Genomic DNA, 55,297 nt, shown 5'->3' with positions numbered 1-55,297 from the left:
GCAGATGCCACTACCAACGCCGAGGCCACCACCCCCACATGCGGTTGCAGTATTAGCCCCCCGGTCAGGTCCTCTCAGATCCGCTCAGGTCCGCTCAGGTCCGCGGACGCCGCGCCGCGAACAGGCCGATCACGCCGACCAAGGCGGTGGGCGCTCCCAGTAGCGTCCACACCGGCACGTGGGTGAAGAGGCCGATGGCGTTGCACACCACCCCGAACAAGATCAACGCCTTCCACCGGCCAAGGGGGTCGCGCGTCTGCTGCTGCGTCATTTCCGCTCCTCACTGAAGAGTGCCGCGCTGTCCCTGCGGCATGGGTCGAACGTAGCCACGGCCGCGCGGCCCCGTCGCGGGTTCGTCCGCGCCGCAACTCACGTCGTGCCAGGTCGGAGTAGGGTCGCCGAGAAAACAGCCGGTCCCCGGTGCGGCCCGCTCCGGGAACACCGGCCGAACAGCCGCTCCGGACGGCAGACTGGGAACCTCGACGCGGCAGTGGGCCCACAGGATTCACATCGGCCGGTGCGGCGCGGGGAGCGGGGGCGGGGGTGGCGGCGGTGACCGGGCGCGGATCCGGGGAGGCACGGGCGGCGTTCGCGGAGGCGCTGGCGCGTCTGCGCCGGGAGTTGCCCGACGTGTCGGACGAGACACTGGCGCGCCGCGCCGGCCGCACGGCGCTGCCGTCGGGGCGCAGGGTCGAGGTCAACGCCCGGCGGCTGGGGGAGTGGCTCGGCGGCCGGTCGGTGCCACGGGACTTCGACGTCGTCGTGGCCGTGGTCCGCGCCGTCGAGACCGCGGTGGCCAGAACCGGGCCGGGACCGGCTCCCCGGCTGTCCATCGCGCAGTGGGAACGGCTGTGGCGCGCCGCCTACGAGGAACGCTCCCCTGCCCGGAACGGCGCCGCGGAATCAAGTGCCGGAACGGAACCGGGCCCGGCGGGAGCGGCGCGCGGCCTTGCCGTCGGCCGTCCGCCGAGCGACGCGGCGGCCCTGCGGGAGCGCCCGGACCTGGCCGGCGCGCTGGACTCCGCCATCGAGGAGGGTCAGGTCCGCCAGGTCGTGCTCACCGGGGCGGGCGGGGGTCGGCAAGTCGCAGCTGGCGGCGGCCGCCTTCCACCGCGCCCGGCAGCGCGGCCAGTTGGCGGTCTGGGTTCCCGCGTCGTCCCGTCAGTCGGCACTGACGGCCTGTGCCCGCGCCTGGCGGGTGATGGCCGGCGAGGGTGCCGCCGGCGCCCGGGACGCCGGTGGCGGGGACCGGGGATGGGACGAGGAGGCGGAGGCGGACCTGTTCGTCGGCTGGCTGCGTACGACCACCCGGCCGTGGCTCGTGGTGCTGGACGACGTCGACGACCCGGCGGAACTGGCGGGGATCTGGCCCGTCGGCGACCACGGGACGAGCGTCGTCACCACCCGCCGCCGCGACGCGTCGGTGATCCGGCCGTCCGCCCGGATCATCCGGGTCGGGATGTTCACCCCAGAGGAAGCCGCGGGATGTCTGCGTGCCCGCCTCAGCGCGGCTCCAGGCCCTTCGTCGTCCCCGGCCTCCGACAGCATCACGGGACCGCAGGACGACACCGGAGTGGAGTCCCTCGCCGAGGCGTTGGGCTGCTTCCCGCTGGCGCTGTCCCAGGCGGCGGCGTTCGTCATCGACACAGGCTTGAGCCTCGCGCAGTACCGGCGGCTCCTCGACGACCAGCAGGAGACGCTGGCGGACCTGTTCCCCTCCTCGTCCCCGGCCGACGAACACGGCGGGACGGTGTCCAGCACCTTCCGGCCGGCCCTCGAACGCGCCGAGACGCTGGCCCACCCCGGGACGGTCCGCGCGGCGCTGGAACTGGTGGCGATGCTGGCTCCCGGCGGCATACCCGAGGTGGTGCTGCACACCGGCGCCGCCCGGCGCTGGATCGGCAAGGAGCAGGACCGGCCGCGGGAACGGGACGTCCTCCTCGCGCTGCGCGCCCTGCACCGGCTGAGCCTGGTCACCCACGACAGCGAACGCGGCCCCGCCACGGTCGAGGCGCACGCCCTGGTGCAGCGCGCCGCGCGGGAGACCGTACCTGCCGGTGACCGGCCGGCCCTGGCCGCCGCGGCGGCGGACGCACTGGAAGAGGTCTGGGCGTCGCGGGAGATCCGTCCCGACCTCGCGGCCGCTCTGTACCGCAATGTGGAGGCGCTCCGGCTGACGGCCGGCGACCTGTTCCGGGAGGGCCGGATGCATCCCGTGCTGCGCCGTACCGGTCCCCATCTGACCGGTCTGGGCCGGGCCGCCGCCGCCCGGGACACCTGCTCCGAACTACTGGTCCGGGCACGGGCCCGGCTGGGGGAGGGGCACCGGGACGTCCTGTTCCTCCGCTCGCAGGTCGCCCAGGCCGTCGGTGACCGCGGCAACGCCACCGCCGCCCACGCCGAGCTGACCGCGATCCGGAGCGAGGCCGAACGGAACCTCGGCGCGGCGGATCCCGACACGCTGTCCGTGCGGCTGCACGAAGCCCGCTTCCTGATGGAGTCGGGCGCGGTCGGCGAGGCGTCGGAGGCCTTCACCACCCTCGCCGCCGACGCGGCCCGCGCGCTCGGGCCGGGCGCCGCGCTCACTCTCGACGCCCGCGGCTACGCCGCCATGTGCCGGGGGCTCGCGGGCGACGCGGTCGCCGCGCGTGACGCCTACGCCGCGGTCGCCGAGGACCTGGAGCGGGAACGGGGCCTCGGCGACCCGGCCACCCTCGGTGCCCTCACCGACCTGGGACGGTGGATCGGGGAGGCGGGAGACCCCGACGCGGCGGTCGAGATGCACCTCAAGGCCGTCGACGCCCTGTGCACGGCCGCCGGACCACTCCACCACGACACCCTCGTCGCCCGGCACAACCTCGCCTACTGGCGGGGCCTGGCAGGCAGCCCCGAGCAGGCGGTCGAGGAGTTCGCCGCCGCCGCGCACGACGCGGAACGCGCGCTCGGGGCCGACCATCCGACGACCCTCACCTGCCGCGTCAACCTCGCCTTCTGGAGCGGCCTCACCGGCCGCCCGGCCGACGCCGTGACCGAACTGGCCGGTCTCCAGCCGCTCATCGACCGGATCCTGGGCGCCGACCATCCCCGGGCGCTGCGAACCCGGCAGCAGAGTGCCGAACTGCAGGACAGGGCGGGCGACCGCGCCGGGGCGAGGACCCGTCTGACGACCCTGCTGGCCGACATGACGCGGGTCCAGGGCGCGGAACATCCCCGGACCCGCGAAGTGGCGGAGCTGCTGAAGCACTGGGGCAGCCTCGCCGGCTCCTAGACCGTGCGGAGCCACACCCGTACCCCCACGGACCAGACACCGCTCATCCGGCGGCGGGTCCCAGCCGGGCCAGCGTGTCGAGCAGCTTGGCGCGGCTGACGAAGACCTCCGGCGGCAGCGAGACGTACAGCTGGATCGTGGTCACCCCCGGGATGTGGTACCGCAGAATCCGCTCCCGGCACTCCTCGGGCGATCCGCTGATGAACAGACCGTCCACGACCTCGTCCGGCAGCGACTTCTGGGCGCCCTCGGGATCGCCGGCCTCCCACCGTTCGTGCGACTCCCGCAGCAACTCGCCGTGCCCGAGCCACTCGTGGAACTTGCGGTACGGCTCGCGGTTGAGGATCCACGCAAGGAAGGGGCGGGTGGCGCGGTGGGCGTAGTCGGTGTCCTCGGTGGGGCACACGAACACCTTCACCACCAGCTCCTTGCCGGCCGGCTGCGGCCCGACCGCGTTCAGCACGGTGGGGACGTCCTCGGGGAAGAGCAGATTGGTGATCGCCCCGTCCCCCTCGGTGAACCCCAGCCGCAGCATGCCAGGACGCAGCGCGCCCAGGATGACCTTGACCGGGGCGGCCGGCGGGTGCGGCAGCTGGAAACCGGTGATGGAGAAGGTGTCGAAGTCCCCGGAGACGTGTTCGCCGCGCAGCGCACGGGTGACGAACCGCAGGACGTCCCGGGTGCGTTTGAACGGTTCGTCGAACGGGATGCCGTTGATGTCCGTGACATGGGCCGGTACGGAGGCGCCGATCCCCAGGAGCACCCGTCCGGGGGCGAGTTGGGCGAGGGTCGCGGCGGTCTGGGCGAGTACCGCGGGACCGCGGGTGTGCACCGGGACGATGCCGGTGCCGATGCGCAGCGACGAGGACCAGGCGGCTGCCGCGGCCAGCGGGGTGAAGGCGTCGGTCCCGCCGCCCTCGGCGCTCCAGACGTCGGTGTAGCCGAGGTCCGGGAGCCGTTCGACGATGAAGCGGTGCCGGTCGATGGTGAGCCCCGGCAGCGGCAGGGTGATGCCCCACCGCGGTGGGGCCGCCGCGAGGCGCGGAGGCAGGTCGTGCGGGGCGGTCATGGGGGCGACGGTCCTCTCGTGGCGGGTGAACGGCGGGAAGCGCCGGGCTACTTGCGGACCCAGACCGTCGTCAGGTCCAGGAACCATGACTGCGGCTGCACCAGACCGCGGACCTTGGGTGACAGCGCCCGCGGATTGCGGTCGTTCACCACGAAGAGCCACGGCGCGTCCTTGGTCACCAGATCCAGCGCCTGCCGGTAGTCGGCCCGCCGCTTGGCCTGGTCCGTCGAGGCCGACGCGGACGCGAGCAGGGTGTCCACCCGCGCGTTGGTGTAGTGGCCCGTCCAGAAGGGGCTCTTGCTGCCGATGAAGAGCGGCAGCAGCGCCTCGGACTGGAACAGGGTGGTGGACTGCGCGATCGCGTCCGAGCCGAGCGCGACCTGGCCCTTGGCCTCGGCGCTGATCAGGGTCGACCAGTCGGTGGTGCGGAGCTGCACCTTGATGCCGACGGCGGCGAGGTCGTGCTGGATCGCCTCGCTGATCGGCACCGGCAGCAGGTTGCCCGAGCCGCCGGTCGGAACGGTGACGGTGGTGCTGAAGCCGCCCGCCTTGCCCGCCTCGGCCAGCAACTGCCTGGCCTTGGCCGGGTCGTAGGAGTACGCGTCGCCGGCCGGGTCGAAGGCGAAGGTGGCCCGGGGCGCGGCCTGGTAGGCCGGGTCGGCGGTACCGTGCAGCAGCTTGCCGGCGATCGCCTTGCGGTCGATGGCGAAGTTGGCCGCCTGCCGGACCCGCGGGTCGTTCCACGGTGCTCTCGACGTGTCCAGGATCCAGTACCACAGGTGGTCGTAGCTGTTGGTGACGAGCTGCACCCCGTCGGCCTTGAGGCTGTCGATGTCGTCGGGGTTGGGGTACTCGATCCAGTTGACGCCGCCGGAGCGCAGCGCCGCGGTACGGGCGGCGACGTCCGGGAGCGACTTGATCACCAGCCGGTCGAGCTTCGGCGCACCGCGCCAGTACCCCTTGTAGGCGACCAGGTCGATCTCCTGCCCGGCGGTCTGGGAGCTGAACGCGAAGGGCCCGGTGCCGACCGGGTGCTGCCCGAAGTCGGCCGTTCCGTACTTCCGTACGGCGGTGGGGCTCGCGATCAGGACATGGGCGAGGTCCTCGGGGAAGTGTCCGTTGGGCGCGGTGGTGACCAGTTCGACGTGGTCGGCGTCGACCTTGCGGTACGTGGCGATGTCCCCGGCGTACTCCTGCGCGGCGGCGCCGAGCGCGTCGGTGCACTGCGCGTTGTGCTTGTCGAGGTACCGGTCGAGGTTGAAGACGACCGAGTCGGCGTCGAAGGGGGTGCCGTCCTGGAACTTCACGCCCTTGCGCAGGGTGAAGGTCCAGGTCCTGGCATCGGCCGCGACCTTCCAGGACTCCGCGAGCGCGCCGGTGATCTCCGGGGGCGCGTCGGTCCTGGACAGGTCGTAACGGGTGAGGCCCTCGTACAGCTGGAAGCCGACCAGGCGCTTGCCCTCGAATCCGGCGCCGCCGATGACGGTGTCGGGGTTGGGCAGCTTGCCGGTCGCGCCGATGACGAGTGTGCCGCCCCGGCCGTTGGTGTCGGAGGCACCCGGACCGTCCGAACCCGTCGTGGTGGCCGCCGATCCGCAGCCGGCAGCCGCGAGCAGCAGTCCCGCGGTCAGCAGGGCCCCGGTTCTGCGCCGGAAGCGTGGCGTGGCGTGGTGGTGCGTCATCGTGAGTCCTCGGGGTCGGTGGAGATGTCGGTGTCGACGGGTACAAGGAAATGGATCGGGCGGGGGCGGCCCGAACGGTCAGGGGAGATCGGCCGGTTCGTCGCCTGCGGCGGCGAGCAGAGCGCGGGTGTAGGGATGGCGGGGCGCCCGCCACAGGTCGGCGACCGGCCCCTCCTCCACCACCTGTCCGTGCCGTAGGACCAGCACCCGGTCGGCGAGGTGCCGGACGACCGCGAGGTCGTGGGAGATGAACAGACACCCGATACCGGTGCGGTCCTGGAGCTCCACCAGCAGGTCCAGGACCTGTGCCTGAACGGTGCGGTCCAGCGCCGAGGTGGGCTCGTCACAGACCAGCAGCTCCGGGCCGGGGGCCAGGGCGCGCGCGATGGCCACCCTCTGCAGCTGACCGCCGGACAGTTCGCGCGGGTACCGCCGGGCCAGCCCCGGGTCGAGCCCGACCTGCTGGAAGAGGGCGGCCACCGCCTGCGGCCGGTCCCGTCGCGGGACGCCGTGCAGGCCCAGCGGGAACGCCACCGCCTCCCCGGCCCGCAGGCCGGGGTTGAGCGAGCCGCCGGGATTCTGCGGAACGAACTGCAGCCGTCCGCGTACCGCACGTGCGCTCCGGCCGCGGAGCCGGTGGGGGTCGTGGCCGGCGAAGCGGACCGAACCGGTGTCGGGGGCGAGCAGCCCCAGCGCCAGTCGGGCGAGGGTGGACTTGCCCGAGCCGGACTCGCCGACCAGGCCGACCGTCTCGCCGCGCCCGACGCCCAGACTGACCCCTCCCAGCGCGAGCCGCCCGCCCGGGTAGCGCTTGGTGACGTCGGTGAGATGAAGCAGGGGAGTGTCCTCGTGGCCGGTCCCCGCGCTGACGCTCATCGGCGTGCCCCCGCCCGGGCCGCGACGAGTTCGGCGGTGAAGGAGTGCGCCGGCCGGGAGAGCACCTGGCCGGCGGGGCCGGACTCGACGATGCGCCCGGCGCGCATCACCGCCACCTGTCCGCCCACCCGCCGGGCCACCGACAGGTCGTGGGTGACCAGCAGTACCGCGATACCGTGCCTGCTGCGCAGACTGCCGAACAGATCCAGGATCTGCGATCGGACCAGCGCGTCGAGCGCGGTGGTCGGCTCATCGGCGATCAGCAGTTCGGGCTCGCAGGCGACCGCGAGAGCGATGGCCGCACGCTGGCGCAGCCCGCCGGAGAGCTCATGCGGAAAGCTGCGCGCGATGCGCTCCGGCTCCGGGATCCCCGCCGTGGTCAGCAGCCCGGGTACGGCGTCCCGGGCCGCGCGGCGGGTGGTGACCACGCGGTGCCGGCGCAGGACTTCGGTGATCTGCGGACCGATGCGGCGCAGCGGATCGAGCGAACCGGTGGGATCCTGCGGCACATAGCCGATCCGGCTGCCCCGCACCCGGGAGAACTCCCGCTCGGTCAGCGCGCGCAGATCGGTCCCGCCGAGTCGTATCCGGCCGGTGACCCGGGCGTTCCGGCCGGGCAGCCCGAGCACGGTCCTGGCGAGTGTGGTCTTGCCGCTGCCCGACTCACCGAGCAGCACCAGCGCACCGCCCGGTTCGACGGAGAGCGACACGGCGTCCACGGCGTGCACGGGGGAGTCCCGGCCCGGGTGGTCGACGGACAACTCCTCGACGAGCAGCCCGGGTCGGCCGGTCGCCAGCGGCGCGTGCGGGGTCATCGGACCGCCTCCGCGGCGAGGTCACCCGTGTCGCCGATGCGGCGCCGCAGGGCCTCGCCGAGGGTGTTGCAGACCACCGAGACGATGAGGATGGTGAGCGCGGGAAGGACGGCGACACCGGGGTGGGTCAGCAGGCTGGGACGCAAGTCATCCAGCATCGCTCCCCATTCGGCGGTGGGTGGCGGGACGCCGAGGCCGAGGAAGGAGAGCCCGGCCGCGTACACCACGGACAGCCCGATCAGGGACGAGGCGTAGGCCAGGATCACCGGCGCGACGACCGGCAGGACCTGGCGTACGGCGACGAGCGTGCGGCCGGCTCCGCTGACCCTGGCCGCCTCCAGGTATTCGGCGGTGCGGATCCGCGCCACCTCGGTATGGGCGACCCGGGCCACCGCCGGGGTGAGCACCACCGACAGCGAGAGCACGGTCGCGCCGAGGCCCGCCGGCATCAGGGTGGCGATGGTCATCGCCAGCAGGATGCCCGGGAAGGCGTACAGCACGTCGAGCGACCGCAGCAGCGCCTGTTCGGTGACCCGGCCGCCGAGCCCGGCGGCGATGCCCAGCGCGGTGCCTGCCGTCGCGGCGATCGCCACCGGGACGAACCCGCCGATCAGGGAGGGGCGGGCGGCCCAGACGAGCCGGCTGAGCACGTCGCGGCCCTGCCCGTCGGTCCCCAGGAGATGGCCGGGGCTGCCGGGGTCGAGCAGGCGCACCCGCAGTGATCCGGCGACCGGGTCGTACGGGGCGATCAGCGGTGCGGCGACGGCCACCAGGAGCAGCAGCGCGGCGAGTGCGGCGGGCAGCAGCAGCCCGGCGTCACGTCGCAGTGCGGCGGCCCGCAGGGCTCGGAAGGGGAGCCGCCCTCGGGCGGAGGTACCGGTACGGAGCACGGTCATCGGGGGCTCCGGACGCGCGGGTCGATCCAGGCGTGGGCGGTGTCGACCAGGATGTTGACGCCGACGAAGGCCACCGCGACCACCAGGACGCCGCCCTGGATGAGGGGCAGGTCGCGTGCGGTGAGGGCGTCGTAGAGCAGATGTCCGAGGCCGGGCCAGGCGAAGAGCGTCTCCACGAAGACCACGCCCTCCAGCAGATAGGCCAGTTGGAGGCCGCCGATGGTGAGCAGCGCGGGGGAGGCGTTGTGCACGCAGTGCCGCAGCACGGCCGTACGGCTCAGCCCGCGGGCCCGCAGACTGTCGGCGAGATCCCCCGCGAGGACCGAACCGAGCGCGGCCCGGAACACCTTGGCGGTGAGGCCGAGCGGCACCAGGGCGGCCGCCACGGCGGGCAGGATCAGATGGCGCAGCAGGTCCGGCAGGCCGCCGTCGCCGAAGACGTCATGCGTACCGCCGGCCGGCAGGCAGCCGAGCCGCACCGCGAAGACGGCGATCAGCAGCAGCGCCACCGAGTACTGCGGGGCGGAGACCGACACGGTGCTCAGCGCGCCCGACACCCTGCCGAGCGGACCGCGGGGCCGCAGGGCGCCGACGGCACCGAGCACGATTCCGCCGACGAGGACCAGCGTGAACGCCGCAGCCGACAGGATCAGGGTCTGGCCCATTGCCGGCAGCAGCAGTTGGTCGACGGGGCGCTGGCCGGCGATCGACGTGCCGAGGTCGCCGTGCAGCGCGTGTGTCAGCCAGTCGGCGTACTGCACGGGCAGCGGCCGGTCCAGGCCGAGACGGTCGGTCAGCTCCTGGTGCGCCTGCGGCGGAGCCCCGGGGCCCAGGAACGCGCTGACCGGGTCGCCGGGCACCAGGGCCACGGTGGCGAAGACCACCAGCGTCACACCGACGAGGGTGGGCACCGCGAGCAGCAGCCGCCGGATCAGGAACCGTCTCATGCGGGCACCGGCCGGAGCGGGGCGCCCGGCGGCCGGGCGACGGGGAGACGGGCAGGGGCTGGCATGAGCGTGGTCCTTCCAGGGCCGGTCACTCCGGCCGATGGGAAGAAGGTGGCTCAGCCGGCCGGGCGGCAGCCAGCCAGGCGTTCATGCGGTTACCTGTGGTCATAGGATCCGGGGTGCGGATCAGCACGCTGCCCCGCGGCACGGGTCGTGGACCGACCTTGACCCGTACTCGCGTTCGGAATTAACCTGCGCGCATGGCTATCCGGCGCACCGACTTCACCTTGGTCGGCATCTGCGGCTCGTGGCACCGCAGGTGCTTCGACGAGACATGTCGCCCCGGCGCCCGGCGCTGACCGCCCAGCCCCTGGCTGCCCGGCAGCGCCCCTCCTCCAGCAGCGGCCAGCCGCCCCTCTGATGATCCGTCAGTGACGTTCCCGGGACCACGGAACCGTCATGGAACAGGGCGGAACCCGCGTCCTATCGCCGCGTCGTCCCGCCAGGGACCGGCTCCGTCACCTCCGAGGGGACCGCACCGCCATGCCGCACGACATCCGCGACCTGACCCGTCGACCAGCCGGCCGGGCCGGACAGCCCGCCCGTACCGTCAACCCGCCACGCCGGTCCGGAGGTTCCCGATGGGAACGCTGACCGAACTCGCCGACCCGTGCTCCGGACGCAACCGGCGGCAGTCCGGGCGGCGGGGCCCGTCCGCCCCGGCCCGGCCGGCCACGACGGACGCGCTGCACATCGAGATCGACAATCCGCTGGACCTCATCGCCGGACACCAACTGCTGGCCGAGCCCGACGCGTTCTCCGCCGGCGGCGGTCCGGTACGCCGCCCCGCCGCCGAACCGGCCTGCTCCTGCGGGCATCCGCTGTGCACCGTGGCCGCGGACCGGGCCTCCGACACCACCCGGGTGTTCCTGGTGGAGCGGCACCCGGTGGCCAGCGCCGGACTGCGCAGCGTCCTGGCCAGCGTGCCGGGGATGACCGTGGTGGGCAGCAGCACCGGTGACCCGCTGCGCGCCGTGGAGGGCGTGCGACGAGTACAGCCCGACGTCATCCTGCTGGGCGGCGGCGCGACACTCGCTGACGACCTCGCCGCCGTGGTCGAACTGCGCGGCGCCGACGGGGCGCCCGACGCGCGGGTGCTGCTGCTGCGCCGGGCGGAGAGCACGGCGGAGGCCAGCCGGATGCTGCTGACCGGGGCGAACGGCTGCTTCCCGCTGGACCTGCCGGAGGACCGCATCATCAGCGCGGTGGCGACCGCCGCCGCGGGCGGCGCGGTCTTCCTGCCCGCCCCGCCGTCGGCCCGGGTGCACCTGGCCAGCCTGGCCGGGCACGCCGCTGAGTCACCGCCGCAGCACTGCGGACTGACGGACCGGGAGCACGACGTGCTCTCCCAGCTGGCCCGGGGCCTGGGCAATGCCGAGATCGGGCGCGAGCTCGCGCTGGCCGAGGCCACTGTCAAGAAGCACCTGACCCAGGCGATGCGCAAGATCGGCCAGTCCGACCGGCTGCGTGCGGCGCTCTACGCGCACCGGCACGGCCTGGCCGGCTGATCGACTGCCGCCGCTCCGGTACCGGAGCGGCGGCCGTACCACTGCCGAAGGCGGGCACCCGTGCGGGGTGCCCGCCTTCGGCATGTCCGGGCCCGGCCGGAGCGGGGCGACCTTAGGAGCAGCCGTGGGCTCCGTAGGTCGCCCCGGCCCGCTCCGTTCGGGGCTTCTGGCCACGGGGTGCCGCTCCGTAGCGTTGCCGACGACCGAGACCGCCGCGACCCGCACCCCGGGTCCGCATCCCGGGTCCGTACCCCCCGACCCGCGACGGCCGCACAGCCCGGGGTCCCGGGTCCCGCACGACCCGTCCCCGTAGAACCTGTAGAAGGAGACCCTGATGAGCGATGTGCCCGAGGCAGCCATCGCACGGACCGGACCCCAGGAACCCACTCCACGCGGCGCGGGCGCCGGGACCGTCCCCGGACCGCGCACCGCGGTTCTGGGGGAGTCGCGCTCCGCGGACGGCAGCACGCTCCCGGCGGCCGGCGGCCCGTACGACCTCCCCTACCCGGCCCCGTACCGCCCCGCGTACCGGTCGATGCCCGAGGACGAGCGCTCGGCCCTGTGGCGCCAGCGCCTGCACGAGGCCGAGGCCGGACTCACCTCGTTCCTGGCGGCGCGCGGCGACCATCTCCATCTGACCGACTGGTTCGCGCTGCAGGCCGAACTCTTCGCCGATCTGCCCGATGCGCGGGACACCGACTCGGCAGCCTGGCAACGGGTGTTCTTCCGCGGCCAGGCCCTGATGGAGCGATTCCTCGTCACCCGGTACGGCGAGGAGTCGCTCGCCGGGTGGGCCGGTGCCAACGCCGAGGTGCACCGCACGGTCGAGCCCGACCACGGACGGGGCGCCGCCGACCCGATCCACCGCATCGCCCGGCAGGCCGAACTCTATGGTTCCGACTACGAGTTCGACTCCGACGCACCCGAAGGCCCCGACCACGCGGCGCTGACCATCACCCACTGCGCGATCTGGGACTACCGCGAGCGGGCCCGCCGCAGTGGAGTGCGCCTCACGCTGGCCTCGCCGTGCACCTACTGCACGGAGGCGCTGTCCGCCAACATCCGGGCCAAGGGCTACCGTCCCTCGCACCGGCTGCGCAGCGGACCCACCGGGCACGGCTGCCGCTGGGAGGCCGACGCCCCGGCCGGCGACGTCACCCTCCCCGTCAACGCGCGGGAGGCGTGATGTGCGGGATCACGGGATGGGTCGACTGGGAGACCGACCTGCGTACCAGGGAGCGGACCGTGCGGGCCATGACCGAGACCCTGGCGTGCCGGGGACCGGACGCCGACGGTGTCTGGCTCTCCAAGTACGCCGCACTCGGGCACCGCAGGCTCTCGGTGATCGATCTCGACGGCGGTGTGCAGCCGCTGCGGGACCTCCCCCTTCCGCGCGCCGTCATCAGCTACAACGGCGAGCTCTACAACTACCGCGAGCTGCGCGCCGAACTGCGGGCCCTCGGGCACGAGTTCCGCACCGCGTCGGACACCGAGGTCGTGCTGCGGGCGCACGTGCAGTGGGGTGACCAGGCACCCCGCAGGTTCAACGGCATCTTCGCGTACGCGCTGTGGGACACCCGCCGCGAGGAACTGCTGCTGGTCCGCGACCACCTGGGGATCAAGCCGCTGTACTGGCACGCCCACCGCAGCGGGGTGCTGTTCGGCTCCGAGCCCAAGGCCGTCCTGGCCAACCCGCTCTTCCGGGCCGAACTGGACGCCGAGGGCATCGCCGAACTCTTCGCCCTCCCGGCCGCGCCGACGGCGGGCCACGGACTCTTCCGCGGTCTGCACGAAGTGCGCCCCGGCACCGTGGTGACGGTCGGCAGGTCCGCGACCCGGCAGTCGGCCTACTGGGCGCTGGAGTCACAGCCGCACACCGACGACCCGGCGACCACCCGGGAGACGGTCCGCGCGCTCCTCGCCGACAGCGTCGAGCGCCAGCTGCTCAGTGACGTCCCGCTGTGCACCCTGCTGTCGGGAGGCGTGGACTCCAGCGCCATCACCGCGCTGGCCGCTGGCGCCCGCGAACGGGCCGGCCAGGGCAAGGTCACCAGCTTCTCGGTGGACTTCCCCGGCAGCGAGGAACGCACCCCGGACGCCTGGCGCACCACCCTGGACGCCCCGTACGTCCAGGCCGCCGCCGAGCACATCGGCACCCGGCACACCTCCGTCGTGGTCCCCGACGACGACATGCTCGACGCCCGCGACGCCGTCCTGCGCGCCCGGGACCGGCCCGGCTGGGGGGAGATGGACGCCTCGCTGCACCTGCTGTTCCGCGAGGTGCGGCGGCACTCCACGGTGGCGCTCTCCGGCGAGGCCGCCGACGAGATCTTCGGCGGCTACCCCTACTTCCACGACGCGCGGGCGCTCGCCGCCGACACCTTCCCCTGGCTGCACGGCCGCACCACCCCGGCCGCGCTGCTGCGCCCCGAGGTCCGCGCCGAGGTACGCCCCGACGAGTACACCGCCGAGGCGTACCGGCGGTCGCTGGCCGAAGTGCCGCGGCTGGACGGCGAGACCGGACCGGACCGGCGGCTGCGGGAGGTCTTCCATCTCGCGCTGACCCGCTGGCTCCCGCCGCTGCTGGACCGGGTGGACCGGGTGAGCATGTCGGTGGGCCTGGAGGTGCGGGTGCCGTTCTGCGACCACCGGCTGGTGGAGTACCTGTGGAACGTGCCGTGGCACCTCAAGTCCCCCGGCGGGCGCTCCAAGGGGCTGCTCCGCGACGCCGTCCGCGATCTGCTGCCACCCCAGGTGACGGACCGCCCGAAGAGCGGCTACCCGTCGACCCCCGCGGTCCGCTACAGCGAGGTGCTCACCGCCCGCGCGCACGAACTGCTGGCCGATCCGCAGGCGCCGGTCTTCGACCTGGTGGACCGGGACGTGGTGCGCCGCGCGCTCGCCGAAGGACGTCCGCTGCCCAGCCCTCGAACGGCTCCCAACCCGATCGGCGGCCTCGACCACCTGATCCAGGTCGACGAATGGCTGCGGGCCTACCGCGTGGGGCTGCGATGAGCCCCACGAGTCCCTCCGCCCGCGCGCAGGCCCCGTCCGGCCGCCCGCGGACCGAACCGGCCCTCGGAGCGGACTCCTTCCGCGCCGCGGCCCGGCACTGGACCACCGGAGTCGGCGTCCTGACCACCCAATGGGGCGAGGAGGTCTTCGCCAAGACCGTCTCCTCGCTGTGCACGCTGTCCCTCGAACCCCTGCTGGTCAGCGTCGCGGTGGACCGGCGCAGCCCGCTGGTGGACGCCGTCCGCGGCAGCGGCCGGTTCGCCGTGAGCGCGCTGAGCCGGGAACAGGAGCACATCGCCCGGCGGTTCGCCGCCCCGGGCGCCGGCCGCGCCCTCGGCTTCTTCACCACCGCGCCGATGCGGACGGAGATCACCGGCGCACCCGTCCTGGAGCACTGCCTGGCCTGGTTCGACTGCCGGCTGCACAGCGTCCTGCCCGGCGGCGACCACGCGATCCTCGTCGGGCAGGCCGTCGCCGCGGACACCGGTGACGGTGAGCCGCTGCTCTACCACGACGGACGGTACCGCTCCCTCGACCGCCAACCGATCACCCCGACTGGAGTGCACGCATGACCCTGCTGGACACCACCGACACCGGACGGGGCCTGCTCACCGCCGACCGGTACCGGGCCGAGCTCGACGACGGCCGTGAGCTCTATCTCGACGGGAAGCGCATCAGCGACCCGGCCGGCCATCCGGCGTTCAAGCCCGCCGCCGACGAGATAGGCCGGCTGCTCGACCTCCAGCACCATCCCGACCACCAGGACCTGCTCACCTGGCAGGACCCGGCCACCGGGCAGCGCCTGGCCCGCGCCTACCAGCCGCCGCGCACCGTGGAGGAACTGCGCGTGCAGCGGCGCAGTGCCGAGTTCTGGCACGCCGAATCCCTCGGCCAGCACGGTCGCTCGCCCGCCTTCATGGCCTCCATCGCGGTCGGCCTCTACGACTTCCGCCACCAGCTGGAGAAGGCGCGCACCGGATTCGGCACCAACGCCGAGGCCTGGTACCACCACACCTCCCGCAACGACCTGGTGCTCTCGCACGCGCTGGGCGATCCGCAGATCGACCGGTCCGCCGACCCGGTGGACGATCCCGATCTCGCGCTGCGCGTGCTGTCGGAGAACGAGCGGGGCATCGTCGTACGCGGCGCCAAGCAGCTGACCACCCTGGCCCCGCTGGCGCACGAGGTGCTGGTCTACCTGTCGGCGTCGTTCGCCCAGCGCCGCGGTGAACAGTTCGTCGTCTGGTTCGCCCTGCCGCTGAACACACCCGGCCTGGTGACCCTGTGCCGCGAACCCCTCGGCAGCAGCCCGTGGGGACACGCCCATCCGCTCGGCGCCCGCTTCGACGAGCAGGACGCCATGCTGTTCTTCGACGACGTCCTGGTGCCCTGGGACCGGGTGTTCCTGCTGCGCGAGAGCGAGCTGGCCAGGACCGGCCTGGGCCGGATCAACGCCTGGAGCGCCTATATCGGGCACGTCCGCTACCGCGAGCGGCTGCGCACCCTGCTGGCCACCGCGACCCTCGTGGCCGAGAGCATCGGTGTGGACGGCTTCCGGAACATCCAGGAGGACCTGGGAACGCTGGCCGGTTACGCCGAACTCACCGAGTACTTCCTGGACGCCGCCGAAGCCCGTGCCACGGTCACCGACAGCGGCCTGCTGGCGCCCGGAGACACCGCGGCCAGCCGGGTGTGGTCCGCCGAAGTGGCGGGCAAGGCGGTCGACATCGTGCGCGGCATCGGCGCCTCCGGGCTGCTGATGCAGCCGACGGCGAACGATCTGGCCAACCCACGGCTCCGGCCGCACCTCGACCGCTACATGCGCGGGCGCGGTATCGACGCCGAACACAAGTCCCGGCTCTTCCGGCTCGCCTGGGAACTGACCGGTGACGGCTTCGGCCAGCGCCAGGACCTCTACGAGTTCGTCCACCGGGGAGACCTGGCCCGCAACCGCATCAACCTGTACCGGCGCTACGACCAGAGCAGCGTGCGCGAGCGCCTGCGGCGGCTCATCGCCGGACCCACCACTTCCCCGGAGGTCCAGTCGTGACCGCGTCAGCCGTCGAGATCCAGGCCCGGACGCTGTCCGGTTACGCGGACGCCAGCAGGCTCCGGCAGGTCCACGACCGTGACTGGGTGCTCGACCAGGTGCCGGGCGAGCCCGAGGTGCTGCTCGACCTCGGCAGCGGCATCGGCCAGTTGCTGCGCTCCGCCCTCGACCGCCAGCCGTCACTGCGGCTCGCGGTCGGCCTGGAACGGTCCGAGCACCGCATCGCCGAGGCGGCCGAACACCTGCGCCCGTACGGTGACCGGGTCGCGCTGCACCAGGCCGATCTGACCGTGCCCGCCCCGCTGGAGTACCGGCCGGACGTGGTCACCATGACGTCGGTGTTGCACTGGCTGTACCCCGACGAGGACCGCATCCTGGCCTGGGTCGGCGACCACCTCGCCCCCGGCGGGCACTTCCTGCTGACGACCTACCATCCGGCGCGGGACGAGCACGGCCTCGGCGGCGAGGACGACCTCGTCCGTGACGCCCTGGTGGCCCTCGGCGCCGAACGGGACGCCGTGCCGGCGGTGTTCGCGGCGGGGGAGGGGGAGGCGGGCGGCGCGGTGCTGCCCATCGCCACCCGGACCCGGACGGTCGAGGACCTGGCCGGGCTCCTGGAGCGGTACTTCCGGGTCGAGTCGGTCCTCGACCGCGACGCCGTGGTGCACATCGAGGACGCGGGCCAGTACAGCCACTTCCACGCCGCCACCTTCGGCGACTACTACAGCCGTCTCGTCCCGCCCACGCAACGTGCGGAGTTCTTCCGGGCGGTCGGCGACGCCGCCTGGCGACGGCAGGGTGAACGCGGCTGGGTCAGCAACATGCCCGTACGACTGTGGAAACTCCAGCCACGTGATTGACGCCTAGTCTGGAAGCACCGTCACCGACCCCGCCGGCCGAGGAGTCACCTCCGATGTCCACCCCCCTCCCCAGCCAGGAACTCGGCGCCTTCCTGCGAGCCCACCGCGAACTGCTCCAGCCGTCCGACGTGGGGCTGACCGCCAACTCCCGCCGCCGCACACCGGGGTTGCGGCGCGAGGAGGTCGCGTCGCTGTCCGGAGTGGGACTGGCCTGGTACACCTGGCTGGAACAGGGCCGGGTGACCGCCTCCCGGCAGGTGCTGGAGGCGGTCGCCCGCGCACTGCGGCTGGATCCGGCGGGGCTGCGGCACGCCATGCGGCTGGCCGGTCACCACGAACCGGCCGGTCCGCTGGACCGGAACGGATCCGGGGACCTCGCGTCGACCATGCAGCCGGTGCTGGACTCCTGGCCCACCAGCCCGGCCGTGCTGCTGGACCGGCACTTCGACCTGCTCGGATGGAACACCGCGTGGAGCGCGCTGTGGGGAGCTCCGGAGGCGGTGCCCGCCGACCGCCGCAACCTGATGTGGCTGATGGTCGCGGGCCGGCAGCTGCGCACCGTGCTGCACGACTGGGAGCCGCTGGCGATGAACGTCTTCCAACACTTCCGCGCCCAGGCCGGCACCTCCCTGTCCGACCCCCGTACCGGGGAGGTCTACCGGCACCTGGACGAGGACGCCCCACAGTTGCGCCACTGGTGGGGCTGCCACTCGGTGGCGGAGCTGACCACGCGTACCGTCGTCGTCGAACCCCCGGGCATCGGCCGGATCCAGCTGGCGCTGTCGTCCTTCCACCCGGTGGACGACCCCTCGGCACTGGTGCTGCTCTTCACCCCGCGCACCGCCGAGGACCACTCCCGTATGACGGCGCTGACCGAACGCCCGCTGCGTGCGGTCACCGGACTGCCCGAACGACACGCCGGCTGAGACGCAAAAGGAGTGGGGGAAGGGCCGCGGCCCTTCCCCCACTTCGCTGCCCACGTCAGACGCTTTCGGCGGCCTCCTCGACACCGTCGGACCGTTGACCAGCGGCCTGACCGGTGTCCGCCGGCGTGCGCAGGCCGTGACTGACCGCCAGACCTCCCAGCGCGCTGAGCAGCGCGAGACCCACGCCGATGACCAGCGTGCCGGTCGAGACGTCCCCGAAGGCTCCGACGGCCCAGGCCCCCACGCCCGTTCCGGCGTACATCGTCGAGGTCAGCCATGCGCTGGAGGTGGCGCGCAGCTCCGGTGCGACCGTGCCCGCCAGGGTCTGCTGATCGGTCACGAAGCCGCCGCTGGCCACGAACCAGACCGTCACGCCGACGAGCGCCGCGATCAGGCCGGGACCGCCGGCGGAGAGGGCGACCCCCACGGCGAGCAGCACGCCCCACAGCCCGAGCAGCGGCAGATGGGACCTGCCTGCTGCCCGCGCCCGGTCACCGAGGCGTCCGGCGGCGAGCGAGCCGGTCACACTGCCCACGCCGACCAGGATCCCGACCAGGCCGAGTTCGGCCACCGTCAGATCGAACCGGTGGACCAGCAGGGCCCCGAGGAAGGTGTACGCCCCGAGGTTGGCCGCGTGGAAAACGGTGTTGACCAGCAGGGCCTTGCGCAGTGCCGGGTCCGTCCAGCCGGCCAGTACGGCCCTGACCGCGCCGATCGCCGCTGCCGGGCGCGGGGTCGCGGCGACCTGGCGCAGGAGCAGCGGCAGCGCCGCCGCGGTGCCGATCGCCAGCGCCACGAAGGCCGAACGCCATCCGGCGATCCCGGCCAGCGCACTACCCAGGGGAACACCGACGACCTGGCCGCAGGAGAACAGCGCCATGCCCAGCCCGAGCGCCCGGCCGCGGAAGCGGTCAGGGGCCGTCTCGGCGATGTGCGCCCAGATCGCGGGCCCCGCCGCCGCGGCGGCCAGCCCCGCGACCGCCCGCGAGAGCACGAGCGGGGCCAGCCCGGTCGAGAGCGCGGCAGCGGCGTTGGACACGATGAACAGCGCGGTGCCGGCGAGCAGCGTCTGCCGTCGCCCGATCCGGTCGCTGAGCAGGCCGAGGAACGGCGCGCAGACGGCGTAGACGAGTACGTAGGCGGTGACGCTGGAGGCGGCGGCCGCCTCGCTGACGCCGATGTCGCCCGCGATGGTCGGAAGCAGCGGGGAGACCAGGAACGTCTCGGTCCCGAACAGGAACAGCAGCACGAACACGCCGGCATAGCGCAGCCAGTCGTAGGTCTCGGGCGCGGCGGCCGGCTCAGCGGGTGCGCCGGAAGTGCGGCTCAAGGGAATCACAGCCTTTTCGAGCGGGGATCCGGAGCCAGGTGAACCCGGGCCGGCTCCCGGCGGCGCTCTGCGGCGCGGCGGGGCAGGGACGGGGCGGGACGGCGGGGTGCGGCTCCGGCGGGGTCGGGGCCGTCCGGCCCCACCATCGTGTGCCGCCGCGCAACGGTCAGCCAGACAGGCGATCATCCTGTGACCGCAGCACATAGGCAGCACGCCGATGAGGGGCCACGACCCGTCGGCCGTGACCCCTCAACCCGACTGTGCCGCGGCCGTGTCGCGCTGGGCGACGACCTTGTCGAGCTTGCCGGTGACCACGTCGAAGACGAAGCCGCGCACCCGGTCGGTGTGCGGGATGAAGGCGCTGGACCTGATGCGCGCCACGGACTGGCGTACGTCGGTCTCCAGATCGGAGAAGGCCTCGGCCGCCCAGGGCGGCGGTTGCCTTCCTGATCGACCGGATGAGGACGCACCGCCCCGAGGGCGTGAGCGTCAGCAGGGAGTCAGATCAGTGACAACAGAGGGAGCCGGCGATCCGCTGCGGATCGATGTTCTGGCGTCCGTACAGATGGACGACGGGCCCGCGGGGGCCGAGAGTGCCGACGACGACACGACCGGGTGCTGTCCGCATCGTCATCGCCTCTCTCCGGTTCGAACGGCCGGTGGCCTCGTCACCTCATATCGACGCCATCCCGCGGCTATTGCCCGGCGCAATGCCCGCCGGGCGCCCCGCCCCCGGTCTACCGCGAGACCTCGATCACGACCTTGCCCCGGGTGTGGCCCTCCTCCACGGTGCGCAGCGCCTGGCCGGCCTGCTCGAAGGGAAAGGTCCGGGTCACGAACGGGTCGAGGACGCCTTCGGCGACCAACGTCGCGACGGCGTCCAGCACTTCGGTGTTCCGCTTCCTCGCTACCGTCGACCCGCCGAGCTTGACGACGTTCACCTTGTCAGGACCGCTGATCAGCGTCGCGGGGTCCGCCAGCAGCGCGGCCACCTCCTCCAGGGAATCGCCCCCGACCAGGTCGAAGACCGCGTCGACACCATCGGGCGCCGCCGCGCGCACCCGGTCCGCCACACCGGGTCCCGACTCGACGTGCACGACACCGAGGGCCTCGACGAACTCCTTCTTCGCCGCGCTCGCGGTGCCGACCACCCGCAGACCCCGGTGCGTGGCGATCTGCGCGGCGGCGCTGCCCACTCCGCCGCCGACACCGTTGATCACCAGCATCGAGCCGGCCGGCAGATCGAGCTGCTGCACGCCGTCGTACGCGGTGGCCACGGCGACCGGCAGTGTCGCGGCGTCGGCCCAGGTGACCCCGGCGGGCTTGTGCGCGGTGCTCGCCACCGGCAGCAGCGTGTACTCGGCATACCCGCCGGTGAGGGGATTGCCGAACACGGCGTCCCCGACCGCGTACCCCTCGACGCCGTCGCCCACCTGCTCCACCACACCGGACACCTCACCGCCCAGCACCGCGGGCAGCTCCACCGCCGGCGCGTTGGCCTGGACGTATCCCGTCCTGCGCTTCCAGTCGACGGGATTGACCCCGGCCGCCCGTACCGCCACCAGGAGTTGGCCGGCGCCGGGCACCGGCCGCGGCACGTCGGCGAAGGACTCGGTCTCGGGACCGCCGAACCGGGAGAACACATAGGCCTTGGGCATCGGTATCTCACACTTCTGGTCGAGGAGCTGGAGAGGAACGGGAGACGAGCCGGGCAGGACAACCACCTACACGATGCCGCTGGGGCCCTGACCCGGAGGTCGCTCGGGGCGGCGTCGCGCGGTGTCCGGGACCCGGACGAAGGTGAAGAGCGTTCTGCGGCGCACGGTGAAGCCGAGCGATTCGTACAGCCGGACGGCACCGGTGTTGGACTCCGCCGCATGCAGGAACGGGGTGTCCCCCCGGTCGCGGATACCGGCTGCGGCATGGCGGATCAGCCGCGTCGCCAGCCCGGACCCGCGATGGTCCGGGTCGGTGCACACGGCGCTGATCTCCGTCCAGCCGGGGATCCGCATCCGCTCCCCGGCCATCGCGACGAGCCTGCCCTCCCGGCGGATCCCGTAGTAGGCACCGAGCTCGATGGTGCGGGGCAGGAACGGGCCCGGCCTGGTGAGCGCGACGAGATCCAGCATCTCCGGAACATCGGCGGGGCTCAACCGCACCGCTTCCGGTTCCGCCTCGGCGCGCAGCGCGGTGTCGACGAGTTGCACCCCGTACCCGGAGTCGACGGTCTCCCAGTCCTCTGGAACGGCCGCGGTTCCCGTGACGGCGACGGTGAGGCCCGGCTCCACCAGCTCGGCCAGGTCCTTCCAGCCGCGTGGATCCTCGGCGTCGGCGAGCGCCACGAACGGCGACACGTCGGGCTGATAGCGGGCGGCGGCCCCGATGATCTCGGCGAGGTGGCGGTGCGGGCCGGTCAGTGCGGCCCACGCGGGGTTGTCCAGGACGTGCGGCGGCGCGGCCGCGTCCTGCCCGGAGTGGTGCGGAGGATGGAGACCTGTGGGCATGGTGGTGGGGACTCTCCGTTCTGGCACGGTGCTGTTTCTGCTGCTGCGGGGCGGTTCGCGGGACGGTGTTCGGCCCGGACTTCAGCCCCGACAGAGGGCGCTGCTGACCCGCAGCAGATCGATGTGCCGTCGCAGGAACGCCGAGGCCCGGCCGTGGCGTCGCCACGCGGCCATCCCCGGACCTGCGTACATACCGCTCACCATCGTCCTTCTGCCCGTGCGGGCCTCGCGTCCGCCGGAGGTGCTCCGGCCGTAAGCTAGGCACGCCGAACAGAGCGTGTCAATGAGACCCCCGCGGCCGGACGGCGCTACCCCGACAACGCGGTTCAGGAGTCCTCGGGTTCCCGGGTGAAGCCGAGTGCGAGTTCGGTCAGCAGTCGTGCGCCGAAGCCGGTGCAGCCGCGGGGACGCCAGGACGAGGCGGTGTCGTTCTGGGCCGTGCCGGCGATGTCGATGTGCGCCCAGGCGCGGCCCGCGACGAACTCCTCGAGGAACAGGGCCGCGTGGATCGCCCCGCCGTTGGGTCCGCCCATGTTCTTGATGTCGGCGACGTCCGAGTCCAGTTCGCCGCGGTAGCGCCGGGCCAGGGGCAGCTGCCAGACGGGCTCGTCCGTGCGCCGGGCCGCTTCCAGCACCTGGTCCACCAGCGGTTGCGCGTTGCCGAACACCGCGGCGATCTGCGGGCCGAGCGCCCGCAGGCTCGCGCCGGTGAGGGTGGCGATGTCGACGATGGCGTCGGTGGGCTCCTCGGTGGCCAGGACCAGGGCGTCGGCCATCACCAGCCGCCCCTCGGCGTCGGTGTTCAGCACCTCGACGGTCGTGCCGCCGCGCAGGGTGAGCACATCGCCGAGCTTGGTCGCGGACCCCGAGGGCATGTTGTCCGTGCACATCAGATAGCCGGTCACGAAGGTGGGGCAGTGCAGTGCGGACAGCACCGACATGGCCGCCAGGATCGCTCCCGCACCGGACATGTCGTTCTTCATCGTGGCGTGCACCGCGTCGGCGGGCTTGAGGCTGATGCCGCCCGAGTCGTACGTGATGCCCTTGCCGACCAGCGCGAGCCGGGGCACCTCGGGGCCGCCGGACGGGGGCCGGTAGGTCAGCTTGATCATGCGGGCCGGTTCCGTGCTGCCCGCGTTGACCCCCAGCAGCCCGCCGCAGCCCAACTCCCGCAGCGCGTCCTGGTCGAAGACCTCGACGTCCAGACCGCTCAGGGCGCCGACGCGCGTCGCGCAGTCGGCCAGCCGGGTGGCGGTGAGCAGGTTCGGCGGGGAGTTGGCCAGATCCCTGGCCAGCAGGGTCGCCTTCGCCAGGAGCCCGCCGCGCTGGGCCCCGCGGTCGGCGGCATCGGTGTCATGCGCGGGCACCACGAGCGTCAGGCTCATGACGGGGACGGTCCCGGTGTCGCTCTTGAGCGGCTCGAAGGTGTAGCGGGCCAGCAGCGCGCCCTCGACCAGCGCCTGCGCCGCGACCAGGCTGTCCACGCCCGCGCCGACCGGGGTGAGCAGCGTCAGCCGCGCGGAGCGCCCGGCGGCCAGGGCGAACGCGGCTGCCGCGTCACGCAGCGAGGCGGGGTCGGCGGCCTGCGGGTCGCCGATGCCGTAGAGCACCACGGGCGTGCCCTGCGCGTGCGCGCACACCAGTGTCTGTCCGACGCGCCCGGTGAAACCGGCCGCCGCTGCGGCCGCCGGGGTCAGTCCCACGTCGGCGGGCAGTTCGCCGCCCTCCGCGACCGGAATCCCCCAGATGTCGTCCGGGCCGGCCCCGGGCCCGGACTCCTGCGCGGCCACGACGTCGATCTCGGGCATGTGGTCGAAGGAGGGAACCGGGTCGGAGGTGTCCGCACGCAAGGACATGGCGGGTCTGCCTTTCACGCCTGCGGTTTCGGCCGCGTGGTCGCGCAGTCCTGATGCGCGGATGCCACTGTGCGCACAGGGCGCGCGGCCCCGCTCCCGGCAACACGCCGTATTGGGCCGAACGGCCGACCCAGGGACCGCCGGACCGAGGGAACCGGTCCCGTGGACCGTACGGCGCCGGCCGCCGTCGTCACCGCGTGCCGGGCTCCGGCTCCAGCAGGGTGGCCAGCCCGTCGAGGATGCGTTCCAGTCCGAAGGCGAAACGGGCTTCCATGTCGGGCTCCGACAGATCCGCGGCGAGGGCCACCAGATGGGGGAACCGGTCGGCGGGGAGCTGCTGGAGATGCTCGCGGGCGGCGTTGACGACCTCGGTCCGGGTGGCCTGCCCGACGGCCTCGGCGGCCGAGAGGGGGGACTGCTCCTGGAGCACGAAACCCGCCACGTAGTTGCCGAGCAGGTAGCTGGTCAGAGCGGCATCGGCAGCGGGGAATCCGGCCTCCCGGAGCCGGTCCAGCTGGTCCTCCAGGATGACGAGGAGGCTCGGGCCGAGGTTGAAGCGCCCGGCGACGACCCGGGCGGCGTCGCGCTTGCCGAGCAGGTGCCGGCGGTGCAGATGGCAGTACGCGCGCAACTGCTCGCGCCAGTCGCCCACCCGCGGCGGGGGCACGGCGTCGGCCACCAGGGCGTCGGCCAGCAGGTCCAGCAGCTGCTCCTTGTTGCGGACGTGCCAGTAGAGCGAGGGCGCCTGCACCCCGAGTTCGGCCGCCACCCTGCGCATGGACAGGGCGTCGAGGCCGTCCCGCTCCAGCACCAGCAGGGCTGCTCCCACCAGCGCTTCCTGGGTCAGCGGCGGCTGCTGGCCGGGCGCCTTCGCGCGGTCTGTCCTCATCGGTCGCCTCCTCCGTGTCCGCCGGTACCGCGGATATCCACTTGTCATCTAACACCGTTAGGGGCAATCTAACGGTGTTAGAGATCGACTAACACTGTTAGGGGACCCCATGGCGGAGCTCAGCTCCCGACGCAAGTACCTGGTGCTCGCCACCCTGTGCGCCACGATGTTCATGGCCATGCTCGACAACGTCGTGGTGAACACCGCTCTGCCCCGGATCGGACAGGAACTCCATGCCGGGGTGAGCGGCCTGCAATGGGTCGTGGAGGGCTACAGCCTCGTCTTCGCCGCCCTGCTGCTCACCGGTGGCACCCTCGGCGACCGCTACGGGCGGCGGCGGATATACCTCGCCGGCCTCGCCCTGTTCACCGCCGGCTCGGCGTTCGCCGCGCTCTCCGGCACCACTGGACTGCTCATCGCGGCGCGCATGACACAGGGACTGGGCGCCGCGCTGCTCACCCCGGGCAGCCTCTCGATCCTGCGGCACACCTTCGAGGACGAGCGGGAACGCACCCGCGCCATCGGCCTGTGGTCCGGCATCTCCGCCATCGGTCTCGCCCTGGGGCCGGTCATCGGCGGCCCGATGGTCGACGCCTTCGGCTGGGCCAGCGTCTTCTGGATCAACGTCCCCATCGGCGGGGCCGCACTGCTCCTGGGCAGCCGCGTACTGCCCGAGTACCTCACCCGCACCGCGCGGCTCGACCTGCCGGGACAGCTGCTCGCCGCCGTCGGACTGGGCGGACTCGTCTACGCCCTCGTCGAGGGTCCCAGCCGCGGCTGGACCGACCCGGTCACGCTGGGCGCCGCCGCGGCCGGGGCGGGGGCACTGCTGCTGTTCGGCGTCGTGGAACTGCGGGCCGCCGAACCCATGATGGATCTGCGGTTCTTCGCGGACCGGGTGCTGGCCGGGGCGGCGCTGGCCGCGTTCACGGTCAGCTTCGGCATGTTCGGCGTCATGTTCTTCCTGCCGCTGTACCTGCAGAACGTGCTGGGCTGGGCGCCCACCGGCTCAGGGGTGGCGGCGCTGCCGTGCACCGCCATGATCATGATCGCGTCGCCGCTGTCCGGCAGGCTCGCCATGCGCTACGGGGTCCGGCCACCCCTCGTCGCCGGTCTGACGCTGTGTGCGGTGGCCCTCGCGGGGCTCTCCCTGTACGGATCCGGCGCCCGGTACCCGCAGTACCTTTGGGTGCTGCCGCTGATGGGCTTCGGCATGGGCTTGAGCTTCGCCCCCGCCTCCATCGCGGTACTGCGCCGCGTCGCGCCGTCCGCGGCGGGCATGGCCTCCGCGGCGCTCAACACCGTCCGCGAACTCGGCGGTGTCGTCGGCGTGGCCGTCCTGGGCGCGGTGCTGACCAGCCGGCTGGCCTCCGGCCTGACCCACCGTCTGGAGTCCGCCGGCACCCCGCCGCAGGCACGTCACGACATCGTCGCCTCGGTCACGGGTGACGGCGCGGGCGGACTCGTCCGCGGCTCGGGCCTGCCCCCGGCACTGCACCGCACGATGGACGCGTCCTTCGTGGACGCCCTCCATCTCGCGGTCCGCTGCGGCGCGGTGGTCATGGCCGTCACCGCCGTGGCCGTCTTCCTCCTGCTGCGCTCCCGGCCGGAACCGGTGTCCCCGGTGTCCGGACCGGTGCTGGAGCAGTCCGGGGCCGCCCTCGGCGCGTAGGAAGTCGCCGACAGCGACCATGGTCGTGGTGCCCCCGCCCCCTCGGGGGCACTACGCCGGGCGCACCGGGAGGTAGCTGAGGATGACCATCCCGGTGCTGTGCACCTCGGTGCTGTTCAGGGTGAACCTGGTCTGCAGCGCGTCGCGGTACAGCAGTTGCTCGGAGGTGGCCTTGCCGGACAGGACGGGGTGGAGCCACACCCGGAACTCGTCGAGCAGCCCGTTCTCCAGCAGCAACCGGGTCACGGAGCCGAAGCCGTACTGCAGGATGTTCCCGCCCGGCTCCTCCTTGAGTTTCCGCACCTCGGCGACCACATCACCACTGATCACGCTGGTGTTCTCCCAGCTGGGGTCCTTCAGCGTGGACGACACGACGTGCTTCCGGATGCCGTTCATCCGGTCGGCGAACTCATCGGCTCCCGCGCGCGAGGACCACGCGGGGGCGAACCCGTCGTAGGTCTTCCGCCCCATGATCAGCGCGTCGCTGCCGAAGAGCTGGGCCTGGGCGGCCTTGGTGGCTTCGTCGCCGAAGAAGTCGAAGTGCCAGTCCTGCATGTTCGACATGTCGCCGTCGAGGGTCACATAGGTGGCGTTGATGATCTTTCGCATGGTGGTACTTCCTCCGTTGTCGCTCCGTGCGGTGCGTCTGATGGGGGTAGACGCCGGCGAAGATCCGAACTCATCGCCACCTCAAGGAAAATCTCGGCACCCGGCGCGGACCGATGACTACGGTGAGCGTGTGACGAACGCCTGGAGCACCACCGACGCCGGCGTTCTCCGGCTGCCCTCCGGGCGCCTGGTGCGCGGCCGTGCCCTGCGCCGGCCGCTGCCGGCCGGACCGGTACCCGACTTCGCGGTCCATCTGCTCGGCAAGCGGCCGCCCGAAGTGCCGTGGGAAGCGCGCTGGCTGCGCTGGCCGGACTTCCGGCTGCCCGGCGACGACGCGGAGGCCCGGTCCGTCCTCGCCGAGGCGCTGGCCCGGGCCGGCGGCGAACGCGTCGAACTCGCCTGCGGCGGCGGCCGGGGACGCACCGGAACGGCCCTGGCGTGCCTCGCCGTCCTCGACGGAGTCCCGCCCGGCGAGGCCGTCGCCTACGTCCGCCGCCACTACGACGCCCACGCCGTGGAAACGCCCTGGCAACGCCGCTATGTGCGCCGCTTCGCTCCCTGACGCCGTTGAGGGCACTGCCCCGGAGTCGGTTCCGCCCGCGCCCTCACGCCCGACGGTCCCGTCGACGCCCTCCTGCGGCGGGCGGGCCGATGCGTTCGGCGGTCATTCCGCGTCCTCTTTCGTCTGCGCCGAAGGTAGTCGGGGATCGGGGGCCGACGCGGTCGCGTGGCAGGCGCCGCGGCCGTCGGCGCGGGCCGTGATCCGGCTCGCCCGGATGCGGACGGCGACCTCGGTTCCGTCACTGACGGCGGGCACGCCGGCCGCCGCGGCGAGGGCGCCCGACTCGTCGAAGACCACCTGGAGGCGCGGCCAGGCCGACGGCGGGAACGCCTGGCGCAGACAGCCGCAGAGGTCCGCGACGGCCAGCCGCGCCAGCGGTGCCAGTTCGTCGGGGTCCCCGGTGACCAGGACGGCCGTGACCGTCGCTCCGGGCGGCGCCGCCCGTACCGCCTCCTCCACCGCCTCGAGCCGGTGCAGCCCCAGGATCGCGACCACGCCGTCGTCCGTGAGCCGGGCGGGTCCGCCGTGCACCGCGTCGAGCGTGGGCGGCGGGGACCACGGCTCGTCGGTCGGCCACGCCTGGGTGATCACGTGCGGCGGCGGCCACCAGCCGTTGAGGTCGAGGCCCGCCAGTTGCGCGCAGGCACTGACGACGTTGAACGGTTCGACGAATCCGGGCGCGGCCGCGGCCATCTGGCCGGCGCCGTGCAGGGTCGTCAGCACGGCTTCCGCGACCCGCACCAGACTGCCGTCCGGCGCTCCGGGCGGCCGGAGGCCCTCCAGCGCCAGCCCGAGCAGCAGCGCGTCCAGCTTCATCAGCTGGGCGAACGGCCGCCGGATGCGCTCCTCGGCGAGGATCTCGGGCATCACGTACATCCCGAGCCGGGCCGGGCCGTGCGGCTCGTCGGTGTCCGCGAGCGGGAGGCGTGCGACCCAGGCGCGGGCGAGCGTGCCGAGCGCCTCGGGGGCGGTGTGCCCGGGCTCGGGGTGCGGCGGTCCGGGGGTGCGCTCGGCGAGGGCCGCCAGGACCGAGAAGTACAGCGCGCGTTTGCTGGGGAAGTTGGAGTAGACGGCGCCACGGGTCAGACCGGCGCGCCCGGCGATCCGGTCCACCTTGGCGTCCCGGAAACCGTGCTCGGCGAACTCGTCCCGGGCCGCGGTCAGTACCTTGGCGCGGTTGCGCTCCTGCAGCTCCACCCTGCTGGGCCGGCCCATCGCCCTCACTCTTGCCTTCGCGCTTCCGCGTTGCGTCCGTCGCGGCTCAAGATACCTTGACCATTCAAATGGTGGCGTCATATGGTCGCAGCATTCGAGTGGCCGTCCCGACTCCCGAGTCCTTGCCTCCAGGGCCGTTCGACCGGCACAACCGTTTGAGGAGACACTTCCGCGTGGCACGCATCGGTGACGGCGGTGACCTGCTGAAATGTACGTTCTGCGGGAAGAGCCAGAAGCAGGTCGGCAAGCTCATCGCGGGACCGGCCGACATCTGCATCTGCGACGAGTGCGTCGAGCTCTGCAATGAACTCATCGTGGAGGAGACCGGCGGGCCCCCCGAGGCCGGCTCGCTCGAACTTCCGACACCGCGCGAGATCCACGCCTTCCTCGACGGCTACGTCATCGGGCAGGAGAGCGCCAAGAAGGTGCTGTCGGTGGCGGTCTACAACCACTACAAGCGGGTCCGTCCGCAGACCGGCGGGAGCGGGAAGCGCGGTGCGAAGGACGAGACCGTCGAACTCGGCAAGTCCAACATCCTGCTGATGGGCCCGACCGGCTGCGGCAAGACGTACCTCGTCCAGACGCTGGCCCGGATGCTCGACGTCCCGTTCGCGATCGCGGACGCCACCGCCCTCACCGAGGCCGGCTACGTCGGGGAGGACGTCGAGAACATCCTGCTCAAGCTGATCCAGGCCGCCGACCACGACGTCCGGAAGGCCGAGCGCGGCATCATCTACATCGATGAGATCGACAAGATCGCCCGAAAGAGCGACGGGCCGTCGATCACCCGGGACGTCTCCGGCGAGGGCGTCCAGCAGGCGCTGCTGAAGCTGCTGGAGGGCACCACCGCGAGCGTGCCGCCGCAGGGTGGCCGCAAGCAGCCGCGCCAGGAGTTCATCGCGTTCGACACGAGCAACGTGCTGTTCATCGTCGGTGGCGCGTTCGCCGGCCTGGAGCGGATCATCGAGCAGCGCGCCAGCCGTTCGGGCATCGGATTCGGCGCCGAGGTGCGCAGCACGGAGGAGCGGCGGAAGCGGAACGAGGACGCCTTCGCCGACGTCATGCCCGCGGACCTGGTGCAGTTCGGGCTCATCCCGGAGATCGTCGGCCGGCTGCCCATGGTGTCGACCGTCCAGCCGCTGGACGTGGCGGCGCTGACCCGGATCCTGACCGAGCCCCGCAACGCGCTCATCAAGCAGTACCAGAAGCTCTTCGAGCTCGACGGCGTCGAGCTGGAGTTCACCGAGGACGCCGTCGCCGCCGTCGCGGAGCAGGCCCTGCTGCGCCGCACCGGCGCCCGGGCGGCCCGCTCGATCCTCGAAGAGGTCCTGCTCAACGTGATGTACGAGGTGCCGAGCCGGAGCGATGTGGCCCGCGTCGTCGTCGACCGCGACACGGTGCTCGACAACGTCAACCCGACCCTGATCCCGCGCGACTACCCCGGCCCCGCCCCGGAACCCGGCGAACGGACCGCCTGAGCCCGCCCGCGCTCCGGGCCCGGGGGAGCGCGGCTGACTACGCTGGGGGCGGTGTTCACCTCCGAAGGACCCACGCTCCGCGAACTGACCGTGCAGGCGCTCTCGTCGATCGAGCGCGGCTACGACCTGCTGGCGCCGAAGTTCGACCACACCCCCTTCCGCACACCCGAGCCCTTCCTGGACGCGGTGACCGGCGCACTGCGCCCGCTCGGGCCGTTCGGGACGGGGCTCGACGTCTGCTGCGGTACGGGCGCCGGGGTCGGGGTGCTGCGGGAACTGTGCGAGGAGCGGGTCACCGGGGTCGACTTCAGCGCCGGGATGCTGGCCGCCGCCGGGCAGGCCGTCCCGGTGGAGGGCAAGCCCGCGGTGGACTGGGTACGGGCGGATGCGCGGGCGCTGCCGTTCACAGCGGCGTTCGATCTGGCCGTGAGTTTCGGCGCGTTCGGACACTTCCTGCCCGCCGAGCGGCCGGGTCTGTTCGCCGAGGTGCACCGCTCGTTGCGGTCCGGCGGGGTGTTCGCCTTCCCCCTCGGCGCTCCGCTGCCGGTCCGTTCCCCGCTGTACTGGGCGCTGTACGGATTCGACGCGGTCATGCGGGTGCGCAACGCGCTGTGGCGTCCGCCGTTCGTCATGTACTACCGGACCTTCCCGCTGCGGGGAGTGCGGGACGATCTGGTCGGGGCCGGGTTCACCGTGGAACTGCTCCCGCTGGAGGAGTTCGGCCGCCGCCCGGACGGCAGCCCGCACTGCCGGCTGGTGGTGGCCGGCGTAGCTGAGGGACTGCCTCAATTCCGGACGGCGAATCATCGCAGCGGGATATGAGGAAAGTGTCAGGGTGCGGCATACATCTCACCGCGGCATCGGCGAACACCAGTGCGCTTAACATCCCAGGGGTGTGCGCACATATTCTGGTCGCGGAAGACGACGAAATGCAGGCGGAGCTGGTACGCCGGTGCGTGGAGGCGCACGGTCACACCGCGACCGTCGTCCACGACGGCCGGTCCGCCGTCGACGAGGTGCTGCGCAGCCGGCCCGACCTGCTCGTCCTGGACTGGATGCTGCCGGAGATTGACGGCCTGGGCGTGTGCAGAATCCTGCGGCCCGGCAGCGATCTGCCGGTGCTGATGCTCACCGCCCGCTCCCATGAGGACGATCTGCTGCTCGGCCTGGAGCTGGGCGCGGACGACTACATGACCAAGCCCTACAGCCCGCGCGAGCTGATGGCCCGCATCCACGCCCTGCTGCGGCGCGTCCAACGGCCCCCGGTGGCGGCCGACGGTGTCCTGTGGGTCGACACCCTGGCGGTGGACCCCGCCCGGCGGGCGGTGAGCTGCGCGGGGGAGCCGGTGGTCTGCACACCCGGGGAGTTCGAGATCCTGCTGGCGCTGGCCGCCGAACCGGACCGGGTCTTCACCCGCGGTCAGCTGCTGGAGTGCGTCCGGGGGTACGAGCGCGCCATCTCCGAGCGCGCCATCGACGTCCACATCCTCAACCTGCGCAAGAAGATCGAGATCGATCCGCGCAAGCCGGTGCGCCTGGTGACCGTGTTCGGCGTCGGATACAAACTGACCGGAGGCCGCCGTGGCCCGTAACGTTCCGCTGCGCAAGAGCCTGCTGGCCCGGCTGCTGGTCACCTCGATGCTGATCGCCGTCTGCTCGATCGTCGCCACCGCGTGGCTCGCGGTGCAGACCACCACCCGGGCCATCCAGCAGGAACAGGGCCAGATCCTGTCCGACGACGCGATGATCCACGACACGCTGACCGGCTACGCCGCCGGGCACAAGGCATGGGCCGGCGTCCAGCCGACGATCGACCGGCTGGCCCGGGCGACGGGCCGCCGCGTCGCGCTCACCGACCAGGACCGCCATGTGCTCGCCGACTCCGCGCCGAAGGGTCCGGAACTGCCGCCGCGGGCCTTCGCCGTCATCGACGCCCTGCGGACCGACACCCCGCTCCAGGGGCAGAGCGGAACGCAGCCGGTGTCACGCATCGATCCGCGCGCGGTCGGCCCGTACCGGCTGCCCGCCGCCGAGCACGCGCTGCTGACGCAGTTCGCCGGCAAGGTGCTGGCGTGCCTGCGCGACGAGGGGTGGGTGGGGAAGGTGGCCGACAGCCCCGGCGGCCGGCCCACCGTGCAGGTGTCCCGCGACGGCCAGACGAAGCTCGACGATTACGCCTACGACGACTGCGGTCTGGCGGGGCTGAGCCGGCCCACCGCCACCGAACAGCGGGCCCTGAGCGGCCTCGACATCCTGGTGAACGCCTGTCTGGCCCGGCAGGGATCCACCGTCGCGGGATATGTGAGCCTGTCGTCCGACTTCACCTGGGGCAAGGGCGTCAAGGTACCGTCGGACTACCAGGTGCTGCAGGACTGCATCGACGCCAGCCGCCGGGAGCAACTGCGCACCTTCGTCGCCCCGGCCGCGCAGCTCTTCGTCAGCGACACCGGCGCCGGCGCCGGCCGGCCGCGCTTCGACCTGTCACGGGCCAACACCACCCGCATCGCCGGCGTGACCGGACTCGTCCTGCTCCTCACCGTCACCGTGACGGCCCTGATCGCCACCCGGCTGGTCCGGCCGCTGCGTGCCCTGACCAACGCCGCGCAGGAGCCCATAGAACGGCACACCCGCGTCCCGGTCACCACCAGCGACGAGACCGGATTCCTCGCCGCGGCCTTCAACGACCTGTCAGAGCGCAGGGAACGCACCGAGACCCAGCGCAAGGCGATGGTCAGTGACATCGCCCATGAGCTGCGGACCCCGCTGACCAACATCCGCGGCTGGCTGGAGGTCGCCAAGGACGGCATCGTCGTGCCCGACCAGCGGCTGCTGTCGTCCCTCCACGACGAGGCGCTGCTCCTGCAGCACATCATCGACGACCTGCAGGACCTCGCGTCCGCCGATGCCGGCACCCTGCGGCTGCACCCCGAACCGGTGCGGCTGGGTGATCTCCTGCAGCAGGTCGCCGACGCGAACCGCGCCCACGCTCAGGTCGCCGGGGTGAGCATCGCCGCCTCCGTGGAGGGGGATCCGCAACTGAGCGCCGACCCCGTCCGGCTGCGCCAGGCCCTGGGCAACCTGGTCTCCAACGCGCTGCGCCACACCCCGTCGGGCGGGAGCGTCTCGCTGCACGCCCACCGGGCCGACGGCATGGTCACGATCGATGTCACCGACACCGGTTCCGGGATCGCGCCGGAGGACCTGGCCAACATCTTCGACCGGTTCTGGCGGGTGGAGAAGTCCCGCAGCCGCCGCACCGGCGGCAGTGGACTGGGGCTGGCCATCGTCCGCCAGCTCGCGCACGCCCATGGCGGCACCGTGACCGCGCGCAGCGTTCCCGGCGAGTCCACGGTCTTCACGCTGCGACTGCCACCGCACCCCGTCATGGAAGCGGCGGCCGATGGTCCGGCGTCAGCGGGACGGGTACCGGGCGACGCCGCCGCCCCACGCCGCCGTTTCGGGCGCGACCACTCGCGTGACCGTCACGGCGGTCACTGAACCGGCGGGGGCGCCGGCCGCGTCAGCCGCCGCAGCGGAGTCGGCCGCGTCGGGTGCGTCAGGTGCCAGGACCACCCGTGACTCCCTGACGCCGCCCGCTTCGCCACCGACGCAACCGGTCACCACGGACAGGACCGAGAACGTGATGGTGGCCAGTGCGGCGGACTGCCACATCTGCGGCCGGGTGGCTGTCGATCGCTTCCATGCGCTCATCATGCCGGTCAGCTTCGCCGACACTTTTTAGGAAGTTGTCAGGGCCGGCTGCCGAATTGTTCGCAGGAGCAAGAAAGCCGCGACAGCGACCGCTGCCAGGGCAGCGGTCGCTGTGCGGTTCCGCCGCGACGGGGAGGCGTGCGCGCGACGGCGCATATCCGCCGATACGTCGTCTTCCCCATTGCGGAGCATGGTGCGGAAAGCTCAGTTGGAGAAGTCCTGGGTGAGCCAGACAGTTCCTGAACTGTCCCGGAATACCGCGATACCGATATGGGTGAACGAGGAGCTCAGCATGTTGCGGCGGTGGCCGTCGTTCGGCGGTCGCTCGTCGAGCATGCTCTGCGTGAGTCCGAGTGCCATCTTGGCTATGGCCTGCTGGGTGTCGGCGACCGGTCCGCCCTCGCCGATGTTCTCTCCCGCCGACATCCACTGCACGCCCTGCGCCCGCTCGCGGTCGCCGAACGCGGGCTCGCCGGGGCACTGGTGGGACAGTCCACAGCCGGCGGACATCACCTTGTTGTGCGCCGCCGCACTGCGGTTCAGCCCTTCGAGAAGGGTGTACGCGGGCAGTCCCTGGGCGGCCCTGGCCTGGTTGACCTTGGCCAGCACCTGCTGCACCGCGTCGCCGGAGACCGGTGGGGTCGACGGGGCGGACGTGGTGGGGGCGGGCTTCGTCGGGGTCGGCGCCGGCCGGGGCGGGGTGGTGTGACGCGAGGGCGTGGGGGTCGGCTTCGCGGTCGGCCGGGCGGGGTGCGTCACGGGAGACGTGGGCCGGGTGCCGGCCGGCGGCTTGTGTGTGCCCACCGCTGCGGTGGGGGTCGCAGCGGTGGGCTGTCCTGGGGCGTGGCCGGAGCCGCCGCCTATGCAGGCGAAGGCCGTCCCGCCGCCCAGTGCGGCGATCACGGCCGCGCCCATGACGGCTTTGCGCAGTCGGGGCTGCCGCGGTGCGCGGTGCTGCGGCGAGGGGGCGCTGGGCAGATCGGCGCGGCGGTGCGAGCTCATGTGTGGAAGACCTCGGGGGATCGGAGGCGGGGGCCGGCGCGGAGCACAGGGGGATGCCCCGCGCCGGGATGTGTCACGACCGGTCGAGGGGTGCTGCTGAGTGACCGGGCGAGACCGAACCTAGGCGCTTTCCGGCCGGTGTCACACACCGCGACGGGAACCTTAGATTCTCCTAAGGTTGCCCACAGGTTCCGCTCGGTTCCGGGCGGCCGGAGCCGCCTCGAAGCAACCGTCCGCGGTTACCAGGAGACTTCGCGGGTGACCGCCTGTGGCTGCGGGTGGATGGTCCCCGTGGTCTCCGAACGGTGGTTCGCACTGGAGAAGGTCACGGTCAGGGTGTCCGGTGCGTCCTGGTCCGTGCTCGTGGTGAAGCCCGGCGACGGCACCGCGGAGACCAGGCAGATCGCGTCGGCGCCCATGTTGAACGTCACCCGGCCGCCCACCGACTGCATGCTGTGCACCCCCACGCCGCCCTTGCAGGTGTTCGACGTGTTGCGCCCGTTCACCGGAGCGGTCGTCGGAGGCCGCGTGGTGGGCGGCTTGGTGGACGGCGTCACCGTCGGGGTCTTGCGCGGGGTGGGAGTGAGCGGGGTGCTCGGCGCCGAAGTGGCGGGAATGAGCAGGCCGGGTGTGGGGGACGGCGTGCTGAAGACCGTCGGCAGCGCATGCGCGGTCGGCGGTAGCGGAGCGGTCGAATGCACCACAAAGCGCACGGCCAGGAAGGCGGCGGTCACGGTCAGAGCCGTGCAGCACAGCCAGATCATGAGGTAGCGCAGCGGACGGGGCACGGCACCATCATGGCTGATCCGTTACGGTGTGCCGCATGGCCAGCGTCCTTGTCGTGGAAGACGACCCCGCCATACGCGCGGCACTGATCGAGATCCTGACCGGTGACGGCCATGTGGTGCGCAGTGCCGCCGATGGATTCAGCGGACTGAGAGAGGTGACTCAAGGGCCCCTCGACGCCGTCATCCTGGACCTGGGACTGCCGGATCTGGACGGAAGTGACGCGCTGCGCATGATCCGTGGCATCTCCCAGGTACCGGTGCTCGTGGTCACCGCCCGGGACGACGACGCCGAGATCGTCCGGCTGCTGAACGCGGGCGCCGACGACTATCTCGTCAAGCCCTTCTCCAGCGGACAGTTGACCGCCCGGCTGACCGCGGTCCTGCGACGCGTCGGCCGGGCCGTCGCCTCGGTCCCCGGAGGTCTGCACGAAGGCCCGACCGCGACGCAGGGCCCGATGGTGGTCGGTGAGCTGCGGGTGGACGCCATGGCCCGCACCGCGCATCTCGGCGGCCGGGAACTGCATCTCACCCGGCGTGAGTTCGATCTTCTCGCCTACCTGGCCGGCAACGCCGGCTGCGTCGTCTCCAAGCGCAAGATCCTCACCGAGGTGTGGCGCGAGTCCTATGTCGACGATGCGACGATCGATGTGCATCTGTCCGCACTGCGCCGCAAACTCGGTGAACGGGCGATACGTCCGCGGTACCTGCACACGGTGCGCGGTGTCGGCATCAAGCTGGTGACGCCACCGTGAGACGCGCCCTGGCAGGGGTGGCGCTGGCGGTCACTTCCATGGTGGCCCTGTCCTTCCTGATACCCCTCGCCCTGCTGGTGCGCTCGGAGGCCCGCAACCAGGCGATCACCGCCGCCGAACAGCAGGCCGCCGCGCTCGCCCCGGTGCTGGCCCTGACCGACGACATCCCCGACCTGCGCCAGGCCATCTCCGTGCTGGCCCCTGGCGAGGACCTGAGCGTCCACCTGCCGGCCGGACAGGTCGTCGGACCGACGCACGCGCCCGCCGCCCTGCTCCAGCGAGCCGCCCGTGACGGCGAGGCGATCGCCCAGAACCGGCCGGGCGGCTGGGTCTACCTCCAGCCGGTCGTCCTGGGTCCCGGGCGGGTTGCGGTGATCGAGGAGTTCGTCCCCTCGGACCGGCTCAACCGGGGGGTGGCCGCCTCCTGGGGGGCCATCACGCTGCTCGCGGTGGCCCTGGTGGCCGGCTCCACCCTCGTCGCGGACCGGCTCGCCGCCCGCGTGGTGCGCTCCTCGCACCAGCTGTCCCGCGCCACCCACGCCCTGGGCCGCGGCGACCTCAACGTCCGGGTGGACCCGATGGGACCGCCCGAGTTGTACGAGGCGGGGCTGGCCTTCAACGCCATGGCCGATCGCATGCTGGAGCTGCTCGCCGTCGAACGTGAACTCGTCGCGGACCTCTCCCACCGGCTGCGGACACCGCTGACCGCACTGCGCCTCACCGCCGACCGCATGGGGCCGACCGCCGACGCGGAACGGATCGCCGCCGCGATCCACCACCTCGACGCCGAACTGCACTCGATCATCACCGCCGCCCGCACACCACTCGCCGTGGGACCGATGGGATGGGGCCTGCGACCGCTCTCGGGGGCCGCCACCCCTGGCCGGACACCCGCCTCGGGTCCGCCCGCGGAGGGCTGCGCGGCAGCCGCGGTGATCCGCCGCAAAGCCGCCTTCTGGGCCGTTCTGGCCGAGCAGCAACACCGGCCGTTCCATGTGGACATCACCCTTGAAGAGGCACTGATCGACCTGCCCGAGGACGACCTCGCGGCCGTCTTCGACGCCCTGGTCGGCAATGTGTTCCGGCACACGGCGCCGGGCACCGCGTTCGCGGTGCGCCTGGAGCGTGGTGCGCAGAGTGTGACGCTCGTGGTCGAGGACGCCGGTCCCGGCATCCCGGATCCGGGCGGTGCCGTGGCCCGCGGGGTCAGTACGGTCTCCACCGGCCTCGGACTGGACATCGCCCACCGGGCCGCCGCCGTGACGCGCGGAGCGGTGGACATCTCCCGGGGCGGGCTGGGCGGCGCACACATCGAGGTGACCTTCGGACTCGCCGCGGCCCAGGGCAGCGGCGGCCGCAGCAAGCGCCGCCGTCGTACCGCCGCCTCCAGGGGCTCCCGGACACGCTGGTGGACCGCGTCATGACGTTTCCGCGACAAGGCGTGCCCGTTCCCTGACAGGGCCCGCCCGCCTCCCCGACCGGGTCCGCCCATCAGGGTCCGCCCGTCGGGGTCGGGTCGTCGCGTCCTGGTCTACGGGCCGGCGGGGAACGGCTGCTCGGCCCAGATGGTCTTTCCGCGCGGTTGTGCGCCAGGAAGCGCAGATCGGTGTCGAAGACGTTGCACGGGTTTATGTGGAGTGGCCTTAAGTTTTCTTTAAGCCATTTGCAAGACCGGCAATGCGATTTCTGAAATTGTGCGCTGTGTGCCGGCCGGGAATGCCAATGCGGGAGCAACCGGACGCCCTTCCGGCGGACGGCCGCGTCGGTGCTCAGCCGATGAGCACCGACGCCACTGCCGCCGCGACCGTGACGACCGCGAAGCCGACCATCGCCCCGCGCGCCCGCCCGGCCGGATCCACCCGCGGCAGGGGTTCGTGGCGCCGCCCGCCCCACAGGCCCTCGTCCGCCGCGCCGTCCGGTCCGTATGCGCTGAGCCACCGGACGACGAGCGGCGTCCGGTCCTCCTTCTCCATGTGCTGCATACCCACGCAAACGACTCGCCCGGGGACCGGAAACGCGACCTCCGGCACCGCAACCGGATCGTCACCGGCGGGCCGGCCGCATCAGTTCCCGAGGGCCGCCAGCGCTTCGTCCCGGGTGTTGTGCCACAGGGTGGTGACCGGGTCGTAGACCGCGATGCCCGGAGTCGGGGCGCCGATCCCGGCGGCCGTGAAGGTGAGCCCGCTGTGCGCGGGGTCGGCGGCCACCGTGAGGGTCGGGGCGTACCGGGCCGGGGCGCTGCGGTCGTCGGTCCTGACCGCCGCGAACTGGCTCCGGCGTGCGGCGATGACCCGTGGGCCGTCGGCCGAATCCGGGACGGTGCGGGCCTCACCGTCGAGGCCGCCGAACGTCACCGTCGGGAAGCGGTTGACGGTGCATCTGCTCGCGCTCCGGTTCTGCACGCTCACGAGCGCCACCGCACTCGCGATCGGCGGCAGCATATGGACGGTGAAGGAGAGGTCCCCCGGTGCGCACGCACGCACCTTCTCGGGTGCGGCGGGTGCGGCGGGTCCGGCGGGCGAGGCGGGCGTGGCGGATCCGGCGAGTGCGGCCGGGGCCGCGGTGAGGACAAGAGCGGATGTGAGGGCGAGTGTCGTCAGAGTGCGCATGACACTTCCCTATCCCCGCCGTCGCCCCGCTACGCTCCGTCAGGCCGATCACCGGGGACATCGACCGGTTCGGCGTAAACCCCCGCAAGGGCCGCTTCCGCGCCGGAAACGGCCGGCTGCTACCGTCGGGAATCATGAACGACAGCGTGTATGTGGGCAATGCGGGCGTCGACGCCGCACTGGACAAGGGCTGGTTGCTCGGTCACTTCAAGGACGGGTCCGATCCCCGGCACAGCGAGGACGTCGAGATCAAGTGGGGCATCCACCCGCCGGGTGACGAGCGGGCGGTCTGGGTCACCGCGGAGGAACGTACCGCTCTGCTGGTCCTCATCAAGGGCCGGTTCCGGGTGGAGCTTCCCGGGCGGAGTGTGCTCCTCGCCGAGCAGGGTGACTACGTGGTGTGGGGCCGGGGCGTCGACCACTCCTGGTACGCGGAGGAGGAGTCCGTCGTGCTGACCGTCCGCTGGCCCTCGGTCGCCGGTTACAAGGTGATGGAGGAGAGCGACTCCGCCCGGGTGTCCGGCTGACGGCAGCAGGTTGCCGACCCTGACTCCGGTCGGTCCTCGGTCGGTTCTCAGCCGGAGACCGCGCGCAGTGCGCCCGGCCGGCGGCCGGTGAGGCGGTCGAGGGCGGCGGAGGTGGCGTCGTCCGCCGGGAGGTGGACGACAAGGCGCTGGGCGTCGTCGGCGGCCAGGTCGAGTGTCTCGTAGGCCAGGCGCAGTTCGCCCGCTTCGGGGTGGACCAGCCGTTCGACGCCGTTGGACCGCGGGAGGCCCGGCAGGCTCTCCACACGATCGCTGAAGACGGTCCCCGCGGTGACGGTCAGTTCGTCGGCGAGCGCGGCGACATGCGGGTCCGCCCGGAACGGACCCTGTTTGAGGGCGGCCACCTGCTGGTCGGCGACGAGCTCCCAGTCGGGATACGCGGTACGTGCCCGGTCGTCGGCGAAGACGAAGCGGGCCAGGTTCGGGGGAGCCCCGTCCAGCAGGCCGAGGGGCCCGGTCAGCCGCTCGTACCCCGAGGTCCAGGCGAGGATGTCGCTCAGCCGGTTGAGCAGCACGGCGGGAGCGGGCTCCAGACGGTCGAGCAGTGCCTGCACGGAAGGACGCACGGTACGGGCGGGCGGCGCACCGGCCAGGCAGGTGAAGCCGGCCTCGGCACCCTTGGTGAGCCGGTACAGGTGGATGCGTTCGTTCGCGGTCAGCCGGAGCGCGTCGGCCAGCGCGGAGAGCACCGGCGGGGACGGCCGCCGGTCGCGCCCCTGCTCGAGCCGGGTCACGTACTCGACGCTGACGCCCGCGAGCATCGCCAGTTCGGAGCGGCGCAGCCCCGGGGTGCGGCGGCGCGGTCCGGTGGGCAGCCCCACTTCGCCGGGCGCGACGCCCTCGCGGCGGACGCGCAGGAACAGGCCCAACTCGTTGTCGCTCACCCGTCGAACGTAACAGGCGCGGCCGCCGGGATCGTGGCCCTGTCGCTACCAGCCTCGGCCCGGCCTTCCTGCCCGGCCGCCGGCCGGGCAGGTTGGGAGCCGTGACCCGCTCGGTCACCTCACGACGTACGACAGGGAGCACCGACATGTCCGCACCGACCGACACCCGGACCCAGCAGACCCTCAACCTCGCAGTGCTCATCGGCAGCGTCAGGGAAGGCCGGTTCGGCCCCGTGGTGGCGAACTGGTTCTTCGAACAAGCCGCGCTCCACGGCCGGTTCAAGGTGGATCTCATCGATCTCGCCGATACGCCGCTGCCGCTCGAACTGCCGCCCGTGCCACCGGCGATGGAGCCGGCCCTCCCGCGGCCCGCCGAGATGGCGGAGCTCACCCGTCGGCTCGGGGAGGCCGACGCGATCGTCGTGGTGACCCCCGACTACAACCGCAGTTTCCCGGCTTCGCTGAAGGCCGCGATCGACTGGCACTACACCCAGTGGCAGGCCAAGCCGATCGGGTTCGTGGGCTACAGCGGCGGGAGCGGCGGCCTGCTGGCCATCGACAGCTGCGGCAGGTGTTCAACGAACTGCAGGCTCACACGGTCCGCGACTACGTCTCCTTCCCCCGCTACTACCTGCTCTTCGGCCCGGACGGCACCCTGCTGGAGCCCGAGGGACCCGACGCCGCCGCGAAGGTGCTGCTGGACCAGCTGTTGTGGTGGGGATCGGTCCTGCACGACGCCCGGCGCGACCGGCCGTACCCCGCCGCGGCCTGAGTCCCGCGCGGCGCCCCGGTCCGGCGGGCCGGGGCCGGATCAGAACGGCTTCGTCGGCAGGTACTTGCCGTCGAGGGTGATGACGGCCCGGGAGCCGCCGTCGGGGTCCTCGACCTTCCGCACATCGAGCCGGAAGTTGATCGCGCTGATGATGCCGTCGCCGAACTGCTCGTGGATCAGCGCCTTGAGCGTGGTGCCGTAGACCTGGAGCATCTCATGGAAGCGGTAGATCGTCGGATCGGTGGGGACGCCGCCCGGGGCGGAGCCGCGCAAGGGGATCGTCTGCAGCAGCAGGGAGGCGTCCTCGTCCAGGCCGAGGAGCCCGGTGACGGCGTCGGCGGCTTCGGCCGGCAGCGGATGCTGGCCGAGCAGCGCGGCCGTCACGAAGGCCACCGACAGACCGGTGACATCGGCCAGCTCCTGCCAGCTGAGGTCCTTGCGCATCTTGGCGTCGACGACCTGGATCGCGAGCTGCTCGCGGGCCTGCGGGTCGAACTGGGCCTGGATCATGGGAGTTCCTTCCGGAGTGCGGTGTGAGTGATGGCCGGCCGACGGGGTCGTCAGCCGGCGAGTGCGGTGAAGCGGCCGCTCGCGGTGTCGAGTTCCTCGACGGCACCGGTGCCGATGTCGTAGACCCAGCCGTGCAGGGTGACCGTGTGCCGGTCCAGTGCGCGGGCGACGCTGGGATGAGTGGCGAGATGCGCGAGTTGCGTGAGGACGTTGTCGCGGATCAGGGCGGCGACCGCGTCCCCGCCGTCCGCCGCGGCCGCGCGGGCCGGGGAGGCGTCGGCGTACCGCAGCCAGTCGGCGATGGCGGGCAGCGCGGTCAGGTCCCGGCCCTCGGCGAGCGCGGTCATCGCACCGCAGGCGGAATGGCCGCAGACGATGATGTCGCTGACGCCCAGGACACCGATGGCGTACTCGATGCTGGCCGCCACACCGTCCGCGCCGGCGCCGCGGGCGGGGACGAGGTTGCCGGCGGTCCTGATGACGAACAGCTCACCCGGCTCGCGCTGGGTGATCAGCTCGGGGACCACCCTGGCGTCGGAACAGCCGATGAACAGGGCGGTCGGCCGATGGGTGGCGGCGAGGTGCTCGAAGAGCCCCGCCCGGGCGGGGAAGACGTCCCGCTGGAAGCGCTGGACTCCCTCGGCGATATCGCGCATGGTCACTCTCTTCGGTGAGGGTGTCGGTGGAGGCCGACGTGCTCCACCCTGCGTGACCAGTGCCTATAGTGTCCAAGACGGAGAAGTCATGACAGCGATTGCTGTCATCTATAGCGGGAGGCGGCCTTGGAACTACGGCATCTGCGCTATCTGCTCGCCGTCGCCGAACACGCCAACTTCACGCGCGCGGCCGAGGCCCTGCACATCTCCCAGCCGACGCTCTCCCAGCAGATCAAGCAGCTGGAACGCTCCTTGAAGGTGCAGCTGCTGGACCGGACCGGGCGCACCGTCCGGCTGACCGACGCCGGCCGGACCTACGTCCACTACGCCCGCCGCGCCCTGCGCGACCTGGCCGCCGCGGAACGCGCAGTTCTGGACGTCCAGGACCTCTCGTCCGGCACCCTGCGGCTGGCCATGACCCCGACCTTCACCGCCTACCTCGTCGGCCCGCTGACCGGGGACTTCTACACCCGCCACCCCGGCATCACCCTGGACATCCAGGAGGACGCCCAGGACCGTGTCGAAGCCCGGCTGCTGGCCGACGAGCTCGACCTGGGCATCGGCTTCAGCGGCCAACACCTGCCGGGCATCGAGGCCACCGCGCTCTTCACCGAGACCCTGAGCCTCGTCGTCGGCACCGCCCATCCCTACGCCGGCCGGAAGCGCCCGTTGCCGGTGGGGAAACTTCACGGTCACCCTCTGGCGCTGCTCACCAGCGGCTTCGTCACCCGCGGCCACATCGACGCGTATCTCGCCGCGCACCAGGTGCAGCCGCACGTCGCCATGGAGGCGGACTCCGTCAACGCGCTCACCGAGATCGTCCGGCACACACCACTGGCCACGGTGCTGCCTGACGCCATCACCCGCGACCACCCCCATCTGCACCCCGTCGCCCTGGCTCCACCGCTGCCCGCCCGAACGGTCACCCTGCTGCGCCGCGAGACCGCCTACGAGAGCGCCGCCGCCCGCGCGTTCGCCGACCTCACCCACCAATGGGCCGCCACCCGCGGCTACGCCCCCGCCTGACACGGGCACGGGTCGCGGCCGGCCGGCGGACGACTCGTCAGGGCGGCGAAGGCCGGGGGTGACCTGCTGTCGTTGTGATCGTTTCCTGAGGTGAGAGGCCCACACCACATTTCCACGCCAGTGGTATCCCTCAGAACAGGACGACACGATGAGCAAGCACCAAAAGGGCCGTAGGCACCGGACGGTCAACCGCAACCCCCGTCCGGCCGGCCCCGCGCGGCCGCCGGCGGCGCCCCGGACCCCGGCCGCCGGACGGGTGGTTCCCGATGCGGAGCAGGGCGGCACGCGCATCCCGGAGACCTCCCCGGTGGCCCAGGCCCCGCAGACCGCGAAGTCCGCGAAGTCCGCGAAGTCCGCGAAGTCCGCGAAGCCGGACGTACCCAGAGCCTCCGATCCGGTGCCGGACGGCGGTCTCGGTCATCATGCGGCGCGTACCTGGCAGGAGGTGCAGTCCGCCGGGGACGGCGGGATCACGGTCGAGGAGCTGTGCACGGCCGTCGGCTACCAGTCGCGCACCATCCTCAAGCACCTCAAGGTGCTGGCCCAGGACGGGCTGGCCGAGCCGTTCGGAGAGCGGTGGCGGTCCACCGGCCAGAAGCTGTTCTAGGCTCCGTCAGATCTCCCGCTGGATGGAGCAGTAGACGTCGGCGAGCCGGACCAGCGCCTCCAGGCGGGCCAGCCCCCAGCGCCCGTACCTGCGGTTGAGGGCTTCGAACCGGGCGGGCCCCGCCCGGTCCACGGTCTCGGCGGTGCCCAGGACCACCTCCTGGCCCGCGATGGTCAGACGGAGGTGCCGGGGGTCCGGGTCGACGACCGGCGGGAGCAGCGGCCGGGCGAACCCGTGGTGGGACGCGACCAGATGGATGACCAGGTCCGTGTCGATGTCGTCGCGGCCGGCCGCGTGCAGTGCGGCGATGCGGGCCGAGAGCGCTTCGTGCCGCATCCCCTGCGGATAGCCGGAGGCCCGCCGGGCCGTCCCGGACCCGGCCCGGTCGGCCGGGTCCGTACCGGACTTGGCGAGCGGCTCCGGTGCGGCGAGGGCGGCGTCCTCGTCCCCGCCGTGCAGCATCGTCTGGAAGCGCGGATCCCGTTTGCCCTCGTCGTGCAGGGCGGCCGCGAGGGCGACGGCGGCGACCGTACGGCCGTCCAGGTGAAGGTTGCGGGCGTAGAGTCCGGCGGCCGCGGACACCTCGGCCTGGTGTTCGGCGAGGGTTTGCGGCAGACCGGCCGTGGAGGGTCCGTTGAGGGGGGCCTGGCCGGCGACGAACAACCGGAGGCCGTTGACGGTGAGGAGGCGGCCTCCGCGGGCCAGGGCGCTGAACACCCTGAGGTGCGGGACGTCGCCGGGCGCGCTGCCGGCCAGTTCGGCGAACCGGCCGCGGTAGCGGGCCTGCTGTTCGGCGGTGAAGGGTGCGGTGTCGGCGGCGATGTCCGTGACCAGCTGGTCCACCCGGGAGGCGAGCGCGGGGTCGTGGACACGCACGGCGGTGGCCAGGTCCGGGCCGATCCGGACGCCGGCCCGGCCGTCCCCGCCGCCCACCAGGTCCGCGATGTCAACGACCGGATCGGTGGAGGCGGGGTTCCAGCCGTACGCGTCACACCCGCCGAATTCCGTCGGCAGGACGATGAGATCGTCGGCCTCGATGTCGTCGGGCGTGACGATCGCGGTGGCCGCGTCGAACCGGTACCGGAGGATCTCCAAACCGGACCCGCCGTCTGACGGGCCGTCCGAGGGCTCCTCGCCCGGCCCGGGAAACGCGTCGTCGTCGGAGATCGCGTCGGCGTCCGGGCTGCCGGTCAGCCACCGCCGTACGGCGTGCAGCGGCAGTTCGATGCTCTCCTCGGCGGCCGGCGGGAACAGGTTCACCGTATTGCGCCATTCCTCGGCGGTCAGGCCCGCCTCGCGGGTCCGCCACGCGACGCTGACGACAGGGCGGGCGTCCGCGCCGATGCCGTGCAGATACGGGGCGACCGGCTCGTCGGCGTCCGGCGCCGGTTCGGTGCGCACCCAGGCGTCCAGCGCTGCCGCGTGCACGGGAGTTCTGACCGGCGGGGATCCGCGCATCGCCTGCCACTCCGTGGCATCGAGGCCGGCCGTCAACCGGCGCAGCGCGGCGGGGGAGACGGCCGGCCCGGGGCCGGTGAGCTCGGGGGTCTCGCCGGGGCCGGTGACGACCGGCGGGCAGAGCCCGGTCAGCAGGCGCCAGGTGGCGTCGCTCGCGTCCCTGTGCGGCCCGGGCACGTCCGCTGTGCCGTGGACCACGACGGCGCGGGCGTCGGTGCGCCGCCCGACGCGGTTGAGCCGGCCCAGCCGCTGGATCAGCGCCGGGAGCGGGGCCGCTTCGGTGACCAGCGCGTCGAAGTCGAGATCGGTGCCGACCTCGACGGTCTGGGTGGTCACCACATGGAACGGGCCGCCGTCGCGGGACTCGTGGCCGGCCTTCGTCCGGTCGTGCCACCGGCCCCGCAGATACTCCCGGTCCAGGGCGCGGCTCCGCCCCGTCAGCAGCACCTTCTCGCCGGGCAGCAGCTCCAGGACGGCCCGGGCCCGACCGAGCGTGTTGCAGACGACCCCGACGACCTGGCCGTCGGCGGCCGGCCGCTGCGCCCACGCGGCGAGGGAGGCGGCCATCGACCGATCCCGGCTATCCGCGTCCGTGCCGACCTCGACGGGATGGAGCCGCTTGGCCGACCGCAGCCGCGGACCCGCCACCGGATGACGCTCGTCGTCACCGGTGATGCCGTGCGCGTCGGCGCTCCCAAGCCCGGCGACCGCCGACATGGTCACCAGGACGGGGCGCAGTTCCCCGGGCGTCCCGTCCAGCGCGAAGGCGGCGCGGACTCCGGCCGCGAACTCCTCGGACCCGTGCGCCTCGTCGAGGACGATCAGTGAGTCGGTGCCGGTCAGGGCGGCGTCGATCGACCGGCGCCGGGTGCCGGTGCCGGAGCCGCGGAAGAGCAGGCGGCTGCCCACCTGGTCGATCGTGCCGACCACCACGGCGAGCCGGTCCGGGCGCTCCACCCAGTTCGCGGACCAGGTCACCCCGCCCCGCATCCGGGTCGCCTCCAGCACATCGGTGTCGCCCTCGCGCCACAGCGCCCGCGCGACCCGTCCGGTGGCCGTGCCCACCGGGACCGTGGGTACCACCGGAACCGTCGGTGCTGCCGGTCGGTCGGCGTACGGATCCGACAGCGCCGACCGCAGCGCCCGGGCGAGCCGCGCCGCGTGGTCGTACACCTCGTCGGCGGCCAACCGCCGGTCCACGACGTAGAAGATCCGCAGCGGTGCCCGGGAAGGGCCCGCGCCGTTGACGGGCCGGCCGCGCTCCAAGGCCGCAGTGAACACCGCGAGGTCGAGGACGCAGGTCTTGCCGAGTCCGGTCGGCACCGAGACGGCGCGCGGCCAGCCGTCCTTCACTACCCGGTCCACCAGTGCCGTCTGCCAGGGAAAGGGCTCGTACCCGTGAATCTCGCGGCAGAAGGCGGTGAAGTCGCCCGGCTCCGGTTCGAGTTCCAGCATGGATCGGACGCTCCTCAGGTGTCGGCGCCCAGTTTCGCAGGCGGCACCGGGGCTTGTGAAGGTCGAGCCGGCCGCGGAGGCGATGTGAGGGGAGTGAACGGAGAGTTGCTCGGAATTACAAGTTAGGAAACTTTACTAACGTCTATTGACGGCCACCGGGACCTTTGCCACTCTCGCTGCACGCGGCTTGGCGCGGCATCCCCGGATGTGACGCGCTCAGTGAGAGATCTGCCCCGGCCGTGGGCCTCGCGATGTCCCGGTGCAGCCGGGCTCCGCGATCGATCTCCCACGCCCGGAGGCAGTCGTGTCCTTGCTCCTGCCCGCCCGCCATCGCCGTCTGTACGGCCTGGTGGCGGCTCTCGCCCTGCTCATCACCCTGTCGGCCTCGTCGTCCGGATTCGCGGCCGGCGACGTGCTGCTGTCCCGCGGCAGGCCGGCCCTCTCGTCGTCCGACGAGAGCTCGTCCCTCAACGCGGCCAAGGCGGTGGACGGCAACACCGCCACCCGCTGGGCCAGCGAGGAGGGGCTCGACCCGCAGTGGATCCGCGTCGACCTCGGCGCCGCCCACACCCTCACCCGCGTACACCTCGACTGGGAGGCCGCCTACGGCAAGGCGTACCGCGTCGAGGTCTCGCCCGACGGCTCCGCCTGGACCAAGGCGTACTCGACGACCACCGGTGACGGCGGCATCGACGAGGTGGCCCTGCCGGCCGCCACCGCCGGCCGCTACGTCCGCGTGTACGGCACCGCCCGCGGCACCGCATACGGGTACTCCCTCAAGGAGTTCGAGGTGTACGGCCCGGCCGGCGGCCCGGACACCACCGCGCCGACCGCGCCCGGGAACCCGCGCGTCACCGGCACGACCGCCACGTCCGTCTCCCTCGCCTGGGACGCGTCCACCGACGACGTCGGTGTCACCGGCTACCAGGTGACACGGGACGGCGCGGTCGTCGCGACCGCGACCGGCACCACGTACACCGATACCGGCCGCACCCAGGGGACGGCCTACACCTACACCGTCAACGCCGTGGACGCGGCGGGCAACGTCTCCGCCGCGAGCGCACCGGTGACCGGCACACCCGGTCAGAGCTCGACCTCGTTCACGGTCGTCGCCGCGGGTGACATCGCCGATCCCGGCTGCGCCGCGGGCAACAACTGCGGGGCGGAGAACACCGCCAAGCGCGTCGAGGCCATCAATCCCGACGAGGTCCTCACCCTCGGGGACAACCAGTACGACACCGGCAGCCTCAGCGACTTCAAGAAGTACTACGGGACGACCTGGGGCCGGTTCCTCAACAAGACCCATCCGTCGACCGGCAACCACGAGTACGACGACAGCACCCCGGCGGCCGGCTACAAGGGGTACTTCGGCAGCCGCGCCACCCCCGACGGCAAGACCTACTACAGCTGGGACCGGGGCGGCTGGCACTTCGTGGCGCTCGACACCGAGACCTCCATGTCCGCCACCTCCGCGCAGGGCAAGTGGCTGGAGGCGGACCTCACCAAGAACACCAACGGCTGCGTCGCCGCGTACTGGCACCGCCCGCTGTACAGCTCCGGGCCGCAGGCCGACATGGTCAGCAAGCCCGTCTGGCAGATCCTGCGCGCCCACGGCGCCGACCTCATCCTGAACGGCCACGACCACCTCTACGAGCGCTTCGCACCGCAGAACGCGACGGGCGGCGCCGACCCGGCGGGCGTACGGGAACTGATCGTGGGCACCGGCGGCGCCGACAGCTACGGCTTCGAGAGCGCGCAGCCCAACAGCCAGAAGCGGATCACCGACGTCAAGGCCGTCCTGAAGCTGACCCTCACTCCGACCACGTACACCGGGCAGCTGATCCGCGACAACGGCTCGGTGCTCGACACCTTCGGTCCCGTCACCTGCCACTGACAGGTCCCGTCACCCGCCACCGACCCACGCTCGCGCTCAACGCACGGCGAACGCCGTGGAACAAGGAGACAACTCGTGAAACGACACCTGACGGCGCTCGCCGCCGCCATGGTGGCCCTGACGGCCGGAGCCGGTGCGATCTTCGCCGGCTCCGTGCCGGACCGGGCCGAAGCCGCCGGCCGCGGCAATCCGCACGGCGTCACCGGCGACCTGGCGCACTCGTCGAACCGGGCCATCAGCAAGGCGGAGGCGCTGGCCCACCCGGAGCGACTGGTCACCCTCGCCAAGAGCCTGCACACGCGAGTGGTCAACGCCCGGCTGCCGCTGACGACCGATCAGGGCGCGCTGTGGCCCAGCGACTCCGACCCGCGATGGCTCATCAGCTGCAACGAGAGCGACCCGGACAAGCCGGGACTGCTGCGCACGGAGCTGGCGACCGGCAGGTCCCAGACGATCCTGACCGGCACCGAGGCTTGCGACCCCGTGCGGCGCACCGCCTGGGGAACGATCGTCATCGGGGAGGAGACCGGTGGCGGCCCCGAGGGCGGCCGGCTCTACGAGCTGATCGACCCGCTGCACACCACCGGAGTGACGCTCGACCGGTCCACCGGCCGCTTCAGCGGCGGCACCGGGGCGGCGAACCTCACCGTCCGGCCCGGCGTCGGCCGGATGTCCTACGAGGGCATCTCGGTGCTGCCCAACGGCCTGCTCTACTACGCCGACGAGAACCGTCCCGACAAGGGCGCGCCCGGCGGCGCGCTGTTCAAGTTCGTACCGGACAAGCCGCGGGCGGCGGGCGTCGGCCCCATCCACCGGCTGAGCGAGTCGCCGTTCGCGTCCGGCCGGGTCTACGGGCTCCGACTGGGCCGGTACGAAGGCGGCCGGGACTACGGGCAGGGCACCCAGACCGGCCAGGGCGCCTGGATCCCCGTCCCCGACCGCACCGACCCCGACCTGACCGGAGCCACCGCCGCGCTCCATCTGACCGGCCTGTACCGGCCGGAGGACATGGACCTGGACGGGACCGCGCTCGCCGCCGGGCAGGTCCGCGCCTGCGTCAACGAGACGGGAAACGAGGACGAGGCGCAGAACTGGGGCGAGTCGGTGTGCCTGACCGACGGGACGGTGGCCGCCGCCACCACCAACGCGGCGATCCCGCAGATCCAGTTGTTCGTCCCGGGCAGTCCGGCGGTCAACATGCCCGACAACCTGGCCTTCCGGCCGGGCCGCGGCACCTGGGTCGTGCACGAGGACGGTGACACCGAGAGCGATCTGCAGGGCTTCCACGGCAACGACCTGTGGAGTTGTCTGCCGGACGGGTCCGACCCCGACCTGCAGAGCGACGGCTGTATCCGGGTGGCGACCGTCAACGATCCGATGGGCTCGTTCACCGGTGGCGTCTTCGACGCGACCGGGCGCCATCTGTACGTGATCGTCCAGTACAACGTCACCGGCTACGGCGTACTGCTCGACATCAGCGGGTGGAAGTAGCCGATGTACATCTCGGCGAGCAGCAGCACCAGTGCCGCCGACGGCGCCCCGGGCCTCCGCCCGGGGCGCCGGGCCGGGCTGCTGCGTACGGTCCCCGCCAACGTGGTCGCACTCGGCGCCGTCAGCATGGTCACCGATGTCTCCTCGGAGATGGTCAGTGCGGTACTGCCGCTCTACCTGGTCCTCCAACTGGGCCTGAGCCCGCTCGCGTTCGGCATGTTCGACAGCCTGTACTCCGGCGCCACCGTCCTCGTACGGCTGGTCGGCGGCCATCTCGCCGACCGCCGTCAGCGCCGCAAACTGGTCGCCGGGATCGGCTACGGGCTGTCGGCGGTGTGCAAACTCGGCCTGCTGGCCGCGGGGAGCTCGGTGGGCGCCCTCGGCGCGGTGGTGGCCGCCGACCGGGCGGGCAAGGGCCTGCGCACCGCCCCTCGGGACGCGCTCATCTCCCTCAGTACGCCACCGCAGGCCCTCGGACTCGCCTTCGGTGTGCACCGGGCGATGGACACCGTCGGCGCCTTCATCGGCCCGCTCGCGGCCTTCGCGGTCCTCGCCGCGACCGGCACCGCCTACGACGCGGTGTTCGTCGTCAGCTTCTGCGTCGCCGCGCTCGGTGTGGTGCTGCTCGTCTCACTCGTCCGGGACCGGCAGGATCCACCCCCGGACCGGCGGGAGCCCGCGCTGCGCGCCGCGTTCGGACTGCTGCGCGCGGCCGCGTTCCGCCGCACCTGCGTCCTGACCGCCGCCCTGGGTCTCGTCACGGTCAGCGACTCCTTCATCTACCTGCTGCTGCAACGGCGGTTGGGGATCGCCCCGGAGTACTTCCCGCTGCTGCCGCTCGGCACCACCGGCGCCTACCTCCTGCTCGCCGTGCCGCTCGGCCGGATGGCGGACCGTACCGGCAGGTTCCGGATGTTCCTCGGCGGCCATGTGGCGCTGCTCGGCGCGTACGCGATGCTGCTCGGACCCGCCGGCGGACTCTTCGTCCTCATCCCGGCGCTCCTGCTGCACGGGGTGTTCTACGCCGCGACCGACGGCGTGCTGATGGCCGCGGCAGGACCGATGCTGCCCGCCGGGCTGCGGACGAGCGGGATGGCACTGCTGCAGACCGGTCAGGCGGGTGCCCGGGTGGTGTCCTCGATCATCCTCGGCGCTGCCTGGACGGCATGGGGTCCGCGCACCGGGCTCGCGGTGATGGCGACCGGGCTGGCGGTGTGCCTCCTGGTGGCCAGGTTCGGCTTCCCGACGGACGACGCCCGGACCGACGACACCGACTCCTCCGGCGGCACCGAAGCACCCGACGACCGTGCACCTGGCACCGCATCACCCAACGCCCGGGCGTACGACGAGGAGACGATCGCATGACCGCATTCCGGCAGCACGCCCGCTTCCGGCTGCTCGCACCGGTGGTCGCCCTGCTGGTGCTGGCCGGGCTCGGGGTCGGCTACAGCGTCCACGCGGCAAAGCGCGAGGCGGTCCCCGCCGTCCACGGCGAGCCGATCGACACCGCCCGCCCCGGCCAACTGCTGTTCCGGAACACCGCTCCCGGGGCCGGCCACGGCAACATCGCGGCCGTGCCGGCCGACACGGCCGGCGCTCCCCGTACGGTCAGCGGGCTGGGCTGCGAGCGGTTCTACAGCGCGGCGGGCACCGGCGTCTGCCTCGTCACCAGCACCGGCGCCGTGCCCAGGACGTACGCGCTGATCGTCGACCGTCAACTGCGCGAGGTCCGCCGGGTGAAGCTGTCGGGCATCCCCAACCGCGCCCGGGTCTCGCCCAGCGGGCGCATGGTCTCCTGGACGGTGTTCGTCCAGGGGGACTCCTACAACACGGGCGGCTTCTCCACCTGGACCGGAATCCTCGATACCCGTACCGGCTACGCGGTGCTGAACATCGAGGACATCCCGTTGTTCATCGACGGCCGCCGCTACCGCGCGTCCGACGTCAACTTCTGGGGGGTGACCTTCGCGGCGGACGACAACCGCTTCTACGCGACCGTGACGACGAAGGGGAAGACGTACCTCGTCCAGGGCGACTACGGGAAGTGGGAGGCGCACACGCTGCGTGAGAACGCCGAGTGCCCTTCCCTGTCGCCGGACGGCACCCGGGTGGTGTTCAAGAAGCGGGTCTACTCCGACGCGGCGCGGCCCTGGCGGCTCCACGTGCTCGACCTGGCGACGATGCTGGAGACCCCGCTCGCCGAGACGGCGAGCATCGACGACCAGGCCGCGTGGTTCGACGAGCACACCGTCATGTACGCCAGATCGCGGGGCAAGGGCGGCTCCGACGTCTGGGCCGTCCCGTCCGACGGGACCGGACAACCCCGTGAACTCATTGTCGACGCAGCGTCACCAAGTCGCTGAAGGAAGGGTTCCGGGCACGGACGGTGGCCGTCGTGAGCATTCCGACGGCCACCGCGCCTTCACTGTGCGAAACCTGAGTGGGGGTACAACTCGGACGAGGGCTCCCAAGAGCGGGCGTACGGCGGCCCATCGAGCAAGCGCTGTCACGAAGTTGCGTCAAAGGCGAACCCAGACCGCTGCTCAAGCGTCTAAAGGAGTGAGCACAACGAGCCTGCCGGGCACAGCCGTGGCGGTGCTGGAGAGTCAGGAGCGCGTTATGGAACCGGAGCCGGCCGTTGACGTCAGGAGACGTGTCGTCTGTCCCCGCTGCCACAGAGTGAGATGCATCTGCACCTGACACGGCCCCCACCCGGCGGATTCCGGGAGTCCGGTCGGCCGCTCCACCCCGAAAACGGACATGGGGCGACGCCCGCCGCTCACGTTGCCGGCCGCCTGCTAGCGTCGGCGCGGAAGGCGAGTCGTCCCCGGGCCTGAGACCTTGTCGCTCGGCCCGGCCCGGAATCGCCCGGACGTTACTTACACAGTGGGAGCATGCCAGTGCGGGGAAGACACGGCCGGTCACGGTCGCGGGTAGTCACCGGTATCACCGCGGCGGTCGCGGTCTCGGCGCTGGCGGTCGGAGCGTACGCCTCCGCATCCCCGGCAGGCCACGGGCAGGCGGCCTCGCCCGCCGGTGCGTCGCGTGCGTTGCAGGCGGACTTCAGCGCCGCCGCCGCGGAGTTCCAGGTACCCGAGAGCGTGCTGCTCGCCGTGTCGTACCACCAGACGCGCTGGGAATCGCACCAGGGCGCACCGAGCGCCACGGGCAACTTCAATGTCATGGGCCTCACGCAGGTCGACGCGTCGGCCGTACCGGCCCGCACCGACAGCGAGCGCCGCGCGGATCTGAACCAGCGGGGCGAAGGCGGCGCAAGCGCCGCACAGCGGTTCCGTCCGGACAAGGCGGCGCTCGCCGCCGTCGGCTCCGTCCGGACGTCGGATCCGGCGCTGCACACCCTGGACGCCGCCGCCGCGCTGATCGACGAGCCCGCCAAGGCGCTCCGCACCGATCCGCGGGAGAGCGTCCGCGGCGGTGCGGCCCTGCTCGCCTCCTACGAGAAGCAGGCGCACGGGAAGCTCGCCGCCGACCCGGGCCAGTGGTACGACGCCGTCGCGCGCTACACCCAGTCCCCGGACACCGCCGCCGCGAACCAGTTCGCCGACCGGGTCTTCGCGACCATCCGCACCGGCGCCACCCGCACCACCGCGGACGGCCAGCAGGTCACGCTGGCCGCCGCCCCCTCGGTCGTCCCGGCGGCCCCGGCGCCCACCCGCACGGCCAAGGCCGCGGGAGCGAAGGCCGCCGCCGCGGCGGAGTGCCCCTCGGGTCTGGTGTGCGACGTCGTCCCGGCCGCCTACCAGGGGACGAACGCCGCGGACCCGGCCGTCTACGGCAACTACGACAAGGCCAACCGGCCGGCCGACGGCCAGACGATCCGCTACATCGTCATCCATGACACCGAGAGCGACTACAGCTCCGCCGTCAACATCTTCCAGAACCCGACCTCCTACGTCAGCGCGAACTACCTGGTCCGCGCGAAGGACGGCCTGGTGTCACAGGTGGTGCCCACCAAGGACGAGGCGTGGCACGCCGGCAGCAAGGTGCTGAACATGCACAGCCTCGGCGTCGAGCACGAGGGCTTCGCCCTCACGAACGCGAGCTGGTACACCGAGGCGCAGTACGAGTCCTCGGCGGCACTCGTGCGCTACCTGGCGGCCCGCTTCAACATCCCGCTCGACCGGCAGCACATCATCGGCCACGACGATGTCACCGGCCCGACGGACGACTACGTGGCGGGCATGCACTACGACCCCGGTACGTACTGGGACTGGTCGCACTACATGGATCTGCTCGGCGCCCCGCTCGGCGGCAACGGCGCTCCGATCGTCGGCGGGGAGATCACCATCGCTCCGCCCTTCACCACGGCGAACCAGCCCGTGGTGACCGGTTGCGACGGCAAGACGTCCACGAGCCCGTGCCCGGCACGTCCGGCGAACTTCGTCTATCTGCGGACCTCCCCGTCCGCTTCCGCGGCCTTGATCAAGGACGCTCTCGTCGCCAAGAAGGGGGCCACGGGGACCATCCAGGGAGCCGACTGGACGGACAAGGCGGTCTCCGGCCAGACCTTCATCGTCGCCGATGTCCAGGGCGACTGGACGGCGATCTGGTACGCGGGCCAGAAGGCGTGGTTCTTCAACCCCGGCGGACAGAACGCCGTCGCCAACAGCCGCACCGCGCAGAAGGTCGTCACCCCCGCCGGCAGCGCCGCCGTACCGGTCTACGGCCGCTCCTACCCGGAGGAGTCCGCGTACCCGGCCGTCCTCTCCGCCGTCGGCAAGGACCCCAAGCAGCAGGTCGTGGCGACCAGCTACACCATGCCGGCCGGCCAGGCCTATGTCGCCGACGCGCCGATCGCGAGCGACTTCTTCTACGCGCAGAACGTCAACATGGACGCGCCCGGGGACCACACCCTGGTCGTCGGCACGACGACGTACTACCCGATCCGCTACAACCACCGCATCGCCTTCGTGAAGGCGAGTGATGTCACCACCGTCGAGGCGGCCAAGCCCCCGACGGGCACGTACACGCCGACCGGTCCGACGCGGGTGCTCGACACGCGGTCGGGGCTGGGTGCGGCGAAGGCTCC

General features: G+C 72.4%; 49 protein-coding genes and 1 pseudogene. 25 read left to right on the top strand and 25 right to left on the bottom strand.

Annotation, left to right across the window (positions count from 1 at the left end):
• Nucleotides 1–94: 94 nt before the first annotated feature.
• The gene (locus C6N31_RS36385; protein WP_198359124.1) at nucleotides 95–271 is read right to left on the bottom strand and encodes a hypothetical protein; all 177 of its coding nucleotides are present in this window, start codon (nucleotides 269–271) and stop codon (nucleotides 95–97) included.
• Between the two features lie 632 nt (nucleotides 272–903).
• A complete protein-coding gene (locus C6N31_RS36380) occupies nucleotides 904–1,083 on the bottom strand; it encodes a hypothetical protein (RefSeq protein ID WP_198359123.1) in 180 nt (59 codons plus the stop codon).
• A 49-nt stretch (nucleotides 1,084–1,132) separates the two neighbouring features.
• On the opposite strand from C6N31_RS36380, the gene C6N31_RS36375 reads away from it, so the two are divergent.
• Nucleotides 1,133–3,268 (top strand): tetratricopeptide repeat-containing protein, encoded by a 2,136-nt coding sequence (locus C6N31_RS36375; protein WP_138353470.1) that lies wholly within the window; start codon nucleotides 1,133–1,135, stop codon nucleotides 3,266–3,268.
• Between the two features lie 43 nt (nucleotides 3,269–3,311).
• Here C6N31_RS36375 and C6N31_RS36370 read toward each other — a convergent pair whose 3' ends face one another.
• From C6N31_RS36370 to C6N31_RS36345, 6 genes are all read right to left on the bottom strand, one after another.
• A complete protein-coding gene (locus tag C6N31_RS36370) occupies nucleotides 3,312–4,337 on the bottom strand; it encodes an LLM class F420-dependent oxidoreductase (RefSeq protein WP_138353471.1) in 1,026 nt (341 codons plus the stop codon).
• Nucleotides 4,338–4,384: 47 nt separating this feature from the next.
• Entirely contained in the window at nucleotides 4,385–6,019 is a 1,635-nt protein-coding gene (locus C6N31_RS36365; RefSeq protein ID WP_138353472.1) for an ABC transporter substrate-binding protein, read from the bottom strand.
• A gap of 78 nt (nucleotides 6,020–6,097) precedes the next feature.
• Nucleotides 6,098–6,895, bottom strand: a complete 798-nt coding sequence (locus tag C6N31_RS36360) for an ABC transporter ATP-binding protein (RefSeq protein WP_198359122.1) — start codon at nucleotides 6,893–6,895, stop codon at nucleotides 6,098–6,100.
• The gene (locus tag C6N31_RS36355) at nucleotides 6,892–7,710 is read right to left on the bottom strand and encodes an ABC transporter ATP-binding protein (RefSeq protein WP_198359121.1); all 819 of its coding nucleotides are present in this window, start codon (nucleotides 7,708–7,710) and stop codon (nucleotides 6,892–6,894) included. Before C6N31_RS36355 ends, C6N31_RS36360 begins: the two co-directional genes overlap by 4 nt.
• A complete protein-coding gene (locus tag C6N31_RS36350) occupies nucleotides 7,707–8,606 on the bottom strand; it encodes an ABC transporter permease (RefSeq protein WP_138353473.1) in 900 nt (299 codons plus the stop codon). The genes C6N31_RS36355 and C6N31_RS36350 overlap by 4 nt, the downstream gene beginning before the upstream one ends.
• A complete protein-coding gene (locus C6N31_RS36345) occupies nucleotides 8,603–9,553 on the bottom strand; it encodes an ABC transporter permease (RefSeq protein ID WP_198359120.1) in 951 nt (316 codons plus the stop codon). The genes C6N31_RS36350 and C6N31_RS36345 overlap by 4 nt, the downstream gene beginning before the upstream one ends.
• Before the next feature lie 641 nt (nucleotides 9,554–10,194).
• On the opposite strand from C6N31_RS36345, the gene C6N31_RS36340 reads away from it, so the two are divergent.
• The 7 genes from C6N31_RS36340 to C6N31_RS36310 all read left to right on the top strand — a co-directional run bounded on the left by C6N31_RS36340 (nucleotide 10,195) and on the right by C6N31_RS36310 (nucleotide 17,972).
• Nucleotides 10,195–11,121: a response regulator transcription factor gene (locus C6N31_RS36340; RefSeq protein WP_198359119.1), complete on the top strand. Its 927-nt coding sequence runs from the start codon at nucleotides 10,195–10,197 to the stop codon at nucleotides 11,119–11,121.
• Between the two features lie 334 nt (nucleotides 11,122–11,455).
• Complete coding sequence (locus C6N31_RS36335; RefSeq protein ID WP_138353476.1) at nucleotides 11,456–12,307, top strand: hypothetical protein; 852 nt, start codon at nucleotides 11,456–11,458, stop codon at nucleotides 12,305–12,307.
• On the top strand, nucleotides 12,307–14,136 hold the full coding sequence (gene asnB, locus C6N31_RS36330) for an asparagine synthase (glutamine-hydrolyzing) (protein ID WP_198359118.1): 1,830 nt from the start codon (nucleotides 12,307–12,309) through the stop codon (nucleotides 14,134–14,136). The genes C6N31_RS36335 and asnB overlap by 1 nt, the downstream gene beginning before the upstream one ends.
• Nucleotides 14,133–14,708, top strand: a complete 576-nt coding sequence (locus C6N31_RS36325; RefSeq protein ID WP_187144740.1) for a flavin reductase family protein — start codon at nucleotides 14,133–14,135, stop codon at nucleotides 14,706–14,708. The genes asnB and C6N31_RS36325 overlap by 4 nt, the downstream gene beginning before the upstream one ends.
• Nucleotides 14,705–16,186: a 4-hydroxyphenylacetate 3-hydroxylase family protein gene (locus C6N31_RS36320; RefSeq protein ID WP_138353479.1), complete on the top strand. Its 1,482-nt coding sequence runs from the start codon at nucleotides 14,705–14,707 to the stop codon at nucleotides 16,184–16,186. The genes C6N31_RS36325 and C6N31_RS36320 overlap by 4 nt, the downstream gene beginning before the upstream one ends.
• A complete protein-coding gene (locus C6N31_RS36315) occupies nucleotides 16,183–17,046 on the top strand; it encodes a class I SAM-dependent methyltransferase (RefSeq protein WP_138353480.1) in 864 nt (287 codons plus the stop codon). The genes C6N31_RS36320 and C6N31_RS36315 overlap by 4 nt, the downstream gene beginning before the upstream one ends.
• Nucleotides 17,047–17,099: 53 nt before the next feature.
• A complete protein-coding gene (locus C6N31_RS36310) occupies nucleotides 17,100–17,972 on the top strand; it encodes a helix-turn-helix transcriptional regulator (RefSeq protein ID WP_138353481.1) in 873 nt (290 codons plus the stop codon).
• Between the two features lie 55 nt (nucleotides 17,973–18,027).
• Here C6N31_RS36310 and C6N31_RS36305 read toward each other — a convergent pair whose 3' ends face one another.
• The 7 genes from C6N31_RS36305 to C6N31_RS36280 form a co-directional block, all read right to left on the bottom strand.
• On the bottom strand, nucleotides 18,028–19,302 hold the full coding sequence (locus tag C6N31_RS36305) for an MFS transporter (protein ID WP_187144739.1): 1,275 nt from the start codon (nucleotides 19,300–19,302) through the stop codon (nucleotides 18,028–18,030).
• Between the two features lie 249 nt (nucleotides 19,303–19,551).
• Nucleotides 19,552–19,683 (bottom strand): carbonic anhydrase, encoded by a 132-nt coding sequence (locus C6N31_RS36300; RefSeq protein ID WP_381586696.1) that lies wholly within the window; start codon nucleotides 19,681–19,683, stop codon nucleotides 19,552–19,554.
• 124 nt (nucleotides 19,684–19,807) lie between these two features.
• Entirely contained in the window at nucleotides 19,808–19,936 is a 129-nt protein-coding gene (locus C6N31_RS45315) for a hypothetical protein (protein WP_269288963.1), read from the bottom strand.
• A 103-nt stretch (nucleotides 19,937–20,039) separates the two neighbouring features.
• On the bottom strand, nucleotides 20,040–20,960 hold the full coding sequence (locus C6N31_RS36295; protein ID WP_198359117.1) for an NADP-dependent oxidoreductase: 921 nt from the start codon (nucleotides 20,958–20,960) through the stop codon (nucleotides 20,040–20,042).
• A gap of 66 nt (nucleotides 20,961–21,026) precedes the next feature.
• Nucleotides 21,027–21,806, bottom strand: coding sequence for a GNAT family N-acetyltransferase (locus C6N31_RS36290; protein WP_198359116.1), 780 nt, complete (start codon nucleotides 21,804–21,806; stop codon nucleotides 21,027–21,029).
• A gap of 326 nt (nucleotides 21,807–22,132) precedes the next feature.
• Nucleotides 22,133–23,662 (bottom strand): leucyl aminopeptidase, encoded by a 1,530-nt coding sequence (locus C6N31_RS36285; RefSeq protein ID WP_138359105.1) that lies wholly within the window; start codon nucleotides 23,660–23,662, stop codon nucleotides 22,133–22,135.
• Nucleotides 23,663–23,852: 190 nt separating this feature from the next.
• On the bottom strand, nucleotides 23,853–24,551 hold the full coding sequence (locus C6N31_RS36280) for a TetR/AcrR family transcriptional regulator (RefSeq protein ID WP_164292727.1): 699 nt from the start codon (nucleotides 24,549–24,551) through the stop codon (nucleotides 23,853–23,855).
• 109 nt (nucleotides 24,552–24,660) lie between these two features.
• On the opposite strand from C6N31_RS36280, the gene C6N31_RS36275 reads away from it, so the two are divergent.
• A complete protein-coding gene (locus C6N31_RS36275) occupies nucleotides 24,661–26,223 on the top strand; it encodes an MFS transporter (RefSeq protein WP_138359101.1) in 1,563 nt (520 codons plus the stop codon).
• A gap of 51 nt (nucleotides 26,224–26,274) precedes the next feature.
• On the opposite strand, the gene C6N31_RS36270 is transcribed toward C6N31_RS36275, so the two are convergent.
• Entirely contained in the window at nucleotides 26,275–26,832 is a 558-nt protein-coding gene (locus tag C6N31_RS36270; RefSeq protein WP_138359099.1) for a dihydrofolate reductase family protein, read from the bottom strand.
• Nucleotides 26,833–26,962: 130 nt separating this feature from the next.
• Here C6N31_RS36270 and C6N31_RS36265 point away from each other — a divergent pair, with 130 nt between their 5' ends.
• The gene (locus C6N31_RS36265; protein ID WP_138359097.1) at nucleotides 26,963–27,394 is read left to right on the top strand and encodes a protein-tyrosine phosphatase family protein; all 432 of its coding nucleotides are present in this window, start codon (nucleotides 26,963–26,965) and stop codon (nucleotides 27,392–27,394) included.
• A gap of 102 nt (nucleotides 27,395–27,496) precedes the next feature.
• On the opposite strand, the gene C6N31_RS36260 is transcribed toward C6N31_RS36265, so the two are convergent.
• On the bottom strand, nucleotides 27,497–28,609 hold the full coding sequence (locus C6N31_RS36260; protein WP_138359095.1) for a TetR/AcrR family transcriptional regulator: 1,113 nt from the start codon (nucleotides 28,607–28,609) through the stop codon (nucleotides 27,497–27,499).
• Nucleotides 28,610–28,782: 173 nt separating this feature from the next.
• On the opposite strand from C6N31_RS36260, the gene clpX reads away from it, so the two are divergent.
• The 4 genes from clpX (at nucleotide 28,783) to C6N31_RS36240 (ending at nucleotide 33,585) form a co-directional block, all read left to right on the top strand.
• On the top strand, nucleotides 28,783–30,087 hold the full coding sequence (clpX, locus tag C6N31_RS36255) for an ATP-dependent Clp protease ATP-binding subunit ClpX (protein ID WP_138359093.1): 1,305 nt from the start codon (nucleotides 28,783–28,785) through the stop codon (nucleotides 30,085–30,087).
• Between the two features lie 51 nt (nucleotides 30,088–30,138).
• A complete protein-coding gene (locus C6N31_RS36250) occupies nucleotides 30,139–30,909 on the top strand; it encodes a class I SAM-dependent methyltransferase (protein WP_198359114.1) in 771 nt (256 codons plus the stop codon).
• Between the two features lie 71 nt (nucleotides 30,910–30,980).
• On the top strand, nucleotides 30,981–31,679 hold the full coding sequence (locus tag C6N31_RS36245) for a response regulator transcription factor (protein WP_138359089.1): 699 nt from the start codon (nucleotides 30,981–30,983) through the stop codon (nucleotides 31,677–31,679).
• On the top strand, nucleotides 31,669–33,585 hold the full coding sequence (locus tag C6N31_RS36240; RefSeq protein WP_138359087.1) for a sensor histidine kinase: 1,917 nt from the start codon (nucleotides 31,669–31,671) through the stop codon (nucleotides 33,583–33,585). The genes C6N31_RS36245 and C6N31_RS36240 overlap by 11 nt, the downstream gene beginning before the upstream one ends.
• Before the next feature lie 417 nt (nucleotides 33,586–34,002).
• On the opposite strand, the gene C6N31_RS44555 is transcribed toward C6N31_RS36240, so the two are convergent.
• Both C6N31_RS44555 and C6N31_RS44550 read right to left on the bottom strand, forming a co-directional pair.
• Nucleotides 34,003–34,800, bottom strand: a complete 798-nt coding sequence (locus C6N31_RS44555; protein WP_232486088.1) for a CAP domain-containing protein — start codon at nucleotides 34,798–34,800, stop codon at nucleotides 34,003–34,005.
• 239 nt (nucleotides 34,801–35,039) lie between these two features.
• The gene (locus tag C6N31_RS44550; protein ID WP_232486087.1) at nucleotides 35,040–35,588 is read right to left on the bottom strand and encodes a hypothetical protein; all 549 of its coding nucleotides are present in this window, start codon (nucleotides 35,586–35,588) and stop codon (nucleotides 35,040–35,042) included.
• 35 nt (nucleotides 35,589–35,623) lie between these two features.
• Here C6N31_RS44550 and C6N31_RS36225 point away from each other — a divergent pair, with 35 nt between their 5' ends.
• Together C6N31_RS36225 and C6N31_RS36220 are read left to right on the top strand one after the other, a co-directional pair.
• Nucleotides 35,624–36,340 carry a response regulator transcription factor gene (locus tag C6N31_RS36225; protein WP_138351361.1) on the top strand — a complete coding sequence of 239 codons (717 nt, stop codon included), beginning with the start codon at nucleotides 35,624–35,626 and terminating at the stop codon, nucleotides 36,338–36,340.
• Nucleotides 36,337–37,764, top strand: coding sequence for a HAMP domain-containing sensor histidine kinase (locus tag C6N31_RS36220; protein ID WP_138351362.1), 1,428 nt, complete (start codon nucleotides 36,337–36,339; stop codon nucleotides 37,762–37,764). The genes C6N31_RS36225 and C6N31_RS36220 overlap by 4 nt, the downstream gene beginning before the upstream one ends.
• Nucleotides 37,765–38,109: 345 nt before the next feature.
• On the opposite strand, the gene C6N31_RS36215 is transcribed toward C6N31_RS36220, so the two are convergent.
• Together C6N31_RS36215 and C6N31_RS36210 are read right to left on the bottom strand one after the other, a co-directional pair.
• Nucleotides 38,110–38,328 (bottom strand): hypothetical protein, encoded by a 219-nt coding sequence (locus C6N31_RS36215; protein ID WP_138351363.1) that lies wholly within the window; start codon nucleotides 38,326–38,328, stop codon nucleotides 38,110–38,112.
• A 75-nt stretch (nucleotides 38,329–38,403) separates the two neighbouring features.
• Nucleotides 38,404–38,949, bottom strand: coding sequence for a DUF4232 domain-containing protein (locus C6N31_RS36210; RefSeq protein WP_138351364.1), 546 nt, complete (start codon nucleotides 38,947–38,949; stop codon nucleotides 38,404–38,406).
• Nucleotides 38,950–39,083: 134 nt separating this feature from the next.
• Between C6N31_RS36210 and C6N31_RS36205 the strand changes: the two genes are divergently transcribed.
• Nucleotides 39,084–39,476, top strand: a complete 393-nt coding sequence (locus C6N31_RS36205) for a cupin domain-containing protein (protein ID WP_138351365.1) — start codon at nucleotides 39,084–39,086, stop codon at nucleotides 39,474–39,476.
• A 47-nt stretch (nucleotides 39,477–39,523) separates the two neighbouring features.
• Here C6N31_RS36205 and C6N31_RS36200 read toward each other — a convergent pair whose 3' ends face one another.
• A complete protein-coding gene (locus tag C6N31_RS36200; protein ID WP_138351366.1) occupies nucleotides 39,524–40,378 on the bottom strand; it encodes a helix-turn-helix domain-containing protein in 855 nt (284 codons plus the stop codon).
• A 146-nt stretch (nucleotides 40,379–40,524) separates the two neighbouring features.
• Here C6N31_RS36200 and C6N31_RS36195 point away from each other — a divergent pair.
• A pseudogene (locus C6N31_RS36195) lies at nucleotides 40,525–41,150 on the top strand (NADPH-dependent FMN reductase).
• A 39-nt stretch (nucleotides 41,151–41,189) separates the two neighbouring features.
• Here C6N31_RS36195 and cynS read toward each other — a convergent pair.
• Together cynS and C6N31_RS36185 are read right to left on the bottom strand one after the other, a co-directional pair.
• The gene (gene cynS, locus C6N31_RS36190) at nucleotides 41,190–41,660 is read right to left on the bottom strand and encodes a cyanase (protein WP_138351368.1); all 471 of its coding nucleotides are present in this window, start codon (nucleotides 41,658–41,660) and stop codon (nucleotides 41,190–41,192) included.
• A 50-nt stretch (nucleotides 41,661–41,710) separates the two neighbouring features.
• Nucleotides 41,711–42,316 carry a carbonic anhydrase gene (locus tag C6N31_RS36185; protein WP_138351369.1) on the bottom strand — a complete coding sequence of 202 codons (606 nt, stop codon included), beginning with the start codon at nucleotides 42,314–42,316 and terminating at the stop codon, nucleotides 41,711–41,713.
• A gap of 126 nt (nucleotides 42,317–42,442) precedes the next feature.
• On the opposite strand from C6N31_RS36185, the gene cynR reads away from it, so the two are divergent.
• Entirely contained in the window at nucleotides 42,443–43,342 is a 900-nt protein-coding gene (gene cynR / locus C6N31_RS36180; RefSeq protein WP_138351370.1) for a transcriptional regulator CynR, read from the top strand.
• 148 nt (nucleotides 43,343–43,490) lie between these two features.
• Nucleotides 43,491–43,949: a helix-turn-helix domain-containing protein gene (locus C6N31_RS36175; protein ID WP_198359113.1), complete on the top strand. Its 459-nt coding sequence runs from the start codon at nucleotides 43,491–43,493 to the stop codon at nucleotides 43,947–43,949.
• A 6-nt stretch (nucleotides 43,950–43,955) separates the two neighbouring features.
• Here the strand turns inward: C6N31_RS36175 and cas3g are convergent, their stop codons facing one another.
• Nucleotides 43,956–46,862: a type I-G CRISPR-associated helicase/endonuclease Cas3g gene (gene cas3g / locus C6N31_RS36170; RefSeq protein WP_198359112.1), complete on the bottom strand. Its 2,907-nt coding sequence runs from the start codon at nucleotides 46,860–46,862 to the stop codon at nucleotides 43,956–43,958.
• A 304-nt stretch (nucleotides 46,863–47,166) separates the two neighbouring features.
• Here cas3g and C6N31_RS36165 point away from each other — a divergent pair, with 304 nt between their 5' ends.
• From C6N31_RS36165 to C6N31_RS36145, 5 genes are all read left to right on the top strand, one after another.
• Nucleotides 47,167–48,756: a discoidin domain-containing protein gene (locus tag C6N31_RS36165; protein ID WP_244808975.1), complete on the top strand. Its 1,590-nt coding sequence runs from the start codon at nucleotides 47,167–47,169 to the stop codon at nucleotides 48,754–48,756.
• 75 nt (nucleotides 48,757–48,831) lie between these two features.
• The gene (locus C6N31_RS36160; RefSeq protein ID WP_138351373.1) at nucleotides 48,832–50,247 is read left to right on the top strand and encodes an alkaline phosphatase PhoX; all 1,416 of its coding nucleotides are present in this window, start codon (nucleotides 48,832–48,834) and stop codon (nucleotides 50,245–50,247) included.
• A 3-nt stretch (nucleotides 50,248–50,250) separates the two neighbouring features.
• Nucleotides 50,251–51,612 carry an MFS transporter gene (locus tag C6N31_RS36155; protein WP_138351374.1) on the top strand — a complete coding sequence of 454 codons (1,362 nt, stop codon included), beginning with the start codon at nucleotides 50,251–50,253 and terminating at the stop codon, nucleotides 51,610–51,612.
• Nucleotides 51,609–52,610, top strand: coding sequence for a TolB family protein (locus C6N31_RS36150; RefSeq protein WP_138351375.1), 1,002 nt, complete (start codon nucleotides 51,609–51,611; stop codon nucleotides 52,608–52,610). Before C6N31_RS36155 ends, C6N31_RS36150 begins: the two co-directional genes overlap by 4 nt.
• Nucleotides 52,611–53,141: 531 nt before the next feature.
• Nucleotides 53,142–55,297, top strand: a 2,156-nt coding sequence (locus C6N31_RS36145; protein WP_198359111.1) for an N-acetylmuramoyl-L-alanine amidase, incomplete at its 3' end; no start/stop codon positions are given.

It is taken from the genome of Streptomyces fildesensis (genome assembly GCF_016107395.1).
In the GTDB taxonomy this organism is placed as follows: Bacteria; Actinomycetota; Actinomycetes; order Streptomycetales; family Streptomycetaceae; genus Actinacidiphila; species Actinacidiphila fildesensis.
This window is presented reverse-complemented; position numbering and strand designations above follow the sequence as displayed.

Excerpts from the sequence above, each read along its gene's own strand:
- C6N31_RS36385 (WP_198359124.1), bottom strand. The coding sequence starts at position 271 with ATGACGCAGCAGCAGACGCGCGACCCCCTTGGCCGGTGGAAGGCGTTG.
- C6N31_RS36370 (WP_138353471.1), bottom strand. The coding sequence starts at position 4,337 with ATGACCGCCCCGCACGACCTGCCTCCGCGCCTCGCGGCGGCCCCACCG.
- C6N31_RS36365 (WP_138353472.1), bottom strand. The coding sequence starts at position 6,019 with ATGACGCACCACCACGCCACGCCACGCTTCCGGCGCAGAACCGGGGCC.
- C6N31_RS36360 (WP_198359122.1), bottom strand. The coding sequence starts at position 6,895 with ATGAGCGTCAGCGCGGGGACCGGCCACGAGGACACTCCCCTGCTTCAT.
- C6N31_RS36355 (WP_198359121.1), bottom strand. The coding sequence starts at position 7,710 with ATGACCCCGCACGCGCCGCTGGCGACCGGCCGACCCGGGCTGCTCGTC.
- C6N31_RS36350 (WP_138353473.1), bottom strand. The coding sequence starts at position 8,606 with ATGACCGTGCTCCGTACCGGTACCTCCGCCCGAGGGCGGCTCCCCTTC.
- C6N31_RS36345 (WP_198359120.1), bottom strand. The coding sequence starts at position 9,553 with ATGAGACGGTTCCTGATCCGGCGGCTGCTGCTCGCGGTGCCCACCCTC.
- C6N31_RS36340 (WP_198359119.1), top strand. The coding sequence starts at position 10,195 with ATGGGAACGCTGACCGAACTCGCCGACCCGTGCTCCGGACGCAACCGG.
- C6N31_RS36335 (WP_138353476.1), top strand. The coding sequence starts at position 11,456 with ATGAGCGATGTGCCCGAGGCAGCCATCGCACGGACCGGACCCCAGGAA.
- asnB (WP_198359118.1), top strand. The coding sequence starts at position 12,307 with ATGTGCGGGATCACGGGATGGGTCGACTGGGAGACCGACCTGCGTACC.
- C6N31_RS36325 (WP_187144740.1), top strand. The coding sequence starts at position 14,133 with ATGAGCCCCACGAGTCCCTCCGCCCGCGCGCAGGCCCCGTCCGGCCGC.
- C6N31_RS36320 (WP_138353479.1), top strand. The coding sequence starts at position 14,705 with ATGACCCTGCTGGACACCACCGACACCGGACGGGGCCTGCTCACCGCC.
- C6N31_RS36310 (WP_138353481.1), top strand. The coding sequence starts at position 17,100 with ATGTCCACCCCCCTCCCCAGCCAGGAACTCGGCGCCTTCCTGCGAGCC.
- C6N31_RS45315 (WP_269288963.1), bottom strand. The coding sequence starts at position 19,936 with ATGACGATGCGGACAGCACCCGGTCGTGTCGTCGTCGGCACTCTCGGC.
- C6N31_RS36295 (WP_198359117.1), bottom strand. The coding sequence starts at position 20,960 with ATGCCCAAGGCCTATGTGTTCTCCCGGTTCGGCGGTCCCGAGACCGAG.
- C6N31_RS36290 (WP_198359116.1), bottom strand. The coding sequence starts at position 21,806 with ATGCCCACAGGTCTCCATCCTCCGCACCACTCCGGGCAGGACGCGGCC.
- C6N31_RS36285 (WP_138359105.1), bottom strand. The coding sequence starts at position 23,662 with ATGTCCTTGCGTGCGGACACCTCCGACCCGGTTCCCTCCTTCGACCAC.
- C6N31_RS36280 (WP_164292727.1), bottom strand. The coding sequence starts at position 24,551 with ATGAGGACAGACCGCGCGAAGGCGCCCGGCCAGCAGCCGCCGCTGACC.
- C6N31_RS36275 (WP_138359101.1), top strand. The coding sequence starts at position 24,661 with ATGGCGGAGCTCAGCTCCCGACGCAAGTACCTGGTGCTCGCCACCCTG.
- C6N31_RS36270 (WP_138359099.1), bottom strand. The coding sequence starts at position 26,832 with ATGCGAAAGATCATCAACGCCACCTATGTGACCCTCGACGGCGACATG.
- C6N31_RS36260 (WP_138359095.1), bottom strand. The coding sequence starts at position 28,609 with ATGGGCCGGCCCAGCAGGGTGGAGCTGCAGGAGCGCAACCGCGCCAAG.
- C6N31_RS44555 (WP_232486088.1), bottom strand. The coding sequence starts at position 34,800 with ATGAGCTCGCACCGCCGCGCCGATCTGCCCAGCGCCCCCTCGCCGCAG.
- C6N31_RS36225 (WP_138351361.1), top strand. The coding sequence starts at position 35,624 with ATGGCCAGCGTCCTTGTCGTGGAAGACGACCCCGCCATACGCGCGGCA.
- C6N31_RS36210 (WP_138351364.1), bottom strand. The coding sequence starts at position 38,949 with ATGCGCACTCTGACGACACTCGCCCTCACATCCGCTCTTGTCCTCACC.
- C6N31_RS36205 (WP_138351365.1), top strand. The coding sequence starts at position 39,084 with ATGAACGACAGCGTGTATGTGGGCAATGCGGGCGTCGACGCCGCACTG.
- cynS (WP_138351368.1), bottom strand. The coding sequence starts at position 41,660 with ATGATCCAGGCCCAGTTCGACCCGCAGGCCCGCGAGCAGCTCGCGATC.
- C6N31_RS36185 (WP_138351369.1), bottom strand. The coding sequence starts at position 42,316 with ATGCGCGATATCGCCGAGGGAGTCCAGCGCTTCCAGCGGGACGTCTTC.
- C6N31_RS36175 (WP_198359113.1), top strand. The coding sequence starts at position 43,491 with ATGAGCAAGCACCAAAAGGGCCGTAGGCACCGGACGGTCAACCGCAAC.
- cas3g (WP_198359112.1), bottom strand. The coding sequence starts at position 46,862 with ATGCTGGAACTCGAACCGGAGCCGGGCGACTTCACCGCCTTCTGCCGC.
- C6N31_RS36155 (WP_138351374.1), top strand. The coding sequence starts at position 50,251 with ATGTACATCTCGGCGAGCAGCAGCACCAGTGCCGCCGACGGCGCCCCG.
- C6N31_RS36150 (WP_138351375.1), top strand. The coding sequence starts at position 51,609 with ATGACCGCATTCCGGCAGCACGCCCGCTTCCGGCTGCTCGCACCGGTG.